Source organism: Pseudomonas sp. D3 (assembly GCF_029320995.1).
Lineage (GTDB): Bacteria > Pseudomonadota > Gammaproteobacteria > Pseudomonadales > Pseudomonadaceae > Aquipseudomonas > Aquipseudomonas paraveronii.
The window spans coordinates 2691292-2748695 of the sequence record NZ_CP119772.1 but is presented as its reverse complement, the minus strand read 5'-3'; the positions used below and the strand labels follow the sequence as shown (position 1 = coordinate 2748695).

Annotated in this window: 51 protein-coding genes and 3 pseudogenes (2 of these 54 only partly in view); 8 read left to right on the top strand and 46 right to left on the bottom strand. The window is 57.3% G+C overall.

The window, feature by feature from the left end; all coding sequences use genetic code 11:
- From P3S72_RS12745 to P3S72_RS12705, 9 genes and pseudogenes are all read right to left on the bottom strand, one after another.
- Window positions 1-397, bottom strand: partial view of a type I secretion system permease/ATPase gene (locus tag P3S72_RS12745; RefSeq protein WP_276197603.1) — the 5' portion only. 1763 nt of this gene lie to the left of the window's left edge; only the first 397 of its 2160 coding nucleotides appear in the window; its start codon is at window positions 395-397; its stop codon lies beyond the left edge, outside the window.
- A 26-nt stretch (window positions 398-423) separates the two neighbouring features.
- On the bottom strand, window positions 424-14298 hold the full coding sequence (locus P3S72_RS12740) for a S8 family serine peptidase (RefSeq protein ID WP_276197602.1): 13875 nt from the start codon (window positions 14296-14298) through the stop codon (window positions 424-426).
- A gap of 45 nt (window positions 14299-14343) precedes the next feature.
- Window positions 14344-14988 (bottom strand): DUF1629 domain-containing protein, encoded by a 645-nt coding sequence (locus P3S72_RS12735; RefSeq protein WP_276197601.1) that lies wholly within the window; start codon window positions 14986-14988, stop codon window positions 14344-14346.
- A 532-nt stretch (window positions 14989-15520) separates the two neighbouring features.
- Window positions 15521-15991 (bottom strand): hypothetical protein, encoded by a 471-nt coding sequence (locus P3S72_RS12730; protein WP_276197600.1) that lies wholly within the window; start codon window positions 15989-15991, stop codon window positions 15521-15523.
- Window positions 15963-18005 carry a hypothetical protein gene (locus P3S72_RS12725; RefSeq protein ID WP_276197599.1) on the bottom strand — a complete coding sequence of 681 codons (2043 nt, stop codon included), beginning with the start codon at window positions 18003-18005 and terminating at the stop codon, window positions 15963-15965. Before P3S72_RS12725 ends, P3S72_RS12730 begins: the two co-directional genes overlap by 29 nt.
- A complete protein-coding gene (locus P3S72_RS12720) occupies window positions 17998-19722 on the bottom strand; it encodes a site-specific integrase (RefSeq protein ID WP_276197598.1) in 1725 nt (574 codons plus the stop codon). Before P3S72_RS12720 ends, P3S72_RS12725 begins: the two co-directional genes overlap by 8 nt.
- Window positions 19715-21052, bottom strand: coding sequence for a site-specific integrase (locus P3S72_RS12715; protein WP_276197597.1), 1338 nt, complete (start codon window positions 21050-21052; stop codon window positions 19715-19717). The genes P3S72_RS12720 and P3S72_RS12715 overlap by 8 nt, the downstream gene beginning before the upstream one ends.
- A 35-nt stretch (window positions 21053-21087) precedes the next feature.
- Window positions 21088-21408 (bottom strand): annotated as a pseudogene (locus P3S72_RS12710) (DNA polymerase V subunit UmuC); the annotation flags it as partial.
- Window positions 21401-21826, bottom strand: coding sequence for a S24 family peptidase (locus P3S72_RS12705; protein WP_034154886.1), 426 nt, complete (start codon window positions 21824-21826; stop codon window positions 21401-21403). The pseudogene P3S72_RS12710 and the gene P3S72_RS12705, both read right to left, overlap by 8 nt.
- A 95-nt stretch (window positions 21827-21921) precedes the next feature.
- Between P3S72_RS12705 and P3S72_RS12700 the strand changes: the two genes are divergently transcribed.
- Window positions 21922-22620, top strand: a complete 699-nt coding sequence (locus tag P3S72_RS12700; protein ID WP_276197596.1) for an SOS response-associated peptidase family protein — start codon at window positions 21922-21924, stop codon at window positions 22618-22620.
- A 61-nt stretch (window positions 22621-22681) separates the two neighbouring features.
- Here the strand turns inward: P3S72_RS12700 and P3S72_RS12695 are convergent, their stop codons facing one another.
- The 11 genes from P3S72_RS12695 to P3S72_RS12645 all read right to left on the bottom strand — a co-directional run bounded on the left by P3S72_RS12695 (window position 22682) and on the right by P3S72_RS12645 (window position 34080).
- A complete protein-coding gene (locus tag P3S72_RS12695; protein ID WP_276197595.1) occupies window positions 22682-23815 on the bottom strand; it encodes a tetratricopeptide repeat protein in 1134 nt (377 codons plus the stop codon).
- Between the two features lie 346 nt (window positions 23816-24161).
- Window positions 24162-24956 carry a DNA adenine methylase gene (locus P3S72_RS12690; protein WP_276197594.1) on the bottom strand — a complete coding sequence of 265 codons (795 nt, stop codon included), beginning with the start codon at window positions 24954-24956 and terminating at the stop codon, window positions 24162-24164.
- Window positions 24957-25104: 148 nt separating this feature from the next.
- Window positions 25105-25617 carry a lysis system i-spanin subunit Rz gene (locus P3S72_RS12685; protein ID WP_276197593.1) on the bottom strand — a complete coding sequence of 171 codons (513 nt, stop codon included), beginning with the start codon at window positions 25615-25617 and terminating at the stop codon, window positions 25105-25107.
- Window positions 25614-26123 (bottom strand): glycoside hydrolase family 104 protein, encoded by a 510-nt coding sequence (locus tag P3S72_RS12680; protein ID WP_276197592.1) that lies wholly within the window; start codon window positions 26121-26123, stop codon window positions 25614-25616. Before P3S72_RS12680 ends, P3S72_RS12685 begins: the two co-directional genes overlap by 4 nt.
- Before the next feature lie 58 nt (window positions 26124-26181).
- The gene (locus tag P3S72_RS12675) at window positions 26182-26529 is read right to left on the bottom strand and encodes a hypothetical protein (RefSeq protein WP_276197591.1); all 348 of its coding nucleotides are present in this window, start codon (window positions 26527-26529) and stop codon (window positions 26182-26184) included.
- On the bottom strand, window positions 26529-27749 hold the full coding sequence (locus tag P3S72_RS12670; protein ID WP_276197590.1) for a hypothetical protein: 1221 nt from the start codon (window positions 27747-27749) through the stop codon (window positions 26529-26531). The genes P3S72_RS12675 and P3S72_RS12670 overlap by 1 nt, the downstream gene beginning before the upstream one ends.
- A 65-nt stretch (window positions 27750-27814) precedes the next feature.
- On the bottom strand, window positions 27815-28480 hold the full coding sequence (locus tag P3S72_RS12665; RefSeq protein ID WP_276197589.1) for a hypothetical protein: 666 nt from the start codon (window positions 28478-28480) through the stop codon (window positions 27815-27817).
- Window positions 28481-28811: 331 nt separating this feature from the next.
- The gene (locus P3S72_RS12660; protein WP_276197588.1) at window positions 28812-32381 is read right to left on the bottom strand and encodes a phage tail protein; all 3570 of its coding nucleotides are present in this window, start codon (window positions 32379-32381) and stop codon (window positions 28812-28814) included.
- A 59-nt stretch (window positions 32382-32440) separates the two neighbouring features.
- Window positions 32441-33052: a tail assembly protein gene (locus P3S72_RS12655; RefSeq protein WP_276197587.1), complete on the bottom strand. Its 612-nt coding sequence runs from the start codon at window positions 33050-33052 to the stop codon at window positions 32441-32443.
- Between the two features lie 62 nt (window positions 33053-33114).
- Window positions 33115-33465 carry a hypothetical protein gene (locus P3S72_RS12650; RefSeq protein ID WP_276197586.1) on the bottom strand — a complete coding sequence of 117 codons (351 nt, stop codon included), beginning with the start codon at window positions 33463-33465 and terminating at the stop codon, window positions 33115-33117.
- A gap of 417 nt (window positions 33466-33882) precedes the next feature.
- Window positions 33883-34080 carry a hypothetical protein gene (locus P3S72_RS12645; RefSeq protein ID WP_276197585.1) on the bottom strand — a complete coding sequence of 66 codons (198 nt, stop codon included), beginning with the start codon at window positions 34078-34080 and terminating at the stop codon, window positions 33883-33885.
- A 102-nt stretch (window positions 34081-34182) separates the two neighbouring features.
- Between P3S72_RS12645 and P3S72_RS12640 the strand changes: the two genes are divergently transcribed.
- Genes P3S72_RS12640 through P3S72_RS12630 form a run of 3 tightly spaced genes read left to right on the top strand, consistent with a single transcriptional unit; the run spans window position 34183 to window position 36420 of the window.
- The gene (locus P3S72_RS12640; protein ID WP_098950582.1) at window positions 34183-34500 is read left to right on the top strand and encodes a transposase; all 318 of its coding nucleotides are present in this window, start codon (window positions 34183-34185) and stop codon (window positions 34498-34500) included.
- Window positions 34497-34832, top strand: coding sequence for an IS66 family insertion sequence element accessory protein TnpB (gene tnpB / locus P3S72_RS12635; protein WP_177009613.1), 336 nt, complete (start codon window positions 34497-34499; stop codon window positions 34830-34832). The genes P3S72_RS12640 and tnpB overlap by 4 nt, the downstream gene beginning before the upstream one ends.
- A gap of 49 nt (window positions 34833-34881) precedes the next feature.
- A complete protein-coding gene (locus P3S72_RS12630; protein WP_276197583.1) occupies window positions 34882-36420 on the top strand; it encodes an IS66 family transposase in 1539 nt (512 codons plus the stop codon).
- 35 nt (window positions 36421-36455) lie between these two features.
- Here P3S72_RS12630 and P3S72_RS12625 read toward each other — a convergent pair whose 3' ends face one another.
- The 6 genes from P3S72_RS12625 to P3S72_RS12600 all read right to left on the bottom strand — a co-directional run bounded on the left by P3S72_RS12625 (window position 36456) and on the right by P3S72_RS12600 (window position 39988).
- Window positions 36456-37076, bottom strand: a complete 621-nt coding sequence (locus P3S72_RS12625; RefSeq protein WP_004881414.1) for a LysE family translocator — start codon at window positions 37074-37076, stop codon at window positions 36456-36458.
- Between the two features lie 498 nt (window positions 37077-37574).
- Window positions 37575-38030 (bottom strand): hypothetical protein, encoded by a 456-nt coding sequence (locus P3S72_RS12620; protein ID WP_247395570.1) that lies wholly within the window; start codon window positions 38028-38030, stop codon window positions 37575-37577.
- Between the two features lie 51 nt (window positions 38031-38081).
- Window positions 38082-38402 carry a hypothetical protein gene (locus tag P3S72_RS12615; protein WP_276197582.1) on the bottom strand — a complete coding sequence of 107 codons (321 nt, stop codon included), beginning with the start codon at window positions 38400-38402 and terminating at the stop codon, window positions 38082-38084.
- Between the two features lie 188 nt (window positions 38403-38590).
- Window positions 38591-39049, bottom strand: a complete 459-nt coding sequence (locus tag P3S72_RS12610; RefSeq protein WP_122676438.1) for an Hsp20 family protein — start codon at window positions 39047-39049, stop codon at window positions 38591-38593.
- A gap of 319 nt (window positions 39050-39368) precedes the next feature.
- Window positions 39369-39731 carry a hypothetical protein gene (locus P3S72_RS12605; protein ID WP_276197581.1) on the bottom strand — a complete coding sequence of 121 codons (363 nt, stop codon included), beginning with the start codon at window positions 39729-39731 and terminating at the stop codon, window positions 39369-39371.
- A gap of 101 nt (window positions 39732-39832) precedes the next feature.
- Window positions 39833-39988, bottom strand: coding sequence for a hypothetical protein (locus tag P3S72_RS12600; protein ID WP_158683840.1), 156 nt, complete (start codon window positions 39986-39988; stop codon window positions 39833-39835).
- 136 nt (window positions 39989-40124) lie between these two features.
- Between P3S72_RS12600 and P3S72_RS12595 the strand changes: the two genes are divergently transcribed.
- Window positions 40125-40355 (top strand): hypothetical protein, encoded by a 231-nt coding sequence (locus tag P3S72_RS12595; RefSeq protein WP_276197580.1) that lies wholly within the window; start codon window positions 40125-40127, stop codon window positions 40353-40355.
- On the opposite strand, the gene P3S72_RS12590 is transcribed toward P3S72_RS12595, so the two are convergent.
- The 11 genes and pseudogenes from P3S72_RS12590 to P3S72_RS12540 all read right to left on the bottom strand — a co-directional run bounded on the left by P3S72_RS12590 (window position 40348) and on the right by P3S72_RS12540 (window position 48380).
- Window positions 40348-40602, bottom strand: coding sequence for a hypothetical protein (locus P3S72_RS12590; RefSeq protein WP_276197579.1), 255 nt, complete (start codon window positions 40600-40602; stop codon window positions 40348-40350). The genes P3S72_RS12595 and P3S72_RS12590 overlap by 8 nt on opposite strands.
- Window positions 40603-40627: 25 nt before the next feature.
- Window positions 40628-41392: a C40 family peptidase gene (locus P3S72_RS12585; protein ID WP_276197578.1), complete on the bottom strand. Its 765-nt coding sequence runs from the start codon at window positions 41390-41392 to the stop codon at window positions 40628-40630.
- Window positions 41393-41394: 2 nt separating this feature from the next.
- Window positions 41395-42147 carry a phage minor tail protein L gene (locus P3S72_RS12580; protein WP_276197577.1) on the bottom strand — a complete coding sequence of 251 codons (753 nt, stop codon included), beginning with the start codon at window positions 42145-42147 and terminating at the stop codon, window positions 41395-41397.
- Window positions 42148-42156: 9 nt separating this feature from the next.
- Window positions 42157-42495: a phage tail protein gene (locus P3S72_RS12575; protein WP_276197576.1), complete on the bottom strand. Its 339-nt coding sequence runs from the start codon at window positions 42493-42495 to the stop codon at window positions 42157-42159.
- Window positions 42495-45545 (bottom strand): annotated as a pseudogene (locus tag P3S72_RS12570) (phage tail tape measure protein). Before P3S72_RS12570 ends, P3S72_RS12575 begins: the two are co-directional and overlap by 1 nt.
- Before the next feature lie 27 nt (window positions 45546-45572).
- Window positions 45573-45875 (bottom strand): DUF1799 domain-containing protein, encoded by a 303-nt coding sequence (locus P3S72_RS12565; RefSeq protein ID WP_010567894.1) that lies wholly within the window; start codon window positions 45873-45875, stop codon window positions 45573-45575.
- Between the two features lie 17 nt (window positions 45876-45892).
- Window positions 45893-46273: a phage tail assembly chaperone gene (locus tag P3S72_RS12560; protein WP_276197575.1), complete on the bottom strand. Its 381-nt coding sequence runs from the start codon at window positions 46271-46273 to the stop codon at window positions 45893-45895.
- A gap of 3 nt (window positions 46274-46276) precedes the next feature.
- Entirely contained in the window at window positions 46277-46933 is a 657-nt protein-coding gene (locus P3S72_RS12555) for a phage tail protein (protein ID WP_276197574.1), read from the bottom strand.
- A 72-nt stretch (window positions 46934-47005) separates the two neighbouring features.
- Window positions 47006-47422, bottom strand: a complete 417-nt coding sequence (locus P3S72_RS12550; RefSeq protein ID WP_276197573.1) for a phage tail terminator-like protein — start codon at window positions 47420-47422, stop codon at window positions 47006-47008.
- Window positions 47419-48015 (bottom strand): hypothetical protein, encoded by a 597-nt coding sequence (locus P3S72_RS12545; protein ID WP_276197572.1) that lies wholly within the window; start codon window positions 48013-48015, stop codon window positions 47419-47421. The genes P3S72_RS12550 and P3S72_RS12545 overlap by 4 nt, the downstream gene beginning before the upstream one ends.
- The gene (locus P3S72_RS12540; protein ID WP_276197571.1) at window positions 48012-48380 is read right to left on the bottom strand and encodes a hypothetical protein; all 369 of its coding nucleotides are present in this window, start codon (window positions 48378-48380) and stop codon (window positions 48012-48014) included. Before P3S72_RS12540 ends, P3S72_RS12545 begins: the two co-directional genes overlap by 4 nt.
- Before the next feature lie 82 nt (window positions 48381-48462).
- Here P3S72_RS12540 and P3S72_RS12535 point away from each other — a divergent pair, with 82 nt between their 5' ends.
- Window positions 48463-48843, top strand: coding sequence for a hypothetical protein (locus tag P3S72_RS12535; RefSeq protein WP_276197570.1), 381 nt, complete (start codon window positions 48463-48465; stop codon window positions 48841-48843).
- Here P3S72_RS12535 and P3S72_RS12530 read toward each other — a convergent pair.
- The 4 genes and pseudogenes from P3S72_RS12530 to P3S72_RS12515 form a co-directional block, all read right to left on the bottom strand.
- Entirely contained in the window at window positions 48840-49343 is a 504-nt protein-coding gene (locus P3S72_RS12530; RefSeq protein WP_276197569.1) for a DnaT-like ssDNA-binding protein, read from the bottom strand. The genes P3S72_RS12535 and P3S72_RS12530 overlap by 4 nt on opposite strands.
- 59 nt (window positions 49344-49402) lie before the next feature.
- Complete coding sequence (locus tag P3S72_RS12525; RefSeq protein ID WP_276197568.1) at window positions 49403-49987, bottom strand: hypothetical protein; 585 nt, start codon at window positions 49985-49987, stop codon at window positions 49403-49405.
- A 47-nt stretch (window positions 49988-50034) separates the two neighbouring features.
- Window positions 50035-51000 (bottom strand): annotated as a pseudogene (locus P3S72_RS12520) (major capsid protein).
- A 12-nt stretch (window positions 51001-51012) separates the two neighbouring features.
- Window positions 51013-51741, bottom strand: a complete 729-nt coding sequence (locus P3S72_RS12515; protein ID WP_276197567.1) for a hypothetical protein — start codon at window positions 51739-51741, stop codon at window positions 51013-51015.
- Window positions 51742-51814: 73 nt separating this feature from the next.
- On the opposite strand from P3S72_RS12515, the gene P3S72_RS12510 reads away from it, so the two are divergent.
- Window positions 51815-52348 (top strand): hypothetical protein, encoded by a 534-nt coding sequence (locus P3S72_RS12510; RefSeq protein ID WP_276197566.1) that lies wholly within the window; start codon window positions 51815-51817, stop codon window positions 52346-52348.
- A 4-nt stretch (window positions 52349-52352) separates the two neighbouring features.
- Here P3S72_RS12510 and P3S72_RS12505 read toward each other — a convergent pair whose 3' ends face one another.
- From P3S72_RS12505 to P3S72_RS12485, 5 genes are read right to left on the bottom strand one after another with little or no spacing between them, the layout of a single operon-like run.
- Entirely contained in the window at window positions 52353-53441 is a 1089-nt protein-coding gene (locus tag P3S72_RS12505) for a minor capsid protein (protein ID WP_276197565.1), read from the bottom strand.
- A complete protein-coding gene (locus tag P3S72_RS12500; RefSeq protein WP_276197564.1) occupies window positions 53416-54834 on the bottom strand; it encodes a DUF4055 domain-containing protein in 1419 nt (472 codons plus the stop codon). Before P3S72_RS12500 ends, P3S72_RS12505 begins: the two co-directional genes overlap by 26 nt.
- Entirely contained in the window at window positions 54831-56153 is a 1323-nt protein-coding gene (locus P3S72_RS12495) for a terminase (protein ID WP_276197563.1), read from the bottom strand. The genes P3S72_RS12500 and P3S72_RS12495 overlap by 4 nt, the downstream gene beginning before the upstream one ends.
- A complete protein-coding gene (locus tag P3S72_RS12490) occupies window positions 56128-56604 on the bottom strand; it encodes a DUF2280 domain-containing protein (protein ID WP_276197562.1) in 477 nt (158 codons plus the stop codon). The genes P3S72_RS12495 and P3S72_RS12490 overlap by 26 nt, the downstream gene beginning before the upstream one ends.
- A gap of 31 nt (window positions 56605-56635) precedes the next feature.
- Window positions 56636-57259 carry a putative metallopeptidase gene (locus tag P3S72_RS12485; protein ID WP_276197561.1) on the bottom strand — a complete coding sequence of 208 codons (624 nt, stop codon included), beginning with the start codon at window positions 57257-57259 and terminating at the stop codon, window positions 56636-56638.
- A 76-nt stretch (window positions 57260-57335) separates the two neighbouring features.
- Here P3S72_RS12485 and P3S72_RS12480 point away from each other — a divergent pair, with 76 nt between their 5' ends.
- A protein-coding gene (locus P3S72_RS12480; protein ID WP_276197560.1) for a hypothetical protein crosses the window boundary here: on the top strand, window positions 57336-57404 show its 5' portion. Its footprint extends 378 nt past the window's final position; the window shows 69 of its 447 coding nt (coding positions 1-69); its start codon is at window positions 57336-57338; its stop codon lies off the right edge, out of view.

Here is a 57404-nt window from a genome sequence, read left to right as displayed (position 1 = left end):
CGCCTGCCCAGCGTTGTTGCAACTCTTCCAGGCTCAATTCACTGGGGCCTGGTTGACGAGGATCCTGGATCAGCACCTTGTCGGCGTCATGCCGTGCCAGGATGAAAAAATTACCCTCTCGGTCACAGCCCATCGCCGGCAGCGGCGTGGTAGCGAGACGCTCGATTCGGGTGGTCAGTCGTCGAGCCCGCAGGTCGAGTTTCTTCGCTGCCAGTAACACTTCAGTCATGCCAAACCGCTGAGCATCGCCGCGGAACTCATGGGCCAATTGGTCGACATCAACCGCCACCTGGTGATAGCGAGCGAGCATGGCCAGGCAGAGAAGGCCGGTATCGACAACGTCCTCGCCTGAGGGCGTACTCCCACCGGCGCCGGCCTGCTCATCGATTTGTTTCATGGGCCGTGGATGTTCGGGCTCGCCCCTCATTGCCAGTTCGCCGCGATCACGGGCGCCAGGGCTGTGGCGTAAGCAGGTGGCAAGGTCGTTTGACCACTGGCTGGAGGCGTGAAGGCTGCCATAGCATTGACCAGATTTTCGACCTTGGTATCCAGAAGGACTTTGGAAGTGACCTGAATTTTCTCTACGTGGTGCTGAGCGCCCAAGTACCAGTCATCCACTATCACCTTGTTAGCGGTGCCGATCACGCTGATCTCCAGGTCATCGGCGACATGGCGAAACCATAGTTGATCAGTCGTGGCGACGCCTCCGATCGCTGAGAAAAATATGTTGTCGGTATTGCCCACTGTGGCATCGTTTTCAACGATATGGTCAACACCGAAATTATTTACAAACGCATATCGGTCATCGCCTGTGCCACCGGCCAGGATATCGTTGCCCCCAAGACCGTTGAGAATGTCGTTGCCACCACCACCGCTTAAGGTGTTGGCCACATCATTGCCAAGCAAGGTGTTTGCGCCATCGTTGCCAGAGGCATCGATCGCCGCATCGCCCATCAACGTAATCCGCTCGACATTCTCTGGCAACGTATAGGAGACATAGGCACGGACCAAGTCATTGCCCTCATTGGGCAGTTCGACAACCTTGTCTCCGACGCTGGAAACTTCGTAGGTATCGTCCCCCGGTCCACCGATCAAGGTATTGCGACCGGTGCCACCCGACAGGGTGTCGTTGCCTGCGTTACCAATCAAGGTATCGTCACCGGCGCCTCCTGATAGCGAGTCGGCCTCCGGCCCGCCTACCAATGTATCGTCGCCGTCATTAGCGTTTGGTGGGGGAGGCACGCTCTGCCAGTTCGCATCGAGTACTGGTTTCAACACCGCCATAAGGCTGCTGGGCATGAGCGTCTGCCCTTCAGTCGGTGGCGTCAGCTTGGCCATGGCCTGGACCAAGGCCTCGACCTGGTCCGCCTGGAGGATTGCCCCCGCAGCGGTCTGGAATTTTTCAACCTGATATTGCGGCCCAAGATACCAGTCAGTCACCCGCAGATCACTATCGGTACCAATAATGGTGATCTTCAGGTCGTTCTGCTGGCGGCTGAACCAGAGCTGGCTGGTAAGGATGGCTGCACCAAAGCGAACGATATCGGTATTACCAGACGTCGCGTCATTTTCAATAATCCGATCGCCGTCGCTGTCCCGGCCGATCAAGTAAGTATCGTTGCCAAGCCCGCCGATCAAGGTGTTGTAGCCAGCGCCGCCCGACAGGATATCGTCGCCGCCACGGCCTTCCAGCGAGTCATTGCCGGCACTGCCGTACAAGACATTGACCTGGTTGTCACCGCGCAATTTATCGTCGAACTGGCTGCCCTCCAGGTTTTCGATATTGAGCAAGGTGTCGCTGCCCGCCCCCCCCGTGGCCTGGATTGCGCTCAAGGCAAGATCGACCACAATGCCGCCCTTAGCCTTGACGTAAGACACCGTATCGCTGCCTGCGGCACCGTCAATCACGTTGTCCCCGGCTCCAGCATCAATTCGGTTGTCCAGAGAGTTACCCGTGAGACTTGTCTTACTCGTTGCAAGTATCTGCACGTTCTCGATGTTTTGCCCCAGAGTGTATTGGTCGACCGACAACAGCACGGTATCCACCCCGCCATCGGCCAGTTCAATCACTACATCGTGGCTGTTCTCCACGACATAGGTGTCATCACCCAGCCCACCGCGCAAAATATCAGCGCCGAGCCCGCCATCGAGCCGGTTGTTCCCGGCATTGCCGGTCAATACATCGTCAAAGCGGGTGCCGATCAAGTTCTCGATGGAGATCAAGGTATCGCCGCCGGAGCCACCGGTCTGCTGGGCGCTGGTAAGGTCCAGGCTCACCACCACGGCCGAGGTCATGGTTTCGTAGCTGACGGTGTCGTTGCCGCCCGCGCCATCCATCACGTTGCTGTCCTGGCTCGCGTAGATAACGTTGTCCAAGGCATTGCCGGTCAACCAGGTCGTGCCGAGTTGCAAGATACGCGCGTTTTCAAGGTTGTCAGTCAGGGTGTAGCCGACCAGCCAGGAGTTGACAGTATCGATACCGGCATTCAGGTTTTCAACAACCACGTCGCCTGAGTTCTCGACTACATAGGTATCGTCACCATTATCGCCGGCCATCCAGTCGGCACCACTGCTGCCGTCGAGCACGTTGGCCTTGGCATTCCCCATCATCGTATCGTTGTAGCCACTGCCAATCGCATTATCGATGTAAAGCAGCTCATCCTTGCCAGACCCACCTGTCACCTCTGGTGCGTAGTGGTCAAAGGTCAGGTTGAGGGTGATCGCCGACTTCGCATACTGATAACTCACGGTATCGTTGTTAGACACGTCACTGGCGGTAATGCTGCCAGTAATGTTGTCGTCCCCATCCCCTGCATAAAGGACGTTCGCCAACGCATTGCCCCAGAGGTACATACCCGTTGTCCCAAGGATGCGCCCATTCTCGACATTCTCTGGCAGGGTGTAATGCGGCAATGGGACCAATGCTTGGGAAGATAAAAAGACCGTATCGGTGCCAGCATTGAGTGTCTCAACGATCTTGTCGTCGAGATGATCCACGTAGTAGATGTCATCCCCCCCCGTGCCCTGCATCGTATTGGCGACCGGAGTTCCCTGGGGCGGCCCTTGCACCACGCTACCTGGCGGCACACCGGCGGCCGAAAGCGCCGAACGCAACAACGCGTCGTCAGGGACTTCAAACCCGACGTATGGACTGAACGTCGGGTGCGCCGCCCGATAGGCAGCCATGGCTTGTACCAAGCCATCAATCTGGTAAAGCGCTACACCGTCACCCGCCAGAATGCGCTCAAGTCGATTGGTTTGCTTGGCGTACCAGTTCCTCAGGGTGACCCGATCCTCGGTGCCCAAGACTTCGACGAGCAAGTTATCGCCCGAGCGACTGAACCAGAGTTGGCGGGCATCGACGTCATTACCGAACAATAACGTGCCTGCCGGAGGTGTCATATCAACCAGCCCATTGATGATCGTGTCCTGGCCATCGCCGCGGTTGAACACATACATGTCATTGCCGCCCCCCCCATACAGCAGGTCGTTTCCGCGGCCTCCGCTCAGCGTGTCATCGCCCATTCCGGCGTTCAACAAGTCATCGCCGGACAGGCCGTAAAGGACATTGTTGCCCGCATCGCCATGCAGCTCGTTGTTCAGCCCGTTACCCGTTAATTGCAACCCGGCCCCCATGGACACCAGGGCCTCGACGTTCGCCGCCAGTTGCAACACGCTCAAGGTGGTCAGGACCGTATCGTAACCGCCGTCGGCCGCCTCAATGACCGCGTCCGGCCCGTCAAGCACATACACATCATTGCCGCCCAACCCCACCAGGCGGCTACCACGGCCGTTGCCTGACAGACGGTTGCCCACGTCGTTGCCCGTCAGCGTAAGGGTGGCATTGCCGGTCAACTGGCCATTTTCGATGCTGCCAAACTTGCCCAGGTCCAGGTCCACTGCAGCCTGGATCGTATCGCTGCCTTCACCGGCGTTCTCGTGTATTTCACGGGCCAGATTGGCATCGTCCCAAACGTAGGTATCGTCACCGACACCACCGGCCAGGTAGTCACGCCCGGTGCCACCCACCAGTGTGTCATCCCCTTCGCCGCCATAGAGCGAGTCGTCGCCGTCGCCACCATAGAGCTCGTCGTTGCGGGTATTGCCATACAACACATCGTTGCCACTACCGCCATACAGACGGTCATCAGTGTTGTAGCCGCCCGAGATGACGTCATTACCACCACGCCCATACACGATGCCACCGGACAAAGGCGCCATGAGCTGGTCAGAGACCATGGTCCCGACCGCCGGTTTGTTATTGGAGCCAAACCAACCGTTAAGCCGTGTGGTTGAATCGAAGAAACGATCAAAAAAAGTGCCGTTGGCGCCCATCACATCCGCCAGCACCAAGTAGCTGGTAAAGACCGAGCCATCAGCCCGGGTCTTTTCAAAAGTGAGCAGGATGTCACTGGCTATTTCGTTATCCCCCGATACGGGGATCCAAGCGTCCAGAGAGTACTTGCCATCCTTGGCGCGCGTCGGATCGAGACGGCCCAGTTGCCAGTCATGACGATTGTTGGCGTCGTCGCGCAACAGGCCCACCGTCTCGGCATTCGCTCCCCGCTCCACGACCCTGTCACCGCGATCCATCTGTACGACCGCAAAGCCCAGGGTTTCCCGATCAAACACATAGGTATCGGCACCCTCGCGGCCTCTGGCATAGACATTGCCGCTCAACTGGAAGGTTTCGGAAGCCGCCGTGCCGATATTGAGATTCGCCTCGGCCATGGGGCCCTGGAGATTGCGCACACTGTCGGCCAACATATCCACATCGGCCAGCCGGATACTCGGGCTGACATTTCCCGCCGCCGAAATCAACGTGCGCACCGAGACGGTGGTGTCGTCAAACACAATGGAGTCGACCTGCAGCTCTCCATTCGCGCCTTTTTCAACAATGATGTCTGCGGCCAAAGAGCTCACACCGCCTCCCGAGATGATCAGCGCCCCATCCGCCAGAACCTGCACCGTGACGTCTTTGCTCTGATAGCCCTCCATCCGCAGGCGATCCAGGCCATTGGCCCCCGCACCCGGTGTACCGATCAGTGCAATGACCGTCATGCCACCGTCCCCCTTGCGATACAGATAGGTATCGTTGCCATCGCCGCCGTTCAGGTAGTCCCGCAATTGATAGGCGTCGCTCGGTGACGGCGAGCGGGTAGCGTCAGGGATGAGTGAACCGTCAGCGTGATAGACCGGATTGGACCAGCGCTCCGCGTAGAGGGTGGTCGAGGTGTCGCGCTGGCGCTTGCCACTGGTCAGCCAGGTGCGCTCCAGGTACGCGCCGCCCCCCCACAGCGTGTCGTCGCCACCGTTACCCAGCAACACATCCGACTGGCTCACCACATCTCTGTAGGAGGTTGAGTCCAGCAACGCATATGACGGAGCAATGCCATAACTGACTTGACTGGCCGAGAGGTCATTGGCACCGGAGGTATAGTCGTACATCGACGATGGGCTGCCAGGTGCTGGTAGCTTGATATTTCCCAGCCGGAAACTGACCCGCCCTTCCAGATACTCTGCGCCCTCGGCGCCCATGACCATCGACGATTTTCGGCTGCTAGCCAGGTTGAATACCTGGTTCAGGTAAGAGTTCGTTGCAGAGCTGACGGTGTAGAGCCCCTGCTGGACGGGGTCCACGCGCACCATCCGGCCCTGGCTCGCCAGCAATGCACCGAGGTCCATGACCTGGGCCTTGCCCTGGTCGTCAAGGATCGAAGCGAAGGAGATATTCTTGACGTTGTTGTGCTCCACGCCCTCGGCGAAGTAACCCACGATATCCACCGTCATTTTGCCGTCCCGCGACTGCACACGCAGGGTGTCGAACGACAACAGGCTCTGACCGCTCTGTGGCTTGAACCCGAACCGCAACGAATCGCCGGTTTTCTCCAGATAACGCTGCAATTCTGTCGCTGCCTCCCGGGGCAACTCCCCCTGGTTGCCGGTCACATAGCCTTGCAACGGATTGCCGATCCGATAGAAGATCAGATTCTCAGCGGTATTGCCCGAGACCACCAGCGTGTCTTCACCGTCGTTCTGATAGGAACCGCGAATCACCATCGCACCATTACTGGCCAGGTATTTATCGTTGCCTGCGCCGCCATCGAGCACAGCCCCTGAGCCGCCTGCCGCCAGGTCGTCGCTGCCCTCACGCCCTACCACATGCCAATAAGCCGCTTCAGTGGGAAGAATCGGCCCGCCATACAGGTGATCATCAGCAGACGTGCCGGCATAGGCGCTGAGCTTGGTCTTGTCACCGATCAAACCGGTGTCATACACCGCCACCCAGCCGAAATCCACAGGGACGTAGCCATCATCCTTAGGTTCAAAGTCCCGCAGCTTCTTGCGCACGCCATTGGCAAATACCACAGTGGTGTCATCGGAGAAGTCCTTGAGCGCCAGGGAGTTTTTTCCCCAGGAAATCTTCCCGCGTACTTCGTGGAACAACTCGAATTTGACCGCCTCCGGATTCAGGTCGGTGAACAGAATGGTGTCGACCGCCGACAGTGCCCACACAGTATCGTTGCCAGATCCTGCGCCAACACGGATCGTGTCGGTGCCGGAACGTGCAATGATCACATCGTCCCCGGCACCACCCTCGTAGATATTGATTCCGTCACCGCCGATCAACGTATCGTTGCCCGCGCCACCATACAGTTCGTCATTGAATTCACCGCCGTAGAGCAAGTCGTCTCCATCCTCGCCGCACAGCACGTTATTGCCCGCGCCGCCGGACAAGCTGTCATTACCGACGCCACCATAGAGTTTGTCAGCGCCCGCACCACCCGCCAGTACATCGTCACCGGCATCGCCGCGTAGCTCATCATCGCCGGCGCCCCCCACCAGGGTATCCAGGCCCGCGCCACCGCTCAGCCGGTCATCGCCGTCGCCACCGTCGAGAACATCGTCCCCGGCACCGCCGTCCATGATGTCCTTGCCTGCGTTGCCTTGCAGGGTATCGTTGCCGCCGCCACCATACAGTGTGTCGTTTCCCGAGCCCCCCAGCAGCAAATCGTTGCCAGATTCGATACCGGCCAGGTCATCGCCGTAGATCAGTGCCCCCGTGCTGCTGGCAGTGATCACATCATTGCCAGCTCCACCGATCAGCGCGTCGTTGCTGGTCGATACGCTAGCGAGCATCTGGATGCGATCATCTCCTGCGCCGCTGTCGATCCGGTTGCCACCTGCCAGGACATACAGCGTATCAGCACCGTTGCCCGTATCGATGGTCAAGCCGTTCGCCTTGCGGGCGAACACAATGTCATCTCCACCCAGGGTATTGAAGGTGTTGGCGCCGAGGCGCTCCTGCACAATGACGTCCGCCCCTTGGGTCATGGCTTGACCATTGAGCAGCAACGCCGGACGCGAGCCACCCTGGAACTGGAAATTGCTCGGCAGCAGGTCGATGTCGCCAGCCGCCAGGCGGTCGACACTGAACGAGAATGGCAGCGCCAGGACCACACGCACTCCGTCGCTGTTGATCAGGCTGATACGGGCGGAGAAGGTATTGGCGTCACTGCTTGAGAAGGTCGCCGTCGTCCTCAATTGCAGAGTGCTGGCGTTGAGAAACTCCACAGTATCCTGGCTTTCCAGGTCAGCGATCAGCGAAGTCTTGTAACCAGCCGCAAACACAAACCGGTCTGCGCCCGTACCGCCGTACAACAGGCCGCCATGGGTGGTCAGTATGTCGTTACCCGCTCCGCCCCACAGAGAGCCAGAGCCGGTCAGCGTGTCGTCGCCCTCTCCGCCCTCCAGGGTGCCACTGCCCATCAGGACATCCTTGCCCGCACCGCCACGCAAGATGGAACCGGGGCCAGCAATGCGCACGCCGCCCACTGCATCGTTAGCCAGTAGGACCACTTCGGCCCCCACATCCGTTGCGCCTTGCAGCGTATCGTCGCCTTCATCGCCGGACAGGGTATCGCCCCCTGACAGGTCGATCAGGGTGTCATCCCCCTTGCCACCTTCAAGGATGTCACCGCCCGAGCCCCCTTCCAGTCGGTCATTCCCCTTGCCACCATCAAGGATGTCATCGCCCGAGCCCCCTTCCAGTCGGTCATCTCCATCGCCTCCACTCAGTTTGTCCTGGCCAGCACCACCGTATAAAAAGTCGTTGCCGGTCCCGCCGTCGAGTACATCGTCGCCGCCATTACCCGTCAGGACGTCGTCCCCACTGCCGCCGAGCATCCATTCTGCCGAGTCGTCGCCAACCACCTCGTCATCACCGCCGCCAGCATTGAATAGGCGGCGACTGCCTGTAAGGGCCTTCAGCCATTTATCCGACAAGCCCACCGGGGCGCTGACCAGGGAACGCCCTACTAGCATCAGGTCATCCCCTTCGGTGCCTTGCGGCCCCCAAGTCACGTCTTGCACCTCAAACCAGTAAGCCAATCCCTCCAGGGTGTAGGACTGGCCGTCGACCAGGTACAGGTTCAGCAGGCTGCCGTCAGGCTGGCGCTCCTGAATCAGAGTCGGGTTGAAACTCACCCGGTCACCATTGTGATAAGACACCACGCCGCCACTGACCACGCCATTGAAGTAGACACCGTTCTCGGTCACGGTCAGGCCATCGCGGGAGTAGGGTTTCTTGCGGCCCACCACCGGAATCGGCGACACATAGATAACGTTCTTGGTCGTGACCACACCGGATAGCGGATTAATCTTCACTTCACCGCTGGCTGACATCCAGTTCAGTTGGGCATCGGTCAACACCTGATTGACGCCCGTCAACACGACACTGCGCGTGCCACCCTGGCCCTGGTAGCTCAAGTGCAAGCCGTCAGCCTGCACGGCCTGGCTCACGTTGCTGGTGCTCAGGCGGTTTTTACCACGCAGCACCAACGAGTCACCGCCGGCAAGGCTGAAATCAACAATGGTTACGGTGCCGGGGCCATCGTCCTCAACCAGAAAAATGTCCGCTTCGGTGCCTCCGGTTAAGCAGTCGCCCATACCGCCCATCAGCAAATCCTTACCCGCGCCGCCGTCAAGGGTATCGCTGCCCTGGCCGCCCTCCAATCGATCCTTGCCTGCGCCTCCCATCAAGGTGTCATTGCCACGGCCGCCGACCAGTGTTTCGTCACTGTCCGAACCCTGCAGCGTATCGCTGCCGTCTGTGCCCACCACTCGGTCCACACCCGGCATGACCGTCAAGGCGCGGCCATTAACCAAACTCGCTGTAGTGCCGGAAAGATCAATGCGTACCGCACTGCTGAGCGCGGCGGCGTTCAATTCGCTGGGGCCGGATACCGGATCGATCCGCCAGTTGCCGGCATACTCGTCGGTCAGCACATAACGCTTGACGCCATCCTGGGAAGTGCCAGCCACTTGCAGACTGGCACGTACCCCACCCAACCCTGCGTTACCTGCGGCCTTGTCTTCTATAACCAACTGCCAATTTCCGTAGGTATCCTCACCCCGGAACTGCACGCTCATCAGGTCCACATCCAACAGGGTCGCCCCCGCGGGATTGGCAATATGCCCTGTCAGGCCAGGTCTATCCAATAGCACGCTGCGGGAGCCGGACGGAGAAATGAGCGTTACCACCAGATCGCTCCAGCGCGTATGGCCCACACTCAGGTGCAGTAGCGCTTGCTCGGCCCCCACGTGCTTGTCGACAAAGAACGACAGGGTCCTTTGCTCCATGTCCGGCAATGCATCCGCCTGCGCCGCCACGGAGTTGGTGTATTCGGCGGTGGAGGAGCCCGGCGTCCAGGTTTCTGCCATGCGCACGGCAGCGGACGCATCGACCATGCCGAAGCCGAAGTCGTCGCTGAAGTGCATGCCGACACCGTTCCAGCCGAGGTCTCGGTTATTCGACCAAGTGGTGCCCGAGACGGTGCCGGTGCCCATATCCTTGCGGGCCGTCAAGGCCAGGATCGTCTGCACGTCTCGGTAGGTCAGCTTGGCGTTGGCCTGCAACATCAGCGCGGCGATACCCGAGACAATGGGCGCTGCAAATGATGTTCCCTGCGTCTCTGCGCTGGTGCTGCCGATCTTGTTGCCATCGGCGGTCTCAACCTGGACGCCGGATGTCATGATGTTGGAGGCTGGTGCAGACACCAGAATATTGGCGCCGCGATTGCTGAATGGCCGGGATGGCTGGGTACTGCCACCCACATTGCCAATCAGGTTCACCCCGCCAACGGTAATGCTGTATTCGTTGCTAGTCAGCGTGCTGAGCCCGGCGTCATAGCCCTTGGCACGGTCATTCCCGGCGCTGTACACCATGACAGTGCCAAGACCCTGACGGCCCTGTGTGGCCGCGATTCGCTGGGCGGTAAACTCCGCCTGGGTTTGCATCAATAGCGCGGGGTCACCTGCGGTCAGGCCGGCGTACCAACCAAACTGATCAGGGTTGCTTTGCCCCCAACTGTTGTTGACGACGTCGTAGTACTGCATCGACATCAGGTCTTCGCGAAAACGCGCCACCGTCGCCGTCGGGTTGGAGAACGGAATAAACCCCTTGGCATCCAGCGTCGCATCGTAGGCAACGCCCACGCCCCCAATGCCATTACGAGCCGCGCCGATCACACCGGCAACCATGGTCGCGTGCGTCGCATGTACCCGGGTGTCGTTGAAGCTGCCACTCTTGTTGGCAACCAGGTCGGGATGATTGAGATCGGCCACCTGGCGATCCGACGCAAACTCACCACTGGGTTCAAGCACCAGCACCTTGACGCCCTTGCCTGTGTATCCGCGCTCCCAAGCGGCTCCGACACCCACAGCGCCCAGGTACCATTGCTTGACGTAATCCGGATCGCTGGGAGCACCCGCGGGCACCAAGAGCACTCGGGCTTTCATCTCGCCTTGCAGGGTACTGTCGCCCGTGTTCGCGATGATCGGTGCTGCGTTGCCCTGTGCATCGTTAACGCGGTAGCTGAACTCAATCGGTCCGTTGTAACCAGCCGTCGGGGTGAACGTCACGCTCAGACGATCCGAGCTGAGTCGGACCGTTCCACCGATAGCGTCGCCAACCCAATTTATATTCAACTGAGCCGCATCCAGGTGCTGGAAATCCAGATCGTTGGCTAAAAGGCTCGCCACGGCGATAGTCACCGGGCCGCCCGCCGCTACGGAAATTTGGTCGTCCACGGGCAGCGGAGCATCCAGCCCGAGCGCCAGGGCGGTCATTGCTGTGCCGGATTTGAACGCAAAGCTTTCGACGTTGTTCAGCAGCATCGTGCCGTCACGGTCAGCGACCAGGTCGGTGATCTGATAGGCACCGCTGGCGGTGCGAACAAAACGGTATTGCGACAGGCTGCCGGACAATTGAATCAGGTCGATGCCGGTCCCACCGTCGATGACATCGTTGCCACCCGAACCAGTAATGATGTCGTCACCGGCGCCGCCATCAATGAGGTCATCCCCAGCGCCACCGTCAAGCACATCGCCGCCGGCCTCACCAAACAATTGGTCATTGCCACGGCCTCCACGGATCAGGTCATCGCCGGAACCACCATAGACAATGTCATTGCCATCCTGACCGGACAGCGCATCGTCAGCGCCGCCGCCGCGGATGTAGTCATCACCGGCAGCGCCTTCGATAAAGTAGTTATCCGCACCGCCACCGATCAGCACATCCGCGCCGTAGCCACCGTAGACCACCTCGATATTGGCCTGGGACAGGTTCAGGGACACGCCTCTGTCGTCCGCGATCAACACCGTATCGATGCCAGCTCCGCCATCGATATCCACCTGGCGGTCCCAATGGTCAATGACCAACAGATCGCTGCCCGCCCCACCCTGAAATTTGTCGGATCCTTGGCCGCCGATCAGCCAATCATTGCCTGAGGTGCCGATCAGCGTGTCGTTACCCACGTGGCCGATCGCCTGGGTCGCGCCGCTACCATTGAGGTCCAGGCGCACGCCCAGCGCACTCTTGGCGACCAATGCGGCTTGCTCGCCGAGTACGGATTTGTCGACACCAGCTGCATACGAGGCAGTCACCGGTTTGCCCGAAGGTGCATGCGGCGAAAGGTCAACATCCCAAAGGGTACGGGTCGTCCCATTGGTGTAGGTGGCAACTACGCCTTTGACATTAGTTTGCCCGGCCACCGCGCCTGAGATTGGCGTCAGGTTGATGGATTGGATTCCGAGATCTGCCAGGCTGGACAGCTCACCAGCGCTGGCGTAAGCATCCTGATTGCGATCGGCCCACAGCCGCAGTGCGGACCATTGTTTGTCCGTAGCATCCAGCTTGCCGTCGCCGTTGGAGTCAAGCGTTGCCAGGGCTGGACGAACTCCGGCGCTTTGTGCGGTCAGGGTAAAAAGTTCGGTGCCATTGGCGATACGACCATCGCCATTGCGGTCCAGGACCAGAACCGGATCTGTGGAAGCGGTCCAAGGCAAGCGCTCTGCGACACCGTCGGCATCAAGGTCGAAATCTATCTGCCCCACGCCGATGCGCACACCATCACCGCCGCCATCGAGCACAATCGGGTCGGTATCCGCCACCGTATCGGCAGCCTGCTTGGCGTCCAATAGCGCCGCGACGTAGTCACTCTCGACAACCCACCAGCCATCGGCACTCACCCCACCGTTGGCATTGGAGGCATTTTCACCCACCAATATCGTTTGAGAGCTGTTTAATTCGAATTCTCGCCCGTCCGCAAACTTGACTGTGCCCACTTGGCCTGCATCGGGGGTAAAACCAATCCAGTTACCTTGAGCATCAAAGTACAGCGTGGCGTTGTAGCTCTTCCCGTTCTGAGTCACTACCCCATGATTACCGCTGGCCGGGGTAGGCATCTCCCAGCCCATCCCCTCTTCACCCATCGAGCCCGCGCTTTGGGTCTGGGCCCGCAGCGCGGCCATCTGTGCAGCTAGATCGTTGACACTGCCATTACCGGGACGGGTGCCACCGGTCACCACGTTGCTGGGCGAGACGAATTCGATACCGTCACGGTTCACATAGCGCTCAAGCATGGTCGCCGCGTAACCCGCGCCAGACTGCAGCAAACCCTGTCCGCCGCCGGTACCGCCAAGGTTCAGGTTGGAAGGATTGAGCGTTGAGGGATCGGTAGCCACATCCAGAATGCTGCCGTTGTGGTTCGTTGAGCCATTGAGTTGATTGGAAAGCCAGGTCTTGAGCTGTTCCTTGTTTTCTTTATAGGCCTCATAGGCCGGTGCCTGCTCGATACTGTCGGCGAAGGTATTCAACTGTTGGATAGAGCTGTCATTCGGATAGAGCTGACCGTACAGGCGGATCACGCCGATAATGTCTTCGCCGGACAGCAGCAAATCCCACGCGTGCTTGGCCCAGCCAAACGGCAATGCCAGGCTCACGCCAATATCGAACGCCGCCTCGCCAGCCACTTCACGCAGCGCCTTTTCATCGAGTTCAAGACCCAAGGCCTTGCGCGCGTCATCGAACGAAACAGGACGATTGAGCTCTGCGGCCATCGCCTCTTGCTGATGGAAGACCATGGTGACCAGCCCGGCCGCAGTGAGTGCGACAATGGCGGTGCTGTGGCCTTTTTTTACTATTCCGACTGATTGGTGTATTTGAGCCTTGGCGAAGACCGAAGGCGCTAAAGCCTTAATGCCTAGTTGATTATCCATGGCCTTGGCGACATCAGCGCTGGAGGCAAAGGTTGAAACGTCCAGCGCGCTTTTAGAGCCAGGGGTGGCATCCAGAGCGCCAGCGCCTGCATGTGAGCCTGGGGCAAACTGACTCCCGGTAATATAGGCTGGGTGGCTGGTGATGGCGGGGTTAAAGGTTAACGTATCAACATCGAAGAACGTGTTGGAAAACTTCGCCCATAGTTCAGTTGACGTCGCATCCAAGCGACTGCCATCTGAGGTATGAAGTTTGAGCCCTGAGTTGGGGTTTACCAGCTCTGTTTTCAAAAACGCGGTATAACCATGAACCACTTTCGCCTGCGCCGTTAGCCAGCCGACTTCTGATCCGTATACTCCCCAATTACCCGACGCCTGTAACGCCAGGTACTTTTGATCGAACGCTTCGAAGATACGCGCTTGATCTGCATTGTAGCCACTGTGATACCCGGTATGTGCCGCACCGCCTACCACATCGCGATTAGTTGCGGTGGTCGCAGTTTTACCATCAATCGTCTGGACCAAAGCAATGCCATTGGTTTTAAAGCTAACTTGGTCCCATAGACCTACATTATTTTGCAGCGCTTGAAGGAACTCAGACGCCCTAAACGTTTCATTCGCTATTACATGATGACGCGCATAGGTAACAGCATGATCACCATCCGCGGCATGCACATTTACTGGAGATAATGTTTCAACATCAACAAAATCAAGCTCTTTTAGGTTTAGATTGGCGGCCATTCTGATTTCCCTATCAATATATGAAGCCAATCATAGAGATCGGCGCTAACCGTTAACCACAACGCATTTCTTTATAATATCCCATCCAGTCATATGTTCTTCCTCTATACGGCTCCACAGTTTGTCTGAACAAAAGTACCCTGTCACCAGTCGATCTGGATGGTCCACTGTTTGTCCAAAGCTACTAGGCAACTTCCAAAAATGATGCCCCTCGATAATTCGTGCATCCAGTGTACATACAGCTGATTTATCGTGATCGAAACGAGCACTCCTTTCGTAGCCTTCTCTTCCGGCCCCTTTGGTAAAAGTTGTTTTTTCAACAACCACTGCATCCAGACCAACAAGACCAATTATCAAATAATATGTTCCGTATGTTTTCTCATCAGCGTCTTGTTTGAAGCTACGAACCTCAAGAGGAAAGAAGTCATGCCTGCCTGGTTCAAGCTCTTCCAAAATATCGCGTAAACGTTGGCATATGAGAAAGGGGCCTATATTCCACCCAATGATTTGCGGTACTCCCCCGCCTTCAAGCTCCGTGACTCTCAGAACTCTTGGAATAGCAGCTCTTAGCTCGCGAGTGAGTTGATCCCCCATCACAATCATTGCCCTCAAGCGCCCTTCAATTTCCGGCTCAAAGATTTTCCCCACAGACTGTCCAGGCTTTGAAGTTAATCCAACTAAATACGCCATACTCTTTCCTTATCGATACCCACACTCGGGATAGTCCAAATCTCGGGGTGCCAAAGCCTTAAGCAGCAACACCGACAATTTTGCAGTGTGACTGACCCTCCTGCCTCCTTCAATGGGTGCCTTCGAGAGAGCAAAGCGGTTGAATTCTTGACTCCGCTTGCCCGCATCATCGCCTTCACAGATGAAGTTCAGGTTACTCAACCCCACGAAACCAGATTTAGCATTCAGTCGCCCCGAATCAATATCGTCTAGCCCCCAAATACCCAGTATCGGCACCGTTATATCTAGACGGTTTGCGATCCGCTTCTCCGAACCACGTCACAAAAAATTCACAATGCACACAGCGCCAATCGAGAATCAGTAAGTGTCACGCCTACATCGAACGCAGCACAGCCTCAAGGTCACGGGTGAATATCGGACGTGTAATCGAGCGTTTAATTAGGCGGCCAGATCGTTGACATTTCCATGCTGATCACCCTGTGTTCTCTTGCTCGGAAAGTGAGCAGAAGCAGTTGAACACCTGGGTCAGTTTTCAGTCGGCAGAACGACTTTTCTTCCTATGCCCAAGTAGTACAACGTTCGGGCCCGGAATCGTCCGCTCCAATTCGGCAATGCGATCAAGCAACTCAAGAATGGTGGCGTCAGCTTCGGTCAGTAGGCTGGCAAGGTGATCGCGTTGCTGTACGACATTGTCTATTCGCTCCCGGAGGCTGCGGTTCTTTTTTCGGGCTGACGCTCTTACCTGATGCGCGGATTCTGGTCGGTTCTCAATATGGTCTTCGAGGTACTTCTGAATTTCAGCAATGAGTGTGGGGAAGCGAGCTTTTTTTAACGCTGATGGATCGCTCCCAGCCTCTTTGGCCACATTGTTCTGACTGATTAGGGTACCCTTTGGCACGCGCTGAGGCTCATCATTTTTCAGGCGCTCAAATGCTGCACGATAGAGGTCTCCAGCGCTGATGCGCTGGATGGGATCAGCTAATGGAGGCTTGATCGATGACATTGCGATAATTCTCCGCGCTTCGTTTCTGGGCATTCAATGAGTCTCGCAAGGGGCTTCCAACTGGGGCGCTAGCCATACGATCATCCAAGACGCGTTCAAGCTCACTCACCATATCAAGTCGATCTCGATCATAAAGCACGTCAGAGCACGGCCTTGGTTCTCCTGCGATATCACCACCTCCACAGTGGGCAATGCTATCAATGCCACCGTAGGGGCATGGCTCGCGGCTGGAACACACGCCGAGTATTATCGGGCGATAAACGATGGCGCCTTTTTTACCAAGTTGAGTCATTTTTTCAACGTCGCGGGGCTGAATCAGTCGAACAATCTCAGCCTTCCGCTTCTCGCCATGTGGACTGATAAACCGGTCTGTCACCAGCAGTTGCAACTCTCGACCCAATGTCTCGTACATGGTACGGACGTAAAGCGTGTGGGACTTTTCTTCCAGCCGAAGGTGTGAGAAATTTTGCCCATAGTAAAAGCTCATCGCACGGGTGATGTGTTTCAACTGAAACTGTAAGGACGCATCGCTTACGAGCCCTGAGGCTTGCATGTTGACGGCGCCTGTGCGACGCAGTTGATGCCATGCCAATGGCCAGATTCTCCCTACTGCAAACTCTTCCGGTAACGCTGGGTTCACCAAGCGCGCCAATTCCAGGTCACGTGGTGTGATCCGCAACTGTTCAGGGTCGAAAACCTTGGGGCTGGCTCCAAATGCTGCGAGGTAATTGATAATCGAGGGCCGAATGGCTCGGTTCATCGTTTGCCTGACGGGTATCCAAGGCTCGTTGGCATAAGCGATCAGAAAATGGTCTTCCCCAATCGGCGCAGGCGTTTTACATGGATCGTAATCGAACCCCTCGGCGCGAAGCTTGGCCACCGCAGTCATCGCCTCCACCGCTATTTTCGCTGAAGGAGATGTGACCCAGAAGGTGTCGGAATCTGAGGTTGTCTTGGTTGTTCGACCGCGTAATAAAGTGATTTCACCGAAGCGAGGGTCTTTCTCCACGGTTAGGCAATTCGCTTGTAAATTCCAGGCCTCCTCTACGCGCATAAGGCTGAAATTCAAAAGGTAGGCTAACCCTGCGCGGGTGACGACGGTTAAGTAACTCGACAGGGCCTTTATCGTAAGTGTTGAACCATGAGTTCCAGCCCAACGCTCAAGAACCTCAGCAATACCAAATTGGCTCGCGGTATCGGCAAAGGGGCCATGAAAACGCCGACCGGAATAACTCCCATTGCAGCCGTCGGCGGGCCATTGAAAGGGGGCAACGACGGCAAATCGGGTCTTGGGGGTCGCGAGTAGATTGTGGTGATAAGCACTCAAACAAAACCGAAAGCATGCTTCAATTTTTTCTTGGTGCACCAGAAAGTCATCAAGGCACTCACGTAAACGGGTGACTTGGTAGCGCCAAATGCGTGGAGGTATGAAAGGCGTTTGGCGTGTCTCGTGATTCGGTAGCGCGGCTTCGAGCCGGGTCAGAGACTTTCGATCAAGAATGGTGAAACCTAATGTTTCTCGACGTTCATACAATTCGTGCAGCAACATCAGAAACTCTCTAGCCCGAGATGATTGCAACACTTCAGGGATTCGGTCTGCAATACGCGGAAAACGGCTTAGTTCAGAAGCGAGAATTCCTTCCTGCGCGCAAAGGGCAAACAAACGGCGCATCTGATCGAAGCGGGTTTTGATTGTTCGATGCCCACGAGCGCCGTTCGGGCCATATAGCCACCACCCAATGATTTCCCTTAATAGATTGGCGTTCTGGCTGTCGATGGGAGCGGCCATTTTTTTAATAGGCCCGTCACCAAAGTTCAATGTCAGGGGTACTCCAGCCCACGGGTCTAATCGCCAGATCGGATCACCCCATCGGCTGATCACATTTCCGTTGGCATCAATGACTACGGGCCAATCGCCTTTCGGAGGCCAGCAGGGTGGGCGATAATTGGGGGCATCGGGCACCGCCAGTACAGATTCAATGGCAAGACCCATCTTGGGTAGCAGATTATCCATAAAGGTCCTTCCTGTGAATTTCGACCAGCCGAATGAACCCGTCCCAAGCGGGATGATAATCACCTTCTCTAATGCGTGCCTGAGCCTCTGCAACCCACTCTTTTCGCACTGAACTGCTGTCCTCAAAAAACTTCAATTTATCTGTCAGTCTCTCAACTGTGATCAAGGCTGGCTGCTTGATGTGTACAGGTTTTACCGGAGGTCGGTACCTCGCCAACTCAAGCAGTTTGAGGTGACGAAAGCTGCTGAGAGACCACACATGATCTTCGCTCTCGATATCACGATGATGCGTACAAAACAGGCAACCTGCCGCGTTTATGCAGTCAGGTCTGGAAGCCTCATCTGGTATGTCTGATATTGGTTCCGGGATGGGTTGTACACAGGAACCTGGCCCAGGCGGTGAGATGGCGGGATCATTTTGTTGATGGAAACGAGTGATTTCCACCATCGCCAATTGAGGATGAGGGTCAGCGTACACTCGTATGAGTGTTTCGACTGAGTGCTGAGCCAGTTCTGCTGTTTGCTTCGGGTTGAGGGTTTCTCGGAGCAGCCAATTGACTCGCGTCCCGCGCAATTTAGCCGGACGAACCAGCGAGATCTTCAGTGACTTACAGACACGGGTTAGGCAAGTGAATTGAGGAGGTTCGCCATCAATACGGCTGTTTCGAATGAGCGGAAACAATAGTGTTTCTGACTCATCCGAAAACCAGCTATTGCGCCACTTCAAATATCGTTCGAACCAGTCCCTATAGTCGGAAAAAATCTCAAAGATGACTTCCCCATGCCGACGGTTTTTATAAGAGCGCACTTGATAGCCATCGAGGTGGCTGGTGTAGTGGTATTGATCCATCCGCAGCGTATGTGCTTGTTGAAGATTCATGCCCGTCTGGGCAATGAACATCAATAGTTCTGCCTCAATACGCAGATTCAACACAGATAATCGGGTGCGCAAAGAAGGTTCTGCCTCCCGCGCAGCGCGCCTGGCCAGAGCGCTTTTTTCCAATTTCGCTGGGCGCACGCCATTTGGCGCCACACGAGGACGCGCTTGGAGGCCGCACCATTGCTCCAGTTTCTGCCCCGAACGAAATGCTACGAGAACAGGGATTGGCCCTCTCGTTACCTCAAGCGTCAGTGCATTGCAGATATCGGCCAGGGTATTGCCGAATGCGAAACTCTCCTGGAGATTTTGTTTGTTCACGTGTGATGTGTGCAGTTTCCCTCTGCCGCGAGGCTTTCGGATACGCGTTTCTTTTATCAGGCTGGCGTGACGGTTCAAGACGTTATCGAACAGTGTCGCTGTCACACTGGCAATATCGTAAACCGACCTTTCACTTACGCTGCGCTCGACTCGGAGGCGACGCAATTGATGATCAGCCCACTGCAAGAATGTGTCGCTGATGGAGTCTAGTGATAGGCCTAGTTTTTCCCTGTCAGCCCAGGCGAAGAACCGGCGTAGGCACTGCACTTTGTTTTCGACCGAAAATCGACTGCCACCTCTGACGAGGTCATCTACCAGATTTGAATGTAATCGCTGCACTAGCTCGATCCGATCTAACATTAAATTGCCAACTTCATTCTGGGCAATTTTGATCGCGGCTGATTTTTTGTATAGGGCCGCTCCACCAAGGTAGAGAAATGGCTTCAAGTCCCATGGGGTCTCGGTCTTCCCATAAGCGAGCATCGGAAACGAGAGGTCAATATCCGGTTGCTTATCCATCGTGCTGAGCCACCAGTGAAGAGTGGATTCCAGTAAAGGAGGCCAGGAAACTATCGGCGAGAGCTTGTTTGATCGGAGCTGCCTGGATGAACTTGATGTACTTGAACGTAGTCGCCTCCGAGTTGGGACCGTGCAACAGAGCCTTTCCCACGACAGAGATCGCGATTGCGACATCGCTACACGCACTTAGAGCCAAGCGGGCCAATTCAGTCCCGAATGTGCAGCGAGACTGGTGAAAATGGAATGAGCGAAGGGCTGGGACACCAGCGGCGATACCTGCTTTTCGAAACGATGACATTTCTACGTTGACTGCCGATGATTGATCTGACCCCCTGCGCCCATAGGGATTTCCGAAGCGTGTCAGAAAGAGCAGATCTCGATTCTCTGGCGTTGCTGCCGCTTCTCGCCTTATCCGTTCAAGAGTCTTGGCATACTCCAGCAACTCATCACGCAGGGCTTCGGGTATCCAGACCTGGCCACTGACATTGAACTTCGTGTGAACCGGCGGCGAAGCACCTGCCCCCAACGCCATACATAACAGCCCTTGGGCTGATGGATCTGGAATTGCTCGTTTCAGCGTTTCAATTTTCAGGTCGCAAATACTGCCAAGGCGCATTCCAGTAAAAAAACCAAGGCAAAGCATGAGATACAACTCACGGGTGACCTCAGTTTTGGCAAGGTTGAGAATTGCGTCGCGATCAGCCGCCGAGACCGGTAACAATCCGTCTTCCAGTGCTTCCCCCAACCGAGCGCGATTAGGAATACCAAGATCTGTAGTGACGCCGTTCAGTGAGCGCTCGAATCCAACGTGATCGAAGTATGTGATGAAGTATGGTTTCTCACGCCAGAGAGGCAGATCCGGCGATAGTAAACCTTTACCTTTAACCCACCGATAAAACATGACGCAGTTGCGCATGTACTCTGATGCTGTCGATGGGCTGAGTTGACCCGAGTCACGCATCCTGATTAATGCGCCGCGATACCGCACCAAGCACCGATCAGCCTTCCGCATGGGGAAGGTCAGCCAATGCAGTTCGTGGTGCTCTAGGAATCTTGCGTAGTTCAGCAGGCCGTTCATGTTGCTTGCAACGGTCTTCAGTGAGGTATCACCAATGCTGATACGCTCTACTGCCCAAAGATTAGCCTCCCTCCAAGGCTTGCAGTCAGCCCAGAAGATCTGTGGCACTCCCTCGATAGCAGGTCGACTGCTACTGGAGTGGTATTGAGGCTTGCCGGCTATGAGCTCAACGTAGTGTGGCACGTAGCTGATGCGTTCAAGCGTGGCCAAAATGATCTCCCGTAAACTAACTCGATGTCCATACAGTAGCATGCTATGCCTTGGGCGTCCGTACCACTCAACTTACTCTTATCGATGCTGTAAACCTCGACTGCTGGAACCATCGACTCGATGATGGTCATTACCCGCTCACTGATATCGCCATACAGCGCATAGTTCGACGAGAAAGCGACGATGCCGTGCTGCCGGAGTTTTTCCTTGATCTGGAAATACGGCTCCCCCATTTTCACGAAGGGCTTGGCGTCGTAGCTCCGTGCAATGACGCAGCCGTCATTGTTTGAAAGCACAACAATCGGGACCTTCGCAAGATCCGGGCGGAAGACGCGCTCGCAACTGGCGTAGAAACTATTGCAATCGATAAGACCGAATACCGGCGGCACTTTAGACATGGCTGCGCACGCTGCCGATGATGACACCCCAGATAGCCAGCTCATCACCTTCCAGTACATATCGAGGCGGGTACTTGGGGTTCTCTGACAAAAGGATTACGTCCTTTCCCCTAATGCACAGGCGCTTGCACAGAGGATCATTGTTCAACAGCGCCACAACGATGTGACCATGGGCCGGCTCCAGCGAGCGATCTACCACAGCCAGGTCGCCGTCAAAGATTCCTGCCCCCTGCATGCTTTCCCCGGTGATTTTCACCAGGTAGACATGCGGCGCGCGGATGTTCAGCACCTCATCCAGGGAGATGTGTGCCTCAATGTGATCCGCCGCCGGCGAAGGAAAACCAGCCGGCACTTGGAACAGACATAGAGGCAGCTTCCGGCCTACCTCTGCAATACGGCCTAAAATTGAATAGCTCACGACGCACGACTTCCGATACTGTACGAATGTACAGTTAACTTTCAGAAGCGCTTGCGGTCAATTTTTGTAGGAGATATCTGATAGGCGGGCGAGCTATGTGCGGACGACTTTCACAATACGACGGCATCCACGACTTTGTGGCGGCGCTGAGCATGCCCAACGCGCTGGTCAATAACACCGGCGACCAACCCTTCGAGCGCTACAACGCCGCTCCAACCGCCCAGCTGGCGATTTTCCATCAGGAAGGTCAGTACCTGCACGCCGACATGGTCCGCTGGGGATGGCGCCCACACTGGGCGAAGGATCGCGCCGCACCGATCAACGCCCGGGTAGAGAAAGTCGCCCATGGCCCCTTCTTCCGCGCAATCTGGCCGCACCGGGCGATCATTGCGATCAACAGCTGGTTTGAATGGGTGGATGAAGGCGGACCCAAGAAGCAGCCCTACTTGATTCGCCGGCGAGACCGGGCGCCGATCCTCTGCGCCGCCATTGGACAGTATCCCAGGGCCGAACATCCACCCGGAGAGCACGACGGCTTTGTGATCATCACGGCAGACAGCGCCGGCGGCATTGTGGACATTCACGACCGGCAGCCCGTGACGCTTTCACCGGAATTGGCTCGCGAATGGCTAGACCCGGCCACGCCCAAGGAACGTGCCGAGCAGATGGCGCTGCTGCAGGGTGAGCCTACCGAAGAGTTCGAATGGTTCAAGGTAGACCCAGCTATTGGTAATGTTCGAAATCATGGATCCGAATTGATTCAACCAATTCCGGAATCAGACCGACGGGATTGAAAAGGACAAATTTGACAGGGCATAGGATTAACCTGTACCCCGAAAAGACCTTACTGACAAATTACTTCTTATCAAGATAATCCTGAATCATCGCGTTTAAGTTAACTCCAAGCCCCGCCACATTTGGATTAAGGGTCACATACCTATTAATCCTAGCCAAAATAGAATTCGCGTTAGCCGACTTTTTCCCAACCTGAAGCTCATACAACGCTACAATCAACCCCTGTATTAAATCTTTGAAATAAGGGTCATTAGTAGAGATCCCTTTGATCAATTCCAAAGCATCTCCGACATCTGACGTATCTTTTGTCACCAACGCAACATCACAGCGAACGATTGCATAGTCGAAGTGGTTATGTCTATTCATCACCGCTGGAACGAGGACATCCAATATTTCTTTGGCTCGATCATGACGCCCCAAGGCGAGCTGTACTCTAGCTAAGTAGATGCTAGCCAGATCAGTAGACTCTACCAAAAGCGATCTATGATAAAGTTTCTCAGCCATATAAAACTCGCCAAGTAGGTGGTAGCACTCACCAACTTGCATCCAAATCTCTGCTATTGCATTGCTTTTATATCTTTCCTCATCAACTTCAGCGACCAATAATTCAATCGCTTTTTTCAGCATCACATTGTCTTTGATAATTTGTCCAAGCTGCATTACTGCCATGCCGAGAAGCCTACGACCATGGACATCCCTTTTTTCAACTGGGAGATTTTCGTATTCATCTATAGCCTCCCGTGCAAGTTTTTCAGCACGCCTAGGCTCATTCAATAAGAAATACTGCATTGCCACCAGAAAACGATAATGGAAACGTGATGACTCCGAATCTGTTAACTCAGTTATTCTAGTAGCCGCGTTTACGATATCGATATGCCCAAAACTTTCTTGATGCGCATCAAGATACACTTCGAGCAGTTCAGAACTTTGTATGTCCTTCCATTGATACTTAGCAAGCACGGCCCGTGCCGCGCCATAGTCATTTTTTGTTACCATATGGAAGAGTGCCTCCTCACAAGACACACACCACGTCCATCTGACATCTGCAATCGCGCCCGACAACTCACCAAGCATAGTAGGATATAAATCAATGATTCCGCATTCACCATAAAGAAATCGGGCGTTTTGCACCAAATCATGCATAGCCCTTATATCTACACTTAATATCCAGCCATCGTAATCCTTGAGCTTCATTAAGGGGACCGTATGAGCAAAATGACACAGCCTATACCAAGTTATTTGAGCGCGAAGATATCTCAACTCTTGCGCAGGAGAACTGAAAGATTTATTCTTTTCAACAAACTTATGCTTGGGCCATTCACTCTTACAGCAATTATCATACCGTTCCGCCGAACCACAGAAACAGTTTTCGCGGCCTTTTGGTTCAAAGCTATTTAGTGAATTCCGCATCAAGCTGTCTCTGTAGTTTTAGCCGTCCACTACAATAATGAAGATAGTATGCTTATTCAAGCGCTCCCGAATTCAGCGACGCGGTTGAACATACAGTTCACCATTCGGACAATCCTAAACACCTACTCGACTAGAAAAGTTGACCTAAGCTCGCTGGCTGCCAGTTTATGATCACCAGCTCGCCGCTGACTTCAGCCTTACATTGGCGCTGATTCGTGTTGCTGTAGCGAATGTCCAAGGTCTCGAAATGGAAGCCTTCGAACACGCGGCGGATGTCCGGGTGGTCATTGATGCTGACCATCACCTTGCCTTTGCAGCGGCGCATGAAGCCGGCCATTCGTTCATAGTTCTCGAATGGAAAGTCCACGCCATAGCCGGCGGTCTGCCAGTAAGGCGGATCCATGTAATGAAAGGTGTGAGCACGGTCGTAGCGTTCAGCGCATTCAAGCCATGGGAGGTTTTCAACGTAGGTGCCAGACAGGCGCTGCCAGGCGGCCGAAAGGTTTTCCTCGATTCGCAGCAGGTTGATCGCCGGGCCGGTGGTTGCGGTACCAAACGTCTGCCCGGTGACCTTGCCAGCGAAGGCATGGTGCTGCAGGTAGAAGAATCGCGCGGCGCGCTGGATGTCGGTGAGGGTTTCAGGGCGGGTCATCTTCTGCCACTCGAACACCTGGCGGGAGCTGAGCGCCCATTTGAACTGACGCACGAATTCTTCCAGGTGGTTCTGCACGACGCGGTACAGCGTCACCAGGTCGCCGTTGATGTCGTTTAGGACTTCAACCTGCGCGGCCTGGGGACGCATGAAGTAGAGCGCGGCGCCGCCGGCAAAGACTTCGACGTAGCATTCGTGGGGTGGGAAGAGCGGGATAAGGCGGTCGGCCAGGCGGCGTTTGCCGCCCATCCAAGGGATGATGGGTGTGGACATATAAAGCAAGACCTTTGCTGTATGGATAAACAGTGCTAGGCTCGCTCCGCTTTGTGCACGAAGCAGGAGCCTTGGCTGGACTTGCAGGGACGTTCTGCGGGGAAGGTGGCCGGATTGGATGTTGACGCATCCTGCCCGGCCGCTCCTTTTACTTCTGTGTAGAGACTTCTTTTGCGTAGGCCTGACAGGCCCGCAGCGCGATCAGTCCTTGGTCCCCGTCACCGGTGATGGCGAGAATTCGTTGAGCATGCGCTGGGTCAAGTTGGGCTCGCGCGGCTCCATGAACCACGCCGACGGCGCCGGGGGCGGCAGGCACGTTGCAGCCACCGGCTGAATCAGCCGCGTCGAGAAGGACTGACAGCCGGACATCAGAACTGGCAAGACGATCGCGCAGAACAGCCTGGTTGCGTTGAGCATCGGATAATTCCCTGGTGTGTTGTTGGTCCTGGCCGGCGAGCTGCTGCTCCAGGGCCAGGCGCTTGTCGGTCTCGGTGCGCGCTTGGGCGGCGGCGGCATTGGTGATATCCGCCAGGTCATCCTTGTGCAGGCCGGCCTGCTCGGAGAGCTTCTTGCCCATGCGCCAATCCTGCACCTGCCAGGTGCCGGCGGCGCTGACGGCCATCGCCAGCACGATCGCGGCCAGGATCTGCCCGGGCGTCACGACATCACCCCGCCCGCCAGCCGGTACTGCTTCAGCAGATCATCCAGGCGGTGTTCGCGCTGCCCGTATCCCGCGCCGGGCAGGCTGGCCCAGATGTTCCGGCACTTCGCGATAGCCGTTTCGATCCGCCCGGCCACCACGTCGGGCAAAGCACGGCACTCGCGGATGTGCTGCAGCGCCAGAAGGTCTTGGCTGATCGGGCTGAAGTCCGGCAGCTTGAGCAGCGCCTTGTAGTGCGGCCAGTCCTTCAGCATCTGCTGGTATCGGCCGGAAGCATTGGACGTCAGCCCCTTGCTGTTGATGACCTTCGACGCGCGCCCCTTGGCGAACGGGTGATCGGTGAAGTCTTTGAAGACCTCGGGCTTACGATCGGCGCCAGTGACGATCACGTCGTAACCATCCATGGCAGTGGCCGGAGATGTGCTGGTGCCCTCGGACCAGGCGAGCATGTCGAGGAACGCCAGCACGTTGCGGCCGCCGGCGAGTGATTCGGAAAGTCGTGCCATTGCTTTTCTCCAGGCAAAAATAAACCCGCTCATGGCGGGTGGTGGTGTTCAGGGGCTATCAGGTGGGAGCTACGGGGCGCTTGGTGCTGTCGGGAAAATCAGGGTTGTCGGCGGTCCACTTGCGCAGTGCAAGCCAGTACTTCTGCCACTGCTGAGCGGTACCAGGGATGTCTTCCCCGCCGTACTCGATGGCGGTTACGTTCTGCTGGGCCTTGGGCATCTCTACTTCGCGCCACACGTTTTCGATCTCGGACAGCTCTTGCATTGTGGGCACGTATGGCGGCGGTACATATTCGTCGCGCCTAATAACAGTACCTCCGAATGTTTTTACATACTCAAAAATGTCTATACCTTCAGCAACAGCAGTTACACTCCCATCACTACCAACAATAATGAAATCATCCATCACACCCATTCTCCAACAACAATAAAAGTGGCTGCGCCGTTTGTCGAGTCAATAAGAACCGCACTTCCCGAGACAGAGCAGTTATATAGTTTAATAGAGCTTGTTGCTGTTCCAAGAACATCAGCGGCAAGTTGTAAGGCATCAAAGTATGACGTACCCCCTCTTTGAGCTGCAGTACAAAATACTTTATACCCAGCCTTTACTTGTGCTGGTAAGTTAATAAAGAAAGTCCCGACCTGACTTCTTGTTATAGATACTACATTATTAGAATTGCTCAAAGTTGGTGTTGTGGTAACAGTAAATGTACCACCAGCAATGATTTGGTTAGCGGGGATAATGCTAGTCTTCAATTGATATTTATTAAGCTCTGTAACCAAATCAGACTGCGCAGAAAGCGTACCCGAAATTGCGCCCCATGCAGCACCTGTTGGCAGTGGAACCCAAGTACCTGCGCCGCTCAAAACTTTCAGCCGGTCAGCAATCGATGGGGCTGGAACCAGGCCTTTCACACCGGCAACGCTTGCCGTTGCACCCACGAGTGGCGCCAGCCCCTGCCGCATCCTGTCGAAGCCATCCGCAGTGAGTGCGCGTAGCGACGTAATGTCGTTGTTGTCACCGCTGGCAGCTTTGCCAGTTGTAACCTCTTCAGCGTGCGCAGCAGACGCTGCTGCGGCGGCTGCAGATGCAGCGGCAGCTTGCTGCGATTGGACGCTCGAATTCTTGGCTGTCTCTGCTTGATCAGCGGCCGCGCCGGATGTCTGCGCCGACGATTCACTTTGCTGAGCCGCCAATTGTGCAGCGTCCTTGTTGTCAGCGGAGAGTTCAGCAGCAGAGGTTGCGATGGCAGCCTGCTCGGTGGCGACAACCTTGGATTGACCAGCAGATTCAGCGGCCTCGGTCGCGGCTGCCACCTGCTCCTGCATATCGGCAACGCCGCTGGCAATCACCTGAGTGGCTGCTCTCAGCGCATCAGCCGAGTCCTTGACGTACCCCTGCATCGGCGCAAGCGAGTAGTCGCCGGCCGCCACCGTGGCGCCCTGGTAATTCGGCGCGATCGACAGCGCCGTATCGCTGGCGATATTGGTGACTTCGTACCATCCGCCATCAGGCCCACGAAAGGCATCGCCAACGCGCGAGTTCGCGATGAACGACGTGCCGGTACCGATCACAGCATTGCTGCCAGACATGACACTAGCAGTCCCGGCTTTGTACCAACCCATATTTTTCTCCAGACAATAAAAAACCGCACAAAGCGGTTACAAAATTAAAACCATTATTGCGACTATTATGAAACAGGCTTTGCAAAAACCACTGGCAAATACAGAGCGCCGGGAAGATCAACGCCTATTGCTTGCATAACAAGTCTATTATTACTGTACTGCCAAGAGGCATATAAGTTACCTTGTCGCGATACAACACCAGCCACATCCATTGCGATATTGTTTAATAGCATATAGTCGCCAGTATCTAGCGGTGAAACTGCTGTCCAGCTATAGAAGTACTGGCCCGATCCCGGTGGCGACTGTACGGCGCCCAGATAGGTCCACGCGGTTATAGTTCTTGTGAATTGCGCGCAAGGTGTATCGCTATCAAACAGCAGCTTTGAAGTTCCATCCCAAATCCTTAGCCCATAAGTTGCAGTTGGTTGCGACGAAAATGAAGCAGCAAACCACTTTCCTGTAGTTGTTGCATCCCTCCCGGCTTGAAAGCGGAATCCAGTCCACGCCCCTGCTGATCCAATTATAAGACAGAAATACATCGATCCATTGCTAGTGTCAGGCCTACAGAAAACTAGTGGCGGTTCCGCAGTCATTACGGCCTGTTTAAACGGCACAAAAACCCCATTACCCGATCCAGACCAAGAGCCTTGCTCGACAATAACAAGCCTTGAGAATTCAGAGTCAAGTGTTACAACATCGCTATTATTTGTGAATGTTAACCCATACGACATTAGCGATACCTCATGACGATTAGCCTTTGATCTGTAAGGCCCATTGGACCAGTATTTGCTGCTGGACTCCCGAAGTAAATAGTAACACCCCCTACGCCAACTATTGGAGTGTACTGGATTGAGTACCAGCTCTGAGCCGCAGTATCATAGACAGCAATTGGAATGCATACAGCCGAATGAGTAGATGGATCAACCCCAGGTATAGTTATGAACCTTGAGCGACCTTCCCCTGAGACTCTCTGAATAATTGCGGAATAAACAATCCGCACCGTAAAAGAATTTTCATCAAGTTGTAGGGCGCCATTTGCCGCCCATATTCTCAGGCCGGTACTCATTCGGTTTGATCTCCCAACTGAACCCGCTTGACGTTGTTCACATCCCAGAATCGCAAAGATCGATTCGTCATAATCGAACGACCTTGCCCGGGGGCTACGCCGTTAATTTCGAAGGTTCCGTCCTTCTTGAGAATCCAGCCCTGCTGACCGGCGATGTAGTTCGTAGAGCTGATGTACTCGCCGATCTTGGCGTTGGTGATCGTGCCGTCTTGGATGAACGCCGAACGCATGAAGACCTGGCCGTTCTGTACGGTGAACGGGGTGAACACCTGACCGCCGGCCAGCGTGCTGACAATGGCGAAACGATCAGCGCTCACCAGGAACTGGCTCTGGATGACTCCTTCATCGTCCTCCTCAATGCCGAGCCCGATGCCGGCGGTGACCAACTGGCCGTTAGCGTTAACCTGCATCTTCACCGACCACATCGTGGACAGCTTACCGTCGGTATCGGCCTGGGCCCGGCTAACTGTCTGGATGTCCGCCGAGTTGTCGTCAATCTTGACGCCTACCTGCTGGATGGCCTGGGCAGTTGCTTCCCGATCGCTCACCACCACGCTTTCGAGTGCGCTCACCGATCCGCTGACTTCGCCCACCTCTGCGGTGAGTTCGGTCTGCCGCTGCACCATGGCCGCGTTCTGCGAAGCGCGCGTCTTCACTTCCTGCGCGAAACTCGCCGAGGCGTTGTAGCCCTGGAGCGCATCGGCCAGATCACCCTCCCCGGTGTCATCCCTATAAGCCGACTGCAAGGCCTGAAGGCTCGAGGCATTTGCCGTGACCACGCCGTCCAGTTCGGTGATGCTGGTGGTGTTGATCTCAACCTGGCGCGCCAGGCCGTTGGCCGTAACCAGAACCTGGCCCACGTCCTGCCAGAAGCTAGCGTTCGGCGGAGGTGTATCGACGGGGACCAGGCCAGTAGCCTGATAGATCCGCTTGCCAACCACCACCAGGTCGCCCTCGAGGTAGGTTTGCTCTGGATCGTAGGCAGACAGCCCATCGAGCGCATCGATCTGCGCCTGCAGGCCTGGGATCTTGTCGATCTCGTCGTTGATGTCCTGGCCGAGCTCAGTCCGGCCGATCTGTCCGGCGATCAACTCCAACACCGGCGCCGCGTCGGCACTGGCCATCCCCATCACGCCGTTGCCGACTGGAAAGAACGGGCCGATGTTGCCGGTGCGATCCACCAGGCGCGCCCAGAAGAAGAGCTGCGCGCCAGCCTTGAGGGCCTGCATGCTGTAATCCGCCTGCGGGTGCGCTAGATCGGCCAGCTTGGTCGCCGCCCCTATGTCGTTCGCCGGGCCATACCACAGCTCGGTGCGCTGGGTGTCTTCGGCGCCAGCAGGAAAGCCCCACTTGATGCCGATGCCGAACAGTTCGCTGGTGGTGGTCAGGAACGCCACCGCCGGCGGCAGGCCAACCTTCCCTTCCAGGTTGGTCAGGTTGGAGCTCTTCCAGATCGAGGAAATCTCGAAGGCGCTCACGGACCGAACCCGGGCCACGTAAGCGCCGGAGTAAATGCCAGTGACGTCGACGCTGGTCGAACCGGTACGCTGCACCTTGATCCAGTTGCCGCTGTCCTTGCGCCACTCCACGTCATAGGCGACTGCACCGGTCACGGCGGGCCACGAAATGTTCATGGTGCTGATGGCGATGCCCTGGTTCACGGCATAGCTCGACGTCAGTGTGACGCTCGCCGGCGCCGGAACGACGGTGATCGGCACGACGCTGATTGGGCGCTCTTCCAGGCGCGCGCCGGTGTCGATGTGCGCGAATTTGCTCGGGTCATACTGCACGGCCGAGATCTCGAACACGCCAGGTTCCGGCCGGGCGACGCTCACCACCCGGTATAACGGGATTGCCAGGTCATCGGCATCGAGCGCCCACACCAGTTCGGGTTCGGGCGCAACGGAGTAGGCAACGGTAACGGTGACCTGCCGGCCGCTGACCAGTTGCACGGTACGCCCCTCGCACTTGCCGTCAGGCAGGTTGAGGATCAATCGGTCACCGGGCTTGGCCTGGGTATCGCGGTCCAGTGTGATGACCTTGCCGTTCACAGCCGAGATGCGCCCGCCCACCGGCCGACCGGCCAGGAGTTCGTCGGCGATCGGGATCACGTAGCCAGGCAGCGGGATGCGCCCGTCGAGGCCGACCTTGAAGGTAACGGCCCTGTCCTTGGAGTTGGTGAGCAGCGCCCACTTACCGCGGCGCTGCGCCTCCGACTCGCGGGTGCAACCAATCGCGCTGATCTCCAGCGGATTGTCGCCGTAGCGGCGCTGCAACTTGGCATCCGTAACGGCAGTGACGTCGGTATCGTAGTTGTTCGCCGGATTGTCATAGCTGATCAGCGCGCGACTGTAACGGGTGCGCTCCGACGCGCTCGAGTAAGTGAATTTGCCGTCGATCACATTCGCCCGGGTGTAGGCGAAGTCGAAGTCAGTGGCGCGCGGCATATCCGACAGGGTGAAGACCTGGCCCTGGGCCCAGTAGGTCATGCCCCGGTAGATCGCCGAAATGTCGCGCAGCAGCGACCAGGCATCAGCCTTGCTCTGCAGGTTCAGGTTGCAGATGAAGCGCGGCTCCTGGCCGCCCTTCCCGTCCGGTACCAGTTGATCGCAGTACTGCGAGATCCGGTACAGCTCCCACTTGTCCACCATCCACGGTTTGATGCGGCGGCCCAGGCCGAAGCGGTCGGCCGTGGTGATGCCGTATGTGGCCCAGGTCGGATTGTTGGTGTAGGCCTCTTTGAGCGTTCCGTCCCAGATACCACTGTATGTCCGCGACACGGGGTCGTAGTTGCTTGGGACCTGCCATTTGCGAGCCTTACAGCCGACGGTTACCGCCGGAATGCTGCGGAACTGCTCGGCCGAAAATTCGATGTAGAGCAGCGCGGTGTTCGGATAGCGGATCTTGGCGTCGATCACCTCAGTGAAGCCGGCGATCTGCATCGTGTCGGAGATTTTGTTGTTGTTCTGGTTGATCGTCAGTCGCGTGATGCGCATCAGCCAGCCGGTGGTGGCCCTGGGCAAATCGATACGGCGGGTACGCTCGTAAAGGCTGGTTGTCTTACCGTCGACCGCCTCACTCAGCACCTGCTGGTAGGCGCCGCCGTCGGTAGCCAGTTCGACTTTGTACTGAATCCGGTAGCCGTTGATGTTGTTGCTGGCATCTACCGATTGGAGCGCCGGCCAAGCAAAACGCACGCGCACGGCCGAAAGCTGGGTGTTACTGATTGCCCGTACCCACGGTGTGCCGCTGCGCAACTCAGTGCTGATGGTGGTTTCGTTCTCGATCGAGGGGATGCCCTGGATATAGGTCTGGTCCACGGCCCCGGTGCGCCACTCCCACTTCACGTTCGGGAAGTTCATGTTGCCCTGAGGATCTTGCAGCGGGGTGTTATCGAGATAGATGTCGCGCGCGGTGGGCGTGCCTTCGAACTCACCCTCCCCAATGGCAATCAGCATCTTGGCGATGGCGACGGAACGGAGACTGTCCGGGGCTTCTGTTGGCGTTTTCGGTTTCTCCTCGCCACCCTTGGCGCCGTGGATGTCGATCTTGCTGTCGTCGCCCATCTTTTCCTCCAGGCAATAAAAAACCGCCTCATGGGCGGCTGCGGTGCTTCAGGTGTTGGCTACATCTGGTCTTCGGCGTAGATGGCGGCACTGATAATTGCCCCACCCCAGCGGCGCTCGCCTATGCAGAGCGGTACCGGGTTGCCGGATGCCGTGGTGTTCTTCGCGCTGCCGAAGGCGTAGCCGGGGGTGTTCTCTGGTGCCGCACTGGTCTTGAGTCCGCCGGCCTGGGGGCTGAGCATTTGGATGACGCCGCCCAGCACCATCGAGCCGCCCATCATGATCAGCGCGGAACCGAATGGTGCCCCTGCACCGAATGTGCCGCCGGTGATGACGAGGCCGACAACGATCAGCACTGCGCCGACAATGGTTTGCAGTGCGCCGCCGCGCTTACTGCCGGTTATCACCGGAGCAATGCGAATATCACCTTCGCCCGTGAATCCAAGTTCCTTCTCCGCCAGGTTTGTCTTGCCGCGAAATACGGCGAACTCAACCCCACGGGACTTGGCGTTGGACAAGAAGCGCTCGAACCCTGGAATTTGCACGCACAGAGCCTTAACTGCTTCTGCCGGCGTCCTTACGGCCATCCGAAAGGACCTCCCAAACTGACGAAGCTGTCCGTAGAGCAGGATCGTGGTCATGGGCTGATAATTGATGGCAAGTGCCGCCATGTGCTTTTCTCCAGGCAATAAAAAGGCCCGCCGAAGCGAGCCTTGAACAATTTGATGTGCCGCTACAGGCAGCCTTGCAGCGCGATCAGCCGTTTATTGGCGATCCAGTTACCCACCACCACGTAATACTTCGCCTCTGAGCCCGCGCCCTTGGGCTGGATGTCAACGAAGTACTGGGAGCCCTCAGTGAATACCGTATATCCGGTGTCGCGCCCCGGCTGAAGCGTTGCCCCAGGCGTGCCGCCGAAGATCGGCTGGTTCTGCCATTCGTACTGGACGCATTTAGCCAGCGCGGCGTCGGTTTTCTTCGAGGTCAGCACCTTATACGGACCCTCCTGGCGCGCCTCATTCATCGTCGGCGCCATGCACCCCGCCAGCATCGCCACCGCTACCGCCGCTATCAAAATCCGCATGTCGTTCCCTCGTTTAGATGTCGAGAGACTTTATCACCAACGAAGGACCGGCACGAAAGCCTCACATGGGTGCAGTTACTCTGATTCGCGAGCGCCTGCTTAACATCGTGCTGGCTGGCTAGAATCTTGATTCAGGGATCAAGCTTCGTCTCAGAAACAAATTCATACTGATTTTCATGGCTATCTTCAAGTACCGCTTTCAGAGCCTTAGCCCGTCGCTCGAGGCAAGCATCAAAGCCGGGACTATGAGGGGCACCGAAATCTAAGCAAGGATCACGATTATCAAGCGGTTGTCGTGGGCTGGAACATCCATTTAGTAGCGCTGCCACCGCTACCGCTGCTATCAAAATCCGCATGATTCTTCCTTGCCCTGAAAGGAGCGACTGTAGCGCGGCGCCACCCGAGCAACCATTGCTGTTAGCCTTCAAGCTTGGGCCAGTTGAACTTGTAGTTCAGGGGAGGCAGCTCATAGTGCTCGGCCAAGTAGAGTGCAAGCATCTCTCCTTCCTTTGCGTAAGCTGTGGCTTTATCAACAGTCGGATGCCAGCTAACCCAGAGAGTTTCCAATGGAAAAACCTTCTCGAAAGCCGCGTAATTGAAGCGCCAGCCGGCCATATGTAAGCGTCCGGCCAAGGCACCTACCGAACTCCAGCATTAAGGGCGATGGTGTCCGCGTATTTTTAAGCGGACACCATCGCCCTTATCGCTAGGACTTTCATGCGCCAACGAAGCTCTTACCCCAAACCATTCAAAGCCCAGGTCGTCCAGGAATGTCTGCAACCCGGAGCGACGATTTCCAGCGTGGCCATCCATCACGGCATCAACGCTAACGTGATCCGCAAGTGGCTACCTGCTTACCGGGATCAATCGCCTGCAACCTTGCCGGCTTTTGTTCCAGTAAAAGCGGTACCAAGGCGAGCAACAGAAGAGATGGTCACCATCTCGCTGCCTCTGGGTGATAAATCCATCACCGTAAAGTGGCCAGCCTCGGATCCGGACGGCTGCGCGTGTTTTATTCGTGGCCTGGCCCAATGATTCGTGTCGATGCCATCTGGCTCGCCACCGAGCCCATGGACATGCGCGCCGGCACTGAGACCGCGTTGGCCAGAGTGGTCGCGGTGTTCGGTGCGGCGAAGCCGCACTGCGCTTACCTCTTTGCCAACCGCCGGGCGAACCGGATGAAAGTCCTGGTGCACGACGGCGTCGGTATCTGGCTTGCGGCGCGGCGCTTGAACCAAGGTAAGTTTCATTGGCCAGGCATCCATCGGGGGACGGAGGTCGAACTCGACCCCGAACAACTTCAGGCACTGGTACTTGGATTGCCCTGGCAACGAGTCGGTGCGGGCGGCGCAATCACATTGCTTTAAACGCTCCTTTCAGCTGTAGCACTCGGACTGCTTTGGTAAAATCCACGGCATGACTTCCTTGCCCGATCTAGACCAAATGACTCCTGAACAACTGCGCGCACTGGCTGCGCAGTTGATGTCCAAGATCGACACCCAGGACAGAAAGATTCATCGTGATGAGACGATCATCGAGCAACTCACTCACGAAATCGCCATTCTCAAACGCCACAAGTTCGCCAAGCGCAGCGAGCAGATCAGCCCGGCGCAAGGCAGCTTGCTCGATGACCTGCTCAATACCGACCTAGAAGCCATCGAGGCGGAGTTAAAAGCACTTCATCCTGCACCTGCGCAGACAGAACCACGCCAGCAACCCAAGCGTGCACCGTTACCGCCGCAGTTCCCGCGTACCGTGATCCATCACGAGCCAGACAACACCCAATGCACCTGCGGCTGCCAGCTTCAGCGCATCGGCGAAGATGTCAGTGAGAAGCTGGACTACACGCCGGGCGTGTTCACCGTCGAACAGCACGTTCGTGGGAAATGGGCCTGCCGCCAATGCGAAACGCTGATCCAGGCGCCGGTGCCGCCGCAGGTAATCGACAAGGGTATCCCCACGGCGGGCCTGCTGGCCCACGTGATGGTGGCCAAGTTCGCCGACCACCTGCCGCTGTATCGACAGGAAAAGATCTTCGGTCGTGCCGGTCTAGCCATCCCGCGTTCGACACTGGCGCAGTGGGTGGGCCAAACTGGCGTGCAGCTTCAGCCCCTGGTCGATGCGCTGCGCGAAGTGGTGCTGGCCCAGCGCGTGGTTCACGCCGATGAAACGCCGGTAAAAATGCTGGCGCCCGGCGAGAAGAAAACCCACCGCGCCTATGTCTGGGCCTACAGCACGGCGCCGTTTTCGGCACTCAAAGCCGTGGTCTACGACTTCAGCCCCAGCCGTGCCGGCGAACATGCGCGTAACTTCCTGGGCACCTGGAACGGCAAGCTGGTTTGTGACGACTTCGCCGGCTACAAGGCCAGCTTCGAGCTGGGCATCACCGAAATCGGCTGCATGGCCCATGCGCGCCGCAAGTTCTTCGACTTGCATATCGCCAATAAAAGCCAGTTGGCGGAACAGGCTCTTCACTCGATTGGCGGACTGTACGAAGTCGAGCGAAACGCCAAGGAAATGAGCGACGAAGATCGCTGGCGATTACGCCAGGAAACAGCGGTGCCCATCGCCGAAAAACTGCATGAGTGGATGCTGGCCCAACGCGAACTTGTGCCCGAGGGTTCGGCTACGGCCAAGGCTCTGGATTACAGCCTCAAACGCTGGATAGCGCTGACGCGCTACCTGGAAGATGGTGCTGTGCCCATCGACAACAATCAAATCGAGAACCTAATCCGGCCGTGGGCTCTTGGCCGCTCGAATTGGTTGTTCGCAGGCTCGCTACGCAGTGGCAAACGTGCCGCAGCGATTATGAGTTTGATCCAGTCTGCGCGGCTTAATGGGCATGATCCGTATGCTTATCTGAAGGACGTTCTTACGCGCCTGCCGACGCAGCGGGCAAGTGAAATTGATCAGTTGCTGCCGCATAAGTGGCAACCCATCCAACCACGCAGATGAGTCGGAGACACTTACCATCATCTGCTTACTGCGGATCAAGCTCGACGTGTCATCAATAGCATCGAGGCGGCAGCCGACAACAAGCCAGCGCAGCAACGGTTGAAAATTTGCTTACCACGAGGCAGAGCGAACCAACGTCGCATATGCAATCCGATGTACGCATAGATGCCAATCGCAATCCACTCCAATACCAAAAACAGAAGACCGAGCAACGTAAACTGAGAACCAATGTCTGCCGTTGGGTCGACGAATTGAGGCAAGAACGCGGTAAAAATCAGGATGGCTTTGGGGTTGCCTGCGGCAACGAGGAATTCCTGCCTTGCCAGCGCGCATAGACCTATCGGGGCGTTTTTTGACTCAGCTTCCGCTTGCGGTGCAGCTCTCCACAACTGGTATGCCAAGTAAAAAAGATATGCCGCGCCAACTATTTTGATCCCATAGAAGATTAGCTCTGAAGTTTGTAACACTACGGCCAAGCCTGCCGAAGCCAGCGCAATCATCACCGCGAACGCCAGCAAGCGACCAACACCTGCCATGCATGATGTGCGGTATCCGTAGCGTGTTGCATTGCTGATAGACAGCAGGTTGTTAGGCCCAGGCGCCATATTCAGGGCAAAGCAGGCGGGCAGGAATAACGCTAGTGTCGCAAGGTTCATATGGATATCCATAACCATTTTTCGTCAATCCTACAATTGAACTGCCGCGTGTGCCACCGTCCTTAGGGTCATGCGCGGAGCACGTGCAGTCAGGACGCCGGCGCAATCAGAAAGGTGTGTCCCCCGGACGCTTACGGCCATATGCCCAGCGGCTCCAGGATTTTTGGCGCATCGAACAAACGCAGCGAGGCGGCGCCTCAAATTATCCGACTCGCCAATAGTCAGGACGCCATTATCATCGACGCCTACGGCGCGGTGGATAGCTCTATCGGCGCAGATTAGATACGCACCTGGTACGGCCGGGGCATCCAGATAGTGCTCGGTCAGTTTGAGCCACTCCGGCTCCCAGCCCGTCCAATTTTTGACCTTCATCTACTACCTCCGCTGTTAGAGGCAAAACGATATCACGTTCGATTAGGTTTTCAGTAGTACCGATATTTACCGCCAGATGCAAAAAGCCCAGCGCAGGGCTTGGCTCGGCTCTTTTTTTCGTGGATGTTAAGAACGTTCGGGCTTTGCAGCAACGTACCCATTTACCTCGTTATGGCAATCAACCGTCAGTTCATTTAGATAAGGGGTCATCTCCAGACGCTCCATCAGCCGGAGCAGGTCTGTAGCGGACTCACGAATAGACGTCCAATCTTGATGATCGAATATCAACCGGTCGCCACAATGGAAAGCGTCTTCAGACAGGCCATTACATAGTTGCCAGAGGTTTTGGAGGCCGCGCTCTACTTCGCTTGGCATGGCATTACCACAGGCCGCCAAGGTCTCGTTCAACGGCAACATTGTCATGGACCAGGCTTCGCATGCAGGGCAGTCAGGAATAGCTTCTCGCTGCTCATCTGCACTCATCGCCAAGAATTCCAGAGCAGGAAATACTTCACAAACGGCGAGTACCCGCTTGAACTCCCCCTGCCCATACCATTCCCAGAGCGTCGTTGCGAATCCCATCTTGAAGCTCCTAAACCGCTACCGACTCTATCAAAATTCGCATGCTTGCTCCTAAAAAATTGATCCGCCGAAAGTGAAGAATTTGAACGATATCTTCTCGTCATTCACATCTGTCATTTCATAGCGAATTCTGTCGAGCCCGTTATCTACACGAGCGGCTTCAAGATGCATGAACTGGGTCAGCCCACCACCAAACCCGCTCAAATCAAGAGCGCTGACATCATGAAAAGTCAGTGTCACCGCATCCAAATCTGACCCATTGGCAGAAAGCACCAAAACCAAATCGTATTTGAAATCGTCGAATTTGATGTTGATCGACATAACACAATCATGCTCGCGCAGCAGATCGTTTAAGCGATCAAGCCTATCCATGTGTCAACCCGTCCGGGGTCAAATTCCACGCCATGCGCATGTCGTTCCCTAGTTGGTTTGGCGGGACTGTAGCATCAAGGAAACGGCTCCAGAAGGTCGCACGTTCTGTACATGAGGCTAAGTCCTAAATCCGAGCACACAAAAACAAAAAAGGCGCTACTAAGAGCGCCTTTTTTGATACCGCCTAGTTACTGCAAGCTAACCTGACGCAGCTCGGGAGTACCTTCGCTACCGATAGCAATTTTTTTAGGCTTGGCTTCTTCGGGCACCACACGCAGCAAGTGGATACTCAACAGTCCGTTGTTCATCGAAGCACCGCGCACTTCAATGTGATCTGCCAGTCGAAACGACAACCGAAATGCTCGTTGCGCGATACCCTGATGCAGATAGGTTACTTCTTTTTCGGTTTCGCGCTTGTCCCCAACGACTGTCAAAACACCCTTCTCGACCTGGATATCCAGATCCGCTTCTGTGAGCCCAGCTACTGCGATGACAATTCGATATTCGTCATCACCGTGCTTTTCCACATTGTGAGGCGGATAGGTATTCGGAGTCTCGCTGCGAAGCGCCGACTCAAACAGGTCATTGAAGCGATCGAAGCCAACAGATTGGCGGAACAAAGGGGCCAGCGAAAGGGTAGTAGCCATCTCAAAATCTCCTGATTAAATCCAAGTGATTAAGTGCGCGACCCTCATTAGGCGTCGCGTGATAAAAATTTATGTTGGCCGAAAAAAATTTCAAGAGGGCAGAAGAAAATTTTTACGCGGCCGAATCTTCACTCGCTGAAGCAACGGTTCAGCATTAAGGAATGCTCGAACCGCTCTCCTAATTTGTCCGCAGCGCTACGTCCTGGTGTGTTGCCTTAGCGCCGCATTCTTCCGCTCGCTTCCTGTCCAGGAATCCAGCGTGGATGGAATGCAATCTATACCCCAAACTAGACGCCCTCATCACCCCACTTGAGTCAGCTCAAGGCTTTAACGGGCAAGACTCACCATCATCACCTTGGACGCCCGCGCCCAAGCTTCCGGCAATGTCTTGCAGCTTCAGGATTGCCGCATCGCTTGGATTCTTTGTGTAGATCTCCCCAAGCTGGGGGCTGTACCACAAGGGAAAGGATTCGCTCGGCGTTGAAACCATAAAATCTTCAGGCCCATTAGCTGTATCCGGAGCGACTTGGGGATCAGTTTTGACGTATGCCTGCCATTGCTCCGCGGTAATTTTCGGACCTACTTCGTCAGCCCAGAACGACTTGCGAGTAACATGAATATCGTAGCCAGCAGTCGCAGTGGACGCAGCTAGTAACAGCAGCAACGAAATGAGAGCGCGCATAGCTGCCTCCTCGAAAAAAGCGGCCGTACCCCGTACTTGGCCAAGCATCCACTTCAGTGAGAGCCAGATGCAAAAAGCCCAGCTCGGGGCTGGGCTGTTTCTCACTGCAGACGAACATCCAGAATTGTCGCGCCTGGATATTTGGCGAGAATTTTCCGCTCAGCCTCCCGCTGATCCACTCCGTTCTGAAGCACATTGCTCATTCCAGAACCATTGCTTGCTTTCAACTTGAACACGAATGTCTTCACTGCTGCCACGTTGCGACTCCTTCGCCTTGATTGAAATCCGACGATAGCACTTTGCCTGTCCAGGCATCCAGTGTGGATGGAATGCCAGTAACTGGTCGACGGTTTGGCGTAGTAGCGTTGCGCCTTCAATTACCAAGGAGCGGTCATGTCAGTCAGAAGTCTTGCGAAGAATCTCCCCGCCGATCCTGATATGCCTGGATGGGTGCTTGGGTGGGCCGTAGGCCGTAATGATCCATGGAGCTTTATTGACATCTACGCCGACAAGCATGTCGCAGAGATAGAGGCCGAGCGCCTAGGTAATGGCCACACTGTGAAATATGGGTCGCACAGGCTCGGAACCGATGAGTTCATGGGCGGCGGCGAAGAGCCTAGATAGCGGCTGCCTGCGCCAAGCCAAAATCAATTCTACCCGGACCAGATACAAGCGCCGCCTGCAGCCCTGACTTGCCATGGTAGCTGCGGCTGTAGCCGCCTTTGCTCTGGCACTTGCCGGAGAATTTCACGCAATCAACCTCGACGCCGCCGTCCAAAATGGCGACCACTGCTTCAGCGCCACAGGTGCAGCCGTCGGTGATGGTGAAAAGCTCGTGAATAGTCAATAAGTAGCGCTGCGTGGCTTGCATGCCCTGCTCCGGCGGCACTGCCGCGTCATGTTGGTTGTCTTGCGTCTTTGTGCCTGAGGATCAGGCGCGTTCGGTCGTGCCAGGGGCCTCCGTAGACAATGATCTCGGACGGTCTGCCGTATAGGTGGTGCAGCAGAAATGGGCCAGGTCCGAAGGTGCCCGACTCTTCGCCGGGTAGCGCTGGGTCAGTGCCCAGGTAGATCCCCGCGTGATTAGGGTGAGCCGTGCGCCCGACCTGCATAACGATCAAATCCCCTCGCTGCGGTCGGTCGACGCGCACAAAGCCGGCTCCCTCGTAGTTCGCCTCGTACATGCTGGTGTTCTCCGCACTCTCCCACCAGCCATCAGCGCGCTGGAAGGATTCAAACTCAAGCCCCCATTCACGCTGATACCAGTCGGCGCAGACCTGCCAGCAATCCCAGGCGCCATGTACGAACGGGCGCTGGAGCAGCGGCGTGCGGCCCGTGGGCGTGATCGACCTGAGGTCGCCCTCGGGCCAACTCAGAATGTGCCAGGTCAGCTCTGTGGCCTCGCACATGGCCAGGTCGTGCGGTGATGGTCTGCTGGTGGCGTCCGGATGTGAATGAACAATGCCAATCACCTGCCCCAGATCCTCCGCCGTGGCGTAATCCTCGGGATCAAGCCGAAACTCTTCGTTCGGCTCCGTGGCGATGTTCCGGCAAGGGAAGTACTTCTGCGCGCGGCCGACGATCAGCAGCAGACCGCAGCACTCTTTCGGGTACTGGGCTGCGGCGTGCGCCTGGATCGCCGCAATGATGTGTTTGCGCATGATCAGCTCCTGGCTATCAGGGAAACGGCGGGGAAGCCACCGAAGGACAGCTCGTTGTTCTCCCCGAAGCATAACTTGCAGGACGACAGGCAGCCCTTGCACTGATCCTTGGCAGGGTCATCCGTGGGGTTGTCCTCATCGTCGAACATGGCCGCGCCGGTGTAGCCGCAATCCGGCCCGCGATATCCATTGGTCATGGCCCAGTGGCAGAACGTCGTCATCTGCCGGCCGGGCAGTCCGTGGTTGTCGATCTCACCCGGGGAAGACAGCTCCCAGACCACTGCCTCGCTGTCCTCGCTGGTTTTCTGATCGATGTACCAGATCTCCAGCGCTTCCTGGGTCGGGTCTGCAGTCGGGTTGCCGTCGGGAAAGTTAGCCGCGTCCAGGTACTGGGCCAGGGTCTCGCGAACCGTCAGCTTGAACTTGAGCATGTCCTCGAAGGCCAGGCACAGCGCCGTGACGCGGCCGTTGACGTTGCCGGCGGCGAATGTCGGCCGCGAGGCTGTGCCGTCGCTACTCGAGGAAACGCCCTCAATCTGCACCGGCCAGGCCGCGTACTCTTCGCCCTGCCACCAGATCGACTTCGCCGGCAGATCCTCTTCCGAATGCTCGTAGGCCAGCAGCTCTTCAGGTGTGTGCGGAATGGCATGCCCGTGGAAGCGCAGGTAATCCGCGCCGTACTCAGTCCCGTCAATTTCAAACAGGCGAATCTCGCCGCCGGGCTCCAGTTTCTGGATGTCCGTGATCAGTGCCATGGATGGGCCTCAGGGATGAAAGGTTTGCTTGAAGGTAGTGGTGATGGCGTAGACCTGACCGCCGCGGTGAACCGGCTTGTAGCCGTTGCACTTGTAGAGGCCAAGCACTCCAAGCGGGGGTTCCCACAGGAAGCCCTTGGCGCCCTTGTGCCGATCGAGGAAGGCCTTGATTTCCAGAACGCGAGCTTTGGCGCCGGTGAACGTGAGCGGCCAGGATTGGGACTGGTTATTGAGGCCGTCTTCGACCGACTGCTCGTACCCATCGCCGAACTGCTTGGTCCGGACGCGCTGGGTCACATCACCCTCCGCGCCCTTTTCCGTTGCCCAAGTGAATCGTTCGATTGCCATCAGCGCCCCTTGATTGCTTTGTTGATGACGCCGCCCTGGCCCATGTCCTTGTTGCGTAGCTGCTGATACTTCTGCTCAACAAAAGCCGCCAGCTCCTTGCCAAACATGTCGTAGCCAGGCGCGTCGGCGGAGGACGATGCGTTGCCATCCCCGTCGATATGCACCTCGACATTGATCTGCGTTGCGCCGGACCCGCCGCCCATGGCCATAACGCCAAGCTTGCCGCTGGACGTCCGAGTCAGTGGCATGATCGCCTCCGGACCGGCCTCACCAGCGATACCCATGTTGCCGTTCGCCATGCCAAACGAGGTTGGCTTGCTGACGATGGAGTTGGTGAACGCGCCGCCGTCGGCGAACATCTGCACGCCGCCCGACCAGGCGCCGCCCATGGCTTGCGGGAAGTAGCTGCCGGAGTAGCCCCCCGCTGAAGCGCCAAGGTTGGAAGATGCAGCGCCAGCAGATCCGGCCGCCAGCCCATTGCCACCGGCGGCACTGCCGCCGAAATAACTCGCCGCCGCACCCACCAGGCTGCCCAGCAAAGCGGAACTGGCCTGACGTGTCGCAATGCGCGCCATGTCCGCCAAAATCGACTTGGTGAAGTCTGCAAACGACGCCTTGCCTGTAACGGCGAAGTTGACCAGCGAATCCTCCATGGAACTGAAGGCGTTGCCGAACAGGCTTTTCGTCTGGCCGGCAATGTTCCGCGCCGAATCGAGGTAATTGTCCCAAGCTGCCGTCGCGCCCTTCGTCCAATCGCCCTGGGCGGCCTCCACATCTGCGTAGTTCTGCCGGATTTGATCGGTCGCCGCCTTGTTCGCATCGGCGAGCGCCTGGGATTTGCGCTTGAACTCCTCCTCCGACATGTTCCGCGACGGGTCGGACTTCTGGTTGGCCAACTCCAGGGACTGCTGAGCAAACCGGTCTTGCTGGCTGTTCAGCTCGCCGCTGAGTGCGTTTTGACGATCACCCTGGCCCACGCCGAGGACTGCACGCTGGCCAGCCAGCTCCAAGGCTCGCTGCTGCTGACCCAGCGCCTGGATGTAGGTGCTGATTGCACGCTCCTGCTTGGCAAGGCGCCCGGCCTCATTGGTGGCCAACACTTCAAGCTGGCTGTCGGCATCCTTCTGCGCCTTGACCATCCCTGCGCGTGCGTCAGCGATCTTCTGGTCAAGCTGGATGCTTTGCGCGGCCGACGTAGTCTTCTTGCCCTTGGCGGCTTGCAGAGCGGTGATTTCCGCCTCGTAAGCTACCGTCACCTGATCGCGCTCGTTGCCGATCAGGGCCTGGCGGCGCAGCAGGTAGTCAGCCTCGGATACCAGGCCGGCCTTCTGCGCCGCGTCCAGTTCCTTCTGGTAGTTTTTGTAGTCAGCGGCGATGGCCGCCAGGTTGTTCTTGGCGTCGTTGAAGCCGGTCAGGTCGACCTGAGAACCGGAGGCCTTGGGGTCTTTGAACTTGTCGTTGATGTTGGAGATGTTCTTGTCGACCGTTGCCTGGGCCAGGCGCGGATCGTTCGGCGAAACCTTGCGGATATCGTCGAGCTGTTTCTTGTAATCCTTGAGTGCTTCGGCGCGCTTCTGCTCATTCGTCCACGACGATTTGGTCAGGATGTCGATTTTGGCCATGGACGAGACTGCGTCGCCCTGCGCCTTGGCTTGCTCGCTCTACCACTTTGTGATATCGGCTTGCGCGGCCTTTTGGTCCTCCAGCATGTTCAACTGGTTGGTGTAGTAATCGACCATCACCTGCTTATTTTGGAAGGCACCAACGTTGCCCTTCTGGGCTTCCGCCAGATCACGGCGCGCCTGCTCGATATCGGCGCCGATGTCTGGCCGACCGAGATTCTTGAGGTTATCGGCAGCACGCGCTACGGCGTTGTAGCCTTTCTCCCAAAAGCTCAGGTTTTCCAGAATCTGCGGTGTGCGCTCATTGATCGCATCGGCGTACTGCTCGGTCGCCAGCTTCACGGCGCCGGCGTGGTCGCCCTGCTCTTCCAGTGCAGCAATCTGCGAGTAAACCGAGGCAGTCAGGTAGTGGTACTGGTCGTTCAGCGCGGCGGACGCCTTGACCGGGTCGTCGGCCAGCTTGGAGAATTCGGCAACTGTCTCGCTCACCGCCTTGCCCGTGGCTTCCTGCATGGACACAGCGGCTTGGGTGATGCCAGTGAAGCTCTCGCCAGCGATCTTGCCGTTGTCGGCCAGCAGCGCGAGAACCGCAGCGGCCTGGCCGGTGGTGCCCACGGTTGCGCTGACCTGCCGCGCCATGTCGCCCAACTGCCCGGCGCTCACGCCGGCGTAGTTGCCGGTGAGGATCAGTGATTTGTTGTACTTATCCTGCTCCTCGCTGCCTTTGTAGTAGGCGACAGCCAGGCCACCAACGGCAGCAGTGGCAAGGGCCAGCGGGGCAAGTATTGCAAGCAGTCCTGCCGCGCCAGCACCGGCGCCGGCGCCCAACTGAGCAACGGCGCGCACGCCGCTACCCCAGTCGCCCGACGACAGTGCATTACCGAGCTGCATAACGTTTTCCTGCGCCTGGCGGGTGCCGAGGCGCAGCTTGTCGAAGCCGGTGGTGGTTTTTTCGAGCTTGGCGTAGTCCTTGTCGATATTGCCCAGGGCTTTGTTGTAGTCGTCCTGACTCAGGCGCCCCGCGTCCAAGTGCTTGCCGAGTTGCTCGACTTGAGTGTCGAGTTTCGCCAACGCGGCGCGGGCCGGGTCAATTGCCCCCAGTAAGCTGTTGAGAGCTTTTTGCTCATCCAGAGCAGACTTGGCCAGAGCCACTTGCTGCTTGTCGAGTTGCGCGGAGATCTTCGCCGCTTCGGCCTCGCCATAGGCGCCGGTCTTGGTCAGCTTGGCGAGAGCATCACGCTGCTTGGCCAGGTCCTGGGTGGTCTTGGCGTTGGTCGAAAGCGACTTTTCCAGCGCCTCCATTTCGTTCATTAGCGAAACGGCGGACTGCTCGGCCCGGCCACCAGCCTTGGCCATCTCATCCAGGCTTGTTTTGGCCTGGATCGCATCGGCCGAGTCGATCTTGACGCCGAGTTCTGCAATGTTCATCGACTCACCTTGAATAAGTGCCCGTGATTACGGGCTGTTTTCCCTTTCCTCCGCCATGACGCGCAGGGCTTCGCCTTCCAGCACCTGAAGGTCAGGGAAGATTTCAGCGAGTTTCTTTTTCTTGATGCCGAGGAAGCCGGCCACGTCGCGGATGCTGCTGTAGTCGAGACCGATCGCGCCGCCGGTGCCCGCCCGCCACTGGGTGGACATCCTGTTGAACAGGAGGAAGGCAGGCCAGTTGCAGGGCCAGACCTCCACATCTTCGTCAAGGTCGCCCGGGGCGAAGCCAAACACGCTGATGAGCTCATCGGGCGCGCTGGGCGAGTACATGGCGCGCGCGGCCTCGATCAGTTTCCCAGGCGGGCCTGGCTGTAAGCGCCTTCGTGAGCTTTGACGACAGCCTCGGCGGCGCCATGGCAGGACTTCACGAACGCGACGATGTTGTCGTCGTTGTATTCGTCGTCGAAGCCCCAGCCAACCACGAGATCTTTGATCTGCTGCGCCTGCTGCTCGGTATCTACAGCGACGATTTCCGACCAGGTTGGCTTATCGCCAAGAGCGGCGCGCGCCTTTCCCTGCTTTTCGTTCCATTCGTCAAACAGGGCGGCAAGCTCCGCACGATCCCGGTACTTGAAGGTGAACTCGACCTTCTCTGGCGTGCTGCCAACGATGGGGATCAGCACGAGCGCATTGAACGTGGCGTTCTGCGCGATACGGATCTTGGCCATGGGTTACACCACCGCAGTCAGGTAGCGAGTGGGCTCGGCCTGCAGCGCCAGGCTGACGGTACGGGTCAGCAGGTTGTTGCGGGACACGGCCGGCTGCTTGGAGAACGACGTGTAGGCGCCGTACAGCAGAGTGTCGTTGCCGGGGAGGTTCAGGCGAGCAGCTTCAACCTGCTTGCCAGCGTCAGCCTTCATCAGCACCTTGTTGAAGTTCTGAATTGGGTCATCGGCCAGGGTCAGCACCATGCTCGCGGCCGACTTGTCGGTGGGAATCTGCTTGCCTTGGTCGTCCTCAAGGAACACCACGTCAAGGTAGTTCTGCTCGCCGCCGGAGAAAGCGACATCGGAAATCTGCGGGATCTGCACCCAGGTCAGAACCTTGCGCATGGTCCCGGCGCCGCCGCCAACAGAGAAAACCTGGGTATCGGTGGTATCGATGCCTTCAAGGGTGATTGCCGTCGCGGTTGCTGCTTTCACACGCACCACCTTACTGTCCAGCTTGCTCCAGCCGGATGTCAGCAGAACGATATCGCCAGCCGCGAGGGTGCCGCCAACAACGGTGGCTACGGCCTCGGTAGCGTTGCTGATGGAGGCAAACGCCAGCGCAGCGGCATAGGTCGCAGCGTGCTGGAAGGTGCCGCCGTTCGGGATCTTGTAGCCCATGGGTATTTCCTCTTTGCAGATATGAAAAAACCCGCTCAATGGCGGGTTCTTGGGGTTGCCCAATGGGCGGGATCAGTTGGTGTCGCAGCGGTAAGAAAAAGAGACCGCCACGGTATAGGTGGAATCGCCAGTGATGCCAGGACCAGGGTCAACCGGTGACATGGTGGTGACGGTCACCTCACCCTTCGTGTCTCGACCATAAACCGGGAACAGACTGATCAGCTCAGCCGCAATCGGGTTGGTCTTGGTCTTCCCAGTGCCCGCCGGCGCGATAATGCTCACCTGAAACACGCCGGCGTAGAGCCGGTGATCGCCGCCGAGCGTGTTGCTCGCGGTGTCACCCGGGATTGTGAAGGCGCGAAGGTAAGTCTCGCCCGCCGCCGGCGTATAGGCGGTGTTCTCGAAGACGATCTTCAACTTCTCCGACCTGGCAGCGTTCCAGGCGATCAGCTTGGCCTCGTAGATCGAGGCGATGATGGCATGACTCATACCTGGTTGTTCCTGATGGCCTCCAGCACGATCTGCTGAAAGCGAGCCACGGTCACCCGAACCATACCGCCGGGGGCCTGGGTGGAATGGCCGAACTCCAGCGGGATCGCGTAGGGCAAGTTGTTGATGATGTAGGCCATCTGGCCAGCGGTGAAGTCGCTCATCGCGGCCACCAGTGCGGCAGTGGTTTCGGCGCCGCTCGGGTCCACCTCGTCGAAGGTGACACTCTCGACAACGCCCAGCGAGATGTGCCAGTTAGCGCGGAACCTCCCACCGACGTAGCCCTCGGGCGCCTTTACGTCCATGCCGTCGTTGAGCTTGCGGCCCTTCTTCAACCTGCCGCCCTTCGTGAGGTTGGCCGGATCACTGCGCAGCGCGCTGTTGTGATCGTCGACGGCCTTGTTGTACTGCGTCGCCACTGCGTTCTGTGCCCAGATCTCCGGGTTACCCACGGGAGACATTCGGATCAGGCTGCTGCCGACTTCGATGATGATCTGGCGCACGCTGGCGTCGATGGCTTCGCTGGTTTGGGCGGCGAACTCGGCCAGGCTCAGGGCGAAACCGCCAGATTGACCGGCGCCTGCCCGGCTCATGACCGCACCTGCAGCTCATACAGGATCGGCGTGCCGGCGGGGTTGACCTCTTTCAGCGGCGGAACGATTGACCAGGTGCGGCCCTGGGCCACAACTTTGTCGAGTAGGCCGGGGACCCAGGCCAAACCCTGCGCGGCGATCTTGAGCTTCTTGTCGCCCTGCCGGATGAGGCTGTTGTTTTGGAATTCTTGGCCGGTAAAGTCGAGCAGGATGCCTTGGGCGATTTGCTCGATGGTCGCGCCCGGCGCCTCGCCGCCCGTCTCAGGGTCATACTCGCCCGGCTCCGTCTTTCTGATGGTCACGGGCTGGCCGAACTCTGCGATCATCTCCAGAGCCATCACGGCCATTTCGTCGTAGAAGGCCATGGTGGCTCCAGATGCATATGCGTTATGAGGCAGTTACTATCGGCAGCTCAACAGGCCGCCGACAAAAGAAAAGGAAATCACGATGACCACTGAAAATCAGCACGCACTCGAAGTCATAGCTAGGATGCGCAGCCTATGCTCCCAGGCCAATGATTTAATGGCATTGCACGCAGGCAAAACCAGATTCAATCTACTGGAGAAAGATGAGCTTCAGCAGGGGTTTCGGTCGCTCAAGGAGGAACTCAAGCGGTACGCAAAAACCGGAACGATCGATGGTAAAAAGCGCGCTCGCAGTGAGCTCGAAGAGTTTTATTTTGAGCCCGCAGTAAGCACTGCTGCAGCCAATATCCTGGTAAGCGTAAATGCTGACCCAGCTTCACAGGCATGGTTCTCCTGTGTGTACGGCATTCAAACCGACGTTGGGCACCTACTTTCTCAACTGACAGAACAGTTTCCGAGCTAGGCTCGGACAGCGAACAGGCCGCGCTTCTGTAGGTAGTCAGCAAACTGCGTAGAGCTCGGCCGGTCCGGCGCCGCCGGCAACAGTCGGCCGCTGGTGCTCGGGATAGTCGCGTACTCGCGAGTCACCGCGCCTTCGACACGTTCCAGCGTTACTGCGCCCTTGCGCTTCTCCACCGGGTCGATATCGTCCTGATGAATCTCGGCGGCCAGGGCCATTTGGCCGTACTGGATGCGCGCCGGAAGGTAGTTGTTTGGCTTGATCTCATAATCCAGCAGCACTTCCCGGCGCGGCCAGGACAAGGCCTGCTCGCTATTGGTCTTCCGCCCCTTCCAGGTCATGCCATCCATCGCCAGAGCGGCCCGTCGCAGCAGCGCTTCCTGCTCGGGAACACCTGCAGGGATGACCGTACCGAACTTCACGGCATACAGGGCCAGATCCTCGGCGCTCGCGTAGCTTTCGGCGTCAGGCTTGCCGGTACCGTCCTCGATGATGAGTGTCATGTGTCAACTCGCTGGAATGGTTTGAAGATTGGCCGCCGGGTCACCGGCAGTCAGCAGTATCACGCCTTGGGCAGATCAGTGACGAGCTTTTCCAAGGAGTCTTTCGAGGCATTGGCCCGGTAGGGCACCTTCGCTTCGTTGAGCTTGGCTTTCAGCGCCGCGATTTCTCCAGCCTCATCAGCCGGCAGCGTGATGGCGGTCTTCTTCAGCGCTTCGATCTCACCGCGCAATTCGTCGATCGTCAGAAGCAGGCTGTCACGCTCAGCGGTCAGTTCGCCAACCGACCCATGAATGGTGCCCAGCACTTCAAACAAGCGCAACGCCAGTCCGCACGACTCGGGGCGGTGAATCTCACCAGCATCCAGGCCATCAACAAGGTTCTGGATCGATCCATGTTCAGCACGCAAAGCCGCGATGACTTTTTCTAGTTCGGCCTGGTTGGCGACACCAACAATCTGCACCCGCTTCGCCTCCTTCACCGACACGTCGATGCCGGCCGCTTCATACCCGTTGACGACTCTGGGCCAATCGCCGATTACCAGCACGCTTGTCACGCCGGCTTCGGGCTTGTCGAAGTGTTCCGGATTGCGGTATCGCTTCTCCGGGTCGAAGCCGTTCAGTTGGTTGCTGTAAGTCAGTTCCATGTGTTTCTCCAAGGCGGCCATCGCTGACCGCGCGTTGAGTTTGAGGCTTAGCCGCCAGTGACCGGAGGCGTTGCAGTGAGCGTGATCATCACTCCAGCGGTGACCTTGTTACTGCCCGCATGCTTGATCCAGTTGGCAGCAGAACCGACTGCGGCCAGGGTTGGGTTGGAGCCGCCGGTGGTGGCTTTCCAGCTATAACCCAGCACATCAATGTTCACGGTGCCTTCAGCGCGGTAGCCGATGCTCAGGTTCTCTTCGTCGTTCACTTCGTAGGAGCGGAAGCCTGGGGCCTGAGACTCGGTAATGGTCACGGCGTTTGGCAGCAAGCCGAAGATCACGTCCGCCGGCGCGGTGTCGGTCACCAGTACCGGTTTGCCCAGGGTTCCAGGCAGCCCGCCGTAGATCACGACGCCAGCTTCTTAGTAGATCTTGTTGGTGATCGCTTCGTCGACGATGTCGAAATAGGCGCTGGAGTGCATGACCCACAGTGCGATGCGGCCGAACTTGTCGCCGAACTTGCGCATGCCGCGGGTCAGCGTCTTCTTGCCGTCGGTTTCAATGTTGGCCGAAACCACCATGTCGGCGTTGGAGCCGATGGCGGCGCGCAGGCCGGCAGTTGCGTACTGGATAAAGCCTTCCAGAGTCGCATCTGCTACGTCGGCTCCAACGATCTGGGAGAACTCCTCGACCGGACGACCGCGGCGCTTGAACGCCTCTTCGGTGGTCTGGTACGGGCCATACTTCCAGGGAGCCTTGACGCCGACAGCTTCGCCAGCGCTGATCTTCTTGGCAGTTACCTTGCCGTCAGAGTTGACGTCGCGGTGTTCCAACGACCCGTTCAGCTTGTAGAGGGCGCGCTTGCGGAAGTCGCCTTCGATCAGTTCGTTGTCCAGCACCATCGCGCCATTGGACGATGCGTTGAACACATCCAGGTTGTCCTGTACGCGCTCCAGGTATGCGGTTTGCGCCTCATCGTTGTAGATGATCAGGTCGCTATTTACGGTTGTAGCCATGGGTCAATCCCCTTACTTGGGCAATGCGAGATATGCGGTTTGGCCGTGCTTGCGCTGGAAGTCGCGCTTCTGCTCGGAGGTCATTTCGGAGCGCTTGAATGCAGCCTTGCCGCCACCCCCGCCCGGGGCAAATGTCCCTGAAGCCCTTGGCCACAGATGAGGTGCGCTTTCGCGCAGAGACTCAGCCCATTCGAGCGGAGTCAAAGGGGTCTTGCCGTCTTTACCGAGGATGACCTGGCCGGATTCATCAACGGCGACTGCATCGCCATCTTCGTTAAGGGTGAACACGCCTTTGGCGCGCAGGATGATGTCGTCGGTTGCTTCCGGCAGTGCGCCGGCTTTCAGTGCAGCGCCGCGCACCGAGTCGCCCAGGACTTTGCCCTGGAACTTGGCGGCGAAGGACTCAGCCTTTTCGGCACGCTCGCTGATGGTCTTGAGCTGCTTGTCGTAGTCGCCACGCAGGCGCTCGGTGCGGCGGTTGAAGACCTCGTCCACCTTGCCCTCGGTCAGCAGCTTGGTTTCTTCATCTTGGCCCGCCCGACTGAGCAGACCTTTGACGGCATCGATGTCGATGCCGTCAAACTGGGTTTCGAACTGGGTCAACTTGCCGGAGGTTTCCTTCAGCTTACCCAGCAGCTCCGAGTTCTTGGTTTTCAAACCCGAGACGGATGCTTCAACGGCAGTCGCGATAGCGGCCTTGATTGCCGGGTTTTCCAGGTCGATTTCGATTTCTTCAGGCACTTGATAGACTCCCAGTACGGCCTGATAGGGCCGAAGTTGATTTTTAAATGAATACAAGAGCAAGGAACGCAAAATGAAAGATTTAGATCTTGGCACTCACTTACTATTCTGCCGTTTCACTAAAGGCGGAGATTTAACTTCAGAGATAATTAAAACCCACAAACTTATTGAAAAAGCGGAAGACCTAGTCGTTGATACAACAAATGAAAAGATTAAAAGAAATCTGCGTAAACCATCGAATATGCAAAAACTCCTACCCCAAGTCCCCGCATGGATTTGGGAGTGTTCTCACGCACTAACAGAGCTAAGGAATATCGTCGCACACGATCAGCCTGTGCTGGATTCTCCACATCCGACGGCACTTCCCATGGCAGTAGAAAAGTTCATAAATTTGGTTACAAGCAATACTGCAGGAACTGTATTTGAGCTTTCAAAAAATATAAACTTATCTCCATTTGAAAGAGCCTCATTCACGCTGTACACGGAACTCTTAGAGCACCTTGAAAACTCACCACTGCCTGCAGGCCCTATTCCTTTGGGGGGGCTTTACTACCAAGATCCTCCAGAAGATCCAACCGAGACATTGTTCAAACACTCGAAATTGTGAAGACCTACTTTAAGTTAGCTCTCTCAAACGCCAATGGTTCTAATGCCCTCATCTGCACCAGGGTCAGCGGCGAGAAGTTGCGATCAAGCTGCAGCTCCGCGAATCGCTCCACGGTCAATCCACCCTCCCGGAACAGCTTGGCCCGGACCGGGCCGATGGCCACGTCCTGAAACGCTGCCGGCTGAAGCTGAAGCCAGTGGTAATAGTCGAGATCGGCACTGACCTGCTGCCCGCCATTAGCGCCCACCGACGCCCGGGTAGCGCCCTTGGCGAACATCACGCTGAGCTTTGTCAGCAAGATGAAGGTGGTGCGGCAGTTCGGGTGGAACGGCGGCCTTGGGCCTGAATCCACCGGAAACTTGCGCTTGTCCATCGAGCGGCATTGCTGGCTGGTCTTGCTGTCCAGCGTGGCCACCATCTGGATTTCTTCCACGATGTCAGTGTTGGCCTTGGCCACCTCCATGCGCGCCTGAGACGACACATGCTGAATCGCGGTATGCACGACCGTGGCGGCATTGCGGTTGGTGGTAGCCAGGATGCCGTTTTTGTAGCCGGCAGCCTTGGTACCGCGAATATTTCGGATGATCAGGAAGTTCGTCTGCCCCTCGAAGAAACCCTGCCGAATCGTGCCGGTGACGCGCTCTCGCTCGGCGCCGGTCCAACCCTTGATGAAGGCCTTCAGCAGCTTCCCGCCGCCGGTGCCGCGCACGCTAAGCGGATTCGTCAGCACTGCGGTTCGGATTGCCGCAGCCGTCGGGGCGACCACGTCCAGCGAAACCCCAACCGGCGCCGACCGGGCAAGGCTGGTCGCTTCGAACTCTGCCTCATAGTTGGCGATATCCACCAAGTCGAGGTTCAGTTGCGCGCTGTAGCGGTCGAATATGCCCAGCAGCAGGCTATCCACCTCCTTCAGCAGCGCCTCAAGGCGTTTGACGTTGTACTCGGTCAGGTCCGTCTGGGTCAGCCGGTCGCGGATCGAGCGATCGATCTCCTTGAGGAAGGGGGCGAACTTGCCCACCTCCCCCGCCTTCAGCTTTTCGAGGAAGACCGCGTGCCGGATGGTGGCGTCATGGATTGCTTGGTTTGCCGCCATTTGGTGTGTCCTCGTTGTCTAGGCCCAGGCCGTCACTCTGCTCCTGCAACTCGCCGTCGATCTGCAGGTCAGTGCGCTCTGGCGCGATCAGGCCCAGCTTCCGCAGGTAGGCCCGAAGGTCTGCCTTCGCGAATCCGCCGTTCTGCCACAAGCCAACCAAGGCGGTGATCATCTGCGGATCAGCAGTCAGCTCGACGAACTCCTGATTCACCTGGTAGGCGACCTTCTTGTCAGCGATGCCCATGTAGGCGCAGCACCACATGATTGCTCGGGTGTAAGCCTCGCTGACGTTTGCCACGCAGCCGGCCAGCACAGAAGTGGAAGCCGACTGATCGCCACGGGACTCCGTAGCGGTCTTGGTGGCAAGTGACGCCACCACCATCCGGGCGCCCAGCTCGATCATCATCTGGTTTTTGTCGGCCATGGCCTCTTTGACCAGTGTGTTGGGCAATGGCTGCGCGTAGCCGAACTGACCACCGGCCGGCAGCATCATTGGCGCCCTGGAGCCGACATAGACGCCGTTCTTCTCCATCCAGTCGCGCCACTGCTCATCCAGGCCACTGATCCACGGCTGGGCCTGTCCACACCAGAAAACGCTGTCCTCATAGTCGGCGCTGTTCCGGTAATGGCCCAGGTTGATCATGGCGACGTCGTACAGCGGTGACTCGTCGATGCTCGGGTCGTTGTTCTGCGCGCCGACGAAGGTGAACGGGATCTCTTTGAAACGCCCAGTGACACCTTCAGGCCTGAATTCTTCGGTGACCGCCAGCGGCCCACCACCTTTCGGCCCGGACCTGCGCCAGACCCGACAGACAAAGCCGTCGTCCTCCAGCGCCAGTTCCCGGTACTGCTCGGCCGTCTTGAAACCGAAGCCGTCGGGAATCTCAGGCGACTCACGCAACACCACCAGCGTCAGTACGCTGTGACCGTTAACCATGCCGGTGCGCCAGTTGATGATGTCTTCAGCACAGTAGGACAGGATCACCGAGTTCCCGCCGATGCTGTCGTCCTGGTGATAGTCGACGTACAGCCCGTGCCGACCAGCCTCAAGCACCTTTTCAAGCGTGCCCTGTGAATGCTGGTAAATGCTCACCCCGGAGCCGTTGGCGTTGTCCTGCAGGTATTCCAGCTTCTTCGAAACCGTGAGTGTCGGGTCTTTGTGGAAGGCGAGGCCCAGCAACCCGTTACGGGTGTGCCCAGTAGCGTTCTTGAATACCGCCCGCTCACGGTAAGCCCGGTTCCGGTCTTCGTTTTCCGGCGATTTGTCGTGTCCGTTGATGTACGGCAGCCGATCGACAACCCGGTGCTGACCCGCGCAGACGTCGCGGACGGTAGCCCAGCGGCCCAGCGCTTCGATGTAATCCGCCCGCTTGAAGGAGACGTCGTTGCTCATCGGGCGTATCCCATTTTGATAGAGGTGACGATCGCTTTGATCGGATAACGCTTGGCAATGAAATAACCAGCAGCGTCGTTCATGTGGTCGTGACCCTTTTTCGGATCTTTGTCCGGCTCACCCTTGTCGGTGTAGGTCTGTCGCTCAAGGCACAGGGTGAGCTGAGGGCATTGATCGATGTTCACCTTCAGGCGACGCTCGCCATAGGCGTTCAGGAACATAGCGTTCACCGAGTTCACACGGTCTTTCACGCCCGGGTTTGTGGAGTCGACGATCACTGTGAACTTCGCTTTCTTCAGTAGCGAAAGGTCGGACTCGCTCGCGTTTTTGCTGCTGGTGTTCTGCCCACTGGCGTCGGGATATACCGCCACCGAGTGCCCAGGGAACCGGACCTGGATCTTCTCGATCATTTCAGGCGTGTCCCGCACGCAGTGAAACTCATCCAGGGCCATCGGCAGGTCGTCACGCACAACATAGACGACGGCCGCCATCTTCATGACGTTGAAGTCCATACCGATGTGAAGCGCTTCGCCCGGCTTGATTCGTTCGCTGGTTCGGCATTCGTCACGATTGAACGTGTAATAGACGACACCGGCGTAGTTCTCGAAGCCAGCCTCGTACTCTTGCCGGAAGGTGCGTGGGTCCATCTTCCTGCGGGCCGCCTCCAGCTCTTCAGGGGGAACGTTGCCGCCCTGCAAAGATGTGTACTGCCAGCTCTTGTGATCAGGCTCGCCGCCTGGCTTGCCGTCCAGATAAGTGTCGTAGCAGTGGTTGAAGCCTTTCGGCGTGCCAATTCGCAGCGCATGGCCGCCCTTGCGCATCCCGACGCCTGGAATCTGGTACTGACAAGTCGATAGCATCGGCCGCAGCACTTCTTCCCACGCCGCCCACGGGCAGTCTGCCCATTCATCAACCAAGACGAAGAACAGGCCGGAGCCCCGCAGGTTGTCGTAGTTGTCGAGCCCTACCACGCGCATGACATGACCAGACTTGAGCGTGATCGAGCATTCGGTCTCGTTCGGGCGGTGCGCACGCCACGCCTCGGGGATCGCCTGCTTCAGTCGCCGCCAGAACACGCGCTTGGCCTGCTTGAAGGTCGGCGCGCCGTACCAGATCTCGTCCTCGACGCTTACGCCCCACTCCGCAGCCAAGCGGGCAGCACGACGCATCTCGGCCTTGCCCAGGAACGTCTTGCCGAACCGTCGCCCACACACCGCATCGCGGAAACGGGCCTCAGGCTGGAAGCCCCAGCAGTAAATGTTCGCCTGCTTGGGCGTCAGCTTTACCGGCGGGTCAAAGGTACGGGGTAGCGGGGACATTCTCATCAGGCTCCAGGGTGTACTCAGCAACGGCGTGCTGCTGGTCCGCTTGGGAGCCCAGAGGTTTCTCAGGTTCGAGGCGGCGATTCACGTAGACATCGCCTACCTCTTTGGCGGCCTGCTCATACAACTGAGCGGTCAGTGCCAGGTTGCGCATGTTCTCGGCCTTCTCAGCCATTCGCCCCAGACCACGAAGCCGGTAGGCGCGGTTAGCGATCGGGATCTCGGCGGTCTCTTCTCGGAATCGCTTGCGGGTATCGTGAAATAGGGTCGCCCACTTCACGGCAAGCCCCTTCCCGGCCGACTTGGTTGGGTCGTGCGTCTCGACCTGCTGGCGACTTACCACAACCCCGTATTCGTTCTTGACGGCTTCCACCACTTGGGAGGGGGTGTCAAAGCACGCCAGCGCCTGAACGATGAAGCTCTTCACCTCATTTTTCAGGACTGCCATAAATTCTCATCCGTCTAGAGCCTGTCAAGAATCAGGCCGATCTGAGCAGACAGGTTCCGCAGGCCCTCGCAATATTCAATTTCCCCACCTCGGCAGGACTGTTTGCAGCATCCACCAACGCTTGAACGTCAGGGCTTGCCCCGTAGCGGCGGACGACTCCGACGAACTCTTCAACGTCGTGGCCCTGCAGCTTGATCTTCGGCGCACCGTCTTGGGTGAATGCTGGTTGACCGTACTTGTCGGTCGCGTGAGCCAGGTGATACAGCTCGTGTTCCAAGAGCGCGCAGAACTCAAGGTCGCTGCACTGGGCGCAGTAGTCGGCAGCCAACGTGATGATGAACGCCGGCACGTCGCCGAACCAATCACGCATCTGCTGCTCCATCCGGGCTTTCTGCCAACCGCCAGCACGGAACGCTACCTGTTCGGCCTGCCCCAGGACTGTCCTACCCTGCTTCTCGAAGCTCGATGAGGCCCACATGACCCGGATGTCTGCATCCAGTAGATGGGCATGGTCTTCGTTGTGGATGGTGCCGGTGTCGGCGAGGATCTCGGCTTGGAGCCAGTCCCATACTTTAGGTGCCGGAGTCAGCCGGATGCCGAAGTCGGATAGCTCCGACAACTCAAGAAGTGACGATGGAGGGTACGGCCTATCCATAAGTTACCTTGAGCTTGAAATAGTGGCGCTTTGCCGGTATTGATGGCGACTTCAAAAAGTAAGGAAACTAATGCTGATGTCATTCGTCAAAGCCAGCTCACTCTTCGTATGCCTTTTGGGCGCTTCAACACTCACTGGATGCACC

Bases quoted from the DNA above. Each gene is read 5' to 3' on its own strand.
- P3S72_RS12495 (WP_276197563.1), bottom strand. From the start codon at position 56,153: ATGTCCCCGCTACCCCGTACCTTTGACCCGCCGGTAAAGCTGACGCCC.
- P3S72_RS12530 (WP_276197569.1), bottom strand. From the start codon at position 49,343: ATGACACTCATCATCGAGGACGGTACCGGCAAGCCTGACGCCGAAAGC.
- P3S72_RS12615 (WP_276197582.1), bottom strand. From the start codon at position 38,402: ATGGATAGGCTTGATCGCTTAAACGATCTGCTGCGCGAGCATGATTGT.
- P3S72_RS12695 (WP_276197595.1), bottom strand. From the start codon at position 23,815: ATGAAGCTCAAGGATTACGATGGCTGGATATTAAGTGTAGATATAAGG.
- P3S72_RS12535 (WP_276197570.1), top strand. From the start codon at position 48,463: ATGACCACTGAAAATCAGCACGCACTCGAAGTCATAGCTAGGATGCGC.
- P3S72_RS12575 (WP_276197576.1), bottom strand. From the start codon at position 42,495: ATGGCAATCGAACGATTCACTTGGGCAACGGAAAAGGGCGCGGAGGGT.
- P3S72_RS12730 (WP_276197600.1), bottom strand. From the start codon at position 15,991: ATGTCATCGATCAAGCCTCCATTAGCTGATCCCATCCAGCGCATCAGC.
- P3S72_RS12645 (WP_276197585.1), bottom strand. From the start codon at position 34,080: ATGGCCGGCTGGCGCTTCAATTACGCGGCTTTCGAGAAGGTTTTTCCA.
- tnpB (WP_177009613.1), top strand. From the start codon at position 34,497: ATGATTCGTGTCGATGCCATCTGGCTCGCCACCGAGCCCATGGACATG.
- P3S72_RS12560 (WP_276197575.1), bottom strand. From the start codon at position 46,273: ATGGCCAAGATCCGTATCGCGCAGAACGCCACGTTCAATGCGCTCGTG.
- P3S72_RS12625 (WP_004881414.1), bottom strand. From the start codon at position 37,076: ATGAACCTTGCGACACTAGCGTTATTCCTGCCCGCCTGCTTTGCCCTG.
- P3S72_RS12740 (WP_276197602.1), bottom strand. From the start codon at position 14,298: ATGGCCGCCAATCTAAACCTAAAAGAGCTTGATTTTGTTGATGTTGAA.
- P3S72_RS12675 (WP_276197591.1), bottom strand. From the start codon at position 26,529: ATGGATGATTTCATTATTGTTGGTAGTGATGGGAGTGTAACTGCTGTT.
- P3S72_RS12545 (WP_276197572.1), bottom strand. From the start codon at position 48,015: ATGAGCCGGGCAGGCGCCGGTCAATCTGGCGGTTTCGCCCTGAGCCTG.
- P3S72_RS12715 (WP_276197597.1), bottom strand. From the start codon at position 21,052: ATGCTACTGTATGGACATCGAGTTAGTTTACGGGAGATCATTTTGGCC.
- P3S72_RS12620 (WP_247395570.1), bottom strand. From the start codon at position 38,030: ATGGGATTCGCAACGACGCTCTGGGAATGGTATGGGCAGGGGGAGTTC.
- P3S72_RS12595 (WP_276197580.1), top strand. From the start codon at position 40,125: ATGTCAGTCAGAAGTCTTGCGAAGAATCTCCCCGCCGATCCTGATATG.
- P3S72_RS12510 (WP_276197566.1), top strand. From the start codon at position 51,815: ATGAAAGATTTAGATCTTGGCACTCACTTACTATTCTGCCGTTTCACT.
- P3S72_RS12555 (WP_276197574.1), bottom strand. From the start codon at position 46,933: ATGGGCTACAAGATCCCGAACGGCGGCACCTTCCAGCACGCTGCGACC.
- P3S72_RS12660 (WP_276197588.1), bottom strand. From the start codon at position 32,381: ATGGGCGACGACAGCAAGATCGACATCCACGGCGCCAAGGGTGGCGAG.
- P3S72_RS12665 (WP_276197589.1), bottom strand. From the start codon at position 28,480: ATGTCGTATGGGTTAACATTCACAAATAATAGCGATGTTGTAACACTT.
- P3S72_RS12640 (WP_098950582.1), top strand. From the start codon at position 34,183: ATGCGCCAACGAAGCTCTTACCCCAAACCATTCAAAGCCCAGGTCGTC.
- P3S72_RS12505 (WP_276197565.1), bottom strand. From the start codon at position 53,441: ATGGCGGCAAACCAAGCAATCCATGACGCCACCATCCGGCACGCGGTC.
- P3S72_RS12725 (WP_276197599.1), bottom strand. From the start codon at position 18,005: ATGGATAATCTGCTACCCAAGATGGGTCTTGCCATTGAATCTGTACTG.
- P3S72_RS12590 (WP_276197579.1), bottom strand. From the start codon at position 40,602: ATGCAAGCCACGCAGCGCTACTTATTGACTATTCACGAGCTTTTCACC.
- P3S72_RS12485 (WP_276197561.1), bottom strand. From the start codon at position 57,259: ATGGATAGGCCGTACCCTCCATCGTCACTTCTTGAGTTGTCGGAGCTA.
- P3S72_RS12655 (WP_276197587.1), bottom strand. From the start codon at position 33,052: ATGGCGGCACTTGCCATCAATTATCAGCCCATGACCACGATCCTGCTC.
- P3S72_RS12610 (WP_122676438.1), bottom strand. From the start codon at position 39,049: ATGGCTACTACCCTTTCGCTGGCCCCTTTGTTCCGCCAATCTGTTGGC.
- P3S72_RS12630 (WP_276197583.1), top strand. From the start codon at position 34,882: ATGACTTCCTTGCCCGATCTAGACCAAATGACTCCTGAACAACTGCGC.
- P3S72_RS12680 (WP_276197592.1), bottom strand. From the start codon at position 26,123: ATGGCACGACTTTCCGAATCACTCGCCGGCGGCCGCAACGTGCTGGCG.
- P3S72_RS12690 (WP_276197594.1), bottom strand. From the start codon at position 24,956: ATGTCCACACCCATCATCCCTTGGATGGGCGGCAAACGCCGCCTGGCC.
- P3S72_RS12720 (WP_276197598.1), bottom strand. From the start codon at position 19,722: ATGGATAAGCAACCGGATATTGACCTCTCGTTTCCGATGCTCGCTTAT.
- P3S72_RS12565 (WP_010567894.1), bottom strand. From the start codon at position 45,875: ATGTACTCGCCCAGCGCGCCCGATGAGCTCATCAGCGTGTTTGGCTTC.
- P3S72_RS12550 (WP_276197573.1), bottom strand. From the start codon at position 47,422: ATGAGTCATGCCATCATCGCCTCGATCTACGAGGCCAAGCTGATCGCC.
- P3S72_RS12525 (WP_276197568.1), bottom strand. From the start codon at position 49,987: ATGGAACTGACTTACAGCAACCAACTGAACGGCTTCGACCCGGAGAAG.
- P3S72_RS12540 (WP_276197571.1), bottom strand. From the start codon at position 48,380: ATGGCCTTCTACGACGAAATGGCCGTGATGGCTCTGGAGATGATCGCA.
- P3S72_RS12670 (WP_276197590.1), bottom strand. From the start codon at position 27,749: ATGGGTTGGTACAAAGCCGGGACTGCTAGTGTCATGTCTGGCAGCAAT.
- P3S72_RS12585 (WP_276197578.1), bottom strand. From the start codon at position 41,392: ATGCGCAAACACATCATTGCGGCGATCCAGGCGCACGCCGCAGCCCAG.
- P3S72_RS12700 (WP_276197596.1), top strand. From the start codon at position 21,922: ATGTGCGGACGACTTTCACAATACGACGGCATCCACGACTTTGTGGCG.
- P3S72_RS12580 (WP_276197577.1), bottom strand. From the start codon at position 42,147: ATGGCACTGATCACGGACATCCAGAAACTGGAGCCCGGCGGCGAGATT.
- P3S72_RS12500 (WP_276197564.1), bottom strand. From the start codon at position 54,834: ATGAGCAACGACGTCTCCTTCAAGCGGGCGGATTACATCGAAGCGCTG.
- P3S72_RS12650 (WP_276197586.1), bottom strand. From the start codon at position 33,465: ATGCGGATTTTGATAGCGGCGGTAGCGGTGGCGATGCTGGCGGGGTGC.
- P3S72_RS12735 (WP_276197601.1), bottom strand. From the start codon at position 14,988: ATGGCGTATTTAGTTGGATTAACTTCAAAGCCTGGACAGTCTGTGGGG.
- P3S72_RS12605 (WP_276197581.1), bottom strand. From the start codon at position 39,731: ATGCGCGCTCTCATTTCGTTGCTGCTGTTACTAGCTGCGTCCACTGCG.
- P3S72_RS12490 (WP_276197562.1), bottom strand. From the start codon at position 56,604: ATGGCAGTCCTGAAAAATGAGGTGAAGAGCTTCATCGTTCAGGCGCTG.